Origin of the sequence: Bradyrhizobium dasycarpum (genome assembly GCF_042019905.1) — a bacterium.
GTDB classification, from domain to species: domain Bacteria; phylum Pseudomonadota; class Alphaproteobacteria; order Rhizobiales; family Xanthobacteraceae; genus Bradyrhizobium; species Bradyrhizobium japonicum_B.
Genome location: NZ_CP169574.1, coordinates 4,116,543 through 4,174,213, shown reverse-complemented (window position 1 = coordinate 4,174,213; position 57,671 = coordinate 4,116,543). Strand labels below are relative to the sequence as shown.

The 57,671-nt window shown below is 64.9% G+C and carries 46 protein-coding genes and 7 pseudogenes (2 of these 53 cut by a window edge); 29 read left to right on the top strand and 24 right to left on the bottom strand.

The window, feature by feature from the left end:
* On the bottom strand, positions 1-814 hold the start of the coding sequence (locus ACETMP_RS20130) for an SIR2 family protein (RefSeq protein ID WP_375157544.1). 2,627 nt of this gene lie to the left of the window's left edge; the window shows 814 of its 3,441 coding nt (coding positions 1-814); it begins with the start codon at positions 812-814; the stop codon falls past the left edge of the window.
* A 311-nt stretch (positions 815-1,125) separates the two neighbouring features.
* The gene (locus tag ACETMP_RS20125) at positions 1,126-2,346 is read right to left on the bottom strand and encodes an MFS transporter (RefSeq protein WP_375157543.1); all 1,221 of its coding nucleotides are present in this window, start codon (positions 2,344-2,346) and stop codon (positions 1,126-1,128) included.
* Positions 2,347-2,825: 479 nt separating this feature from the next.
* Between ACETMP_RS20125 and ACETMP_RS20120 the strand changes: the two genes are divergently transcribed.
* The 3 genes from ACETMP_RS20120 (at position 2,826) to ACETMP_RS20110 (ending at position 4,617) form a co-directional block, all read left to right on the top strand.
* Positions 2,826-3,839 carry a serine hydrolase domain-containing protein gene (locus ACETMP_RS20120; RefSeq protein ID WP_375157542.1) on the top strand — a complete coding sequence of 338 codons (1,014 nt, stop codon included), beginning with the start codon at positions 2,826-2,828 and terminating at the stop codon, positions 3,837-3,839.
* A gap of 161 nt (positions 3,840-4,000) precedes the next feature.
* Positions 4,001-4,414 (top strand): SRPBCC domain-containing protein, encoded by a 414-nt coding sequence (locus tag ACETMP_RS20115; RefSeq protein WP_375157541.1) that lies wholly within the window; start codon positions 4,001-4,003, stop codon positions 4,412-4,414.
* Complete coding sequence (locus ACETMP_RS20110) at positions 4,411-4,617, top strand: hypothetical protein (protein ID WP_375157540.1); 207 nt, start codon at positions 4,411-4,413, stop codon at positions 4,615-4,617. The genes ACETMP_RS20115 and ACETMP_RS20110 overlap by 4 nt, the downstream gene beginning before the upstream one ends.
* A 149-nt stretch (positions 4,618-4,766) precedes the next feature.
* On the opposite strand, the gene lepA is transcribed toward ACETMP_RS20110, so the two are convergent.
* Positions 4,767-6,578: a translation elongation factor 4 gene (gene lepA / locus ACETMP_RS20105; protein ID WP_375157539.1), complete on the bottom strand. Its 1,812-nt coding sequence runs from the start codon at positions 6,576-6,578 to the stop codon at positions 4,767-4,769.
* Positions 6,579-6,691: 113 nt separating this feature from the next.
* On the opposite strand from lepA, the pseudogene ACETMP_RS20100 reads away from it, so the two are divergent.
* Positions 6,692-8,316 (top strand): annotated as a pseudogene (locus ACETMP_RS20100) (glycosyltransferase family 39 protein).
* Between the two features lie 109 nt (positions 8,317-8,425).
* Here the strand turns inward: ACETMP_RS20100 and ACETMP_RS20095 are convergent.
* From ACETMP_RS20095 to ACETMP_RS20075, 5 genes and pseudogenes are all read right to left on the bottom strand, one after another.
* Positions 8,426-8,743: an HPr family phosphocarrier protein gene (locus tag ACETMP_RS20095; protein ID WP_375157538.1), complete on the bottom strand. Its 318-nt coding sequence runs from the start codon at positions 8,741-8,743 to the stop codon at positions 8,426-8,428.
* The gene (locus tag ACETMP_RS20090) at positions 8,740-9,141 is read right to left on the bottom strand and encodes a PTS sugar transporter subunit IIA (protein ID WP_007597752.1); all 402 of its coding nucleotides are present in this window, start codon (positions 9,139-9,141) and stop codon (positions 8,740-8,742) included. The genes ACETMP_RS20095 and ACETMP_RS20090 overlap by 4 nt, the downstream gene beginning before the upstream one ends.
* Positions 9,142-9,274: 133 nt before the next feature.
* On the bottom strand, positions 9,275-9,799 hold the full coding sequence (locus ACETMP_RS20085) for an HPr kinase/phosphorylase (RefSeq protein ID WP_375161940.1): 525 nt from the start codon (positions 9,797-9,799) through the stop codon (positions 9,275-9,277).
* A gap of 26 nt (positions 9,800-9,825) precedes the next feature.
* Complete coding sequence (locus ACETMP_RS20080) at positions 9,826-11,622, bottom strand: stimulus-sensing domain-containing protein (protein WP_375157537.1); 1,797 nt, start codon at positions 11,620-11,622, stop codon at positions 9,826-9,828.
* A gap of 205 nt (positions 11,623-11,827) precedes the next feature.
* Positions 11,828-12,530 (bottom strand): annotated as a pseudogene (locus ACETMP_RS20075) (response regulator transcription factor).
* A gap of 241 nt (positions 12,531-12,771) precedes the next feature.
* Here ACETMP_RS20075 and ACETMP_RS20070 point away from each other — a divergent pair.
* Positions 12,772-13,524, top strand: a complete 753-nt coding sequence (locus ACETMP_RS20070) for a HugZ family protein (protein ID WP_375157536.1) — start codon at positions 12,772-12,774, stop codon at positions 13,522-13,524.
* 111 nt (positions 13,525-13,635) lie between these two features.
* Here the strand turns inward: ACETMP_RS20070 and ACETMP_RS20065 are convergent, their stop codons facing one another.
* Positions 13,636-13,926, bottom strand: coding sequence for a Bug family tripartite tricarboxylate transporter substrate binding protein (locus ACETMP_RS20065; RefSeq protein ID WP_375161939.1), 291 nt, complete (start codon positions 13,924-13,926; stop codon positions 13,636-13,638).
* Positions 13,865-14,623: a Bug family tripartite tricarboxylate transporter substrate binding protein gene (locus ACETMP_RS20060; RefSeq protein ID WP_375157535.1), complete on the bottom strand. Its 759-nt coding sequence runs from the start codon at positions 14,621-14,623 to the stop codon at positions 13,865-13,867. Before ACETMP_RS20060 ends, ACETMP_RS20065 begins: the two co-directional genes overlap by 62 nt.
* A 170-nt stretch (positions 14,624-14,793) precedes the next feature.
* Between ACETMP_RS20060 and ACETMP_RS20055 the strand changes: the two genes are divergently transcribed.
* The 3 genes from ACETMP_RS20055 to ACETMP_RS20045 all read left to right on the top strand — a co-directional run bounded on the left by ACETMP_RS20055 (position 14,794) and on the right by ACETMP_RS20045 (position 20,321).
* On the top strand, positions 14,794-15,498 hold the full coding sequence (locus tag ACETMP_RS20055) for a helix-turn-helix domain-containing protein (protein WP_375157534.1): 705 nt from the start codon (positions 14,794-14,796) through the stop codon (positions 15,496-15,498).
* 327 nt (positions 15,499-15,825) lie between these two features.
* Entirely contained in the window at positions 15,826-18,420 is a 2,595-nt protein-coding gene (locus tag ACETMP_RS20050) for a tetratricopeptide repeat protein (protein WP_375157533.1), read from the top strand.
* 284 nt (positions 18,421-18,704) lie between these two features.
* Entirely contained in the window at positions 18,705-20,321 is a 1,617-nt protein-coding gene (locus ACETMP_RS20045; RefSeq protein ID WP_375157532.1) for a phosphoenolpyruvate carboxykinase, read from the top strand.
* 98 nt (positions 20,322-20,419) lie between these two features.
* Here ACETMP_RS20045 and ACETMP_RS20040 read toward each other — a convergent pair whose 3' ends face one another.
* Together ACETMP_RS20040 and ACETMP_RS20035 are read right to left on the bottom strand one after the other, a co-directional pair.
* Positions 20,420-21,235, bottom strand: coding sequence for an acyl-CoA thioesterase (locus tag ACETMP_RS20040; RefSeq protein WP_375157531.1), 816 nt, complete (start codon positions 21,233-21,235; stop codon positions 20,420-20,422).
* 224 nt (positions 21,236-21,459) lie between these two features.
* Positions 21,460-23,985, bottom strand: coding sequence for a glycogen/starch/alpha-glucan phosphorylase (locus ACETMP_RS20035; protein WP_375157530.1), 2,526 nt, complete (start codon positions 23,983-23,985; stop codon positions 21,460-21,462).
* Positions 23,986-24,171: 186 nt separating this feature from the next.
* Here ACETMP_RS20035 and ACETMP_RS20030 point away from each other — a divergent pair, with 186 nt between their 5' ends.
* Positions 24,172-24,405, top strand: a complete 234-nt coding sequence (locus tag ACETMP_RS20030) for a hypothetical protein (RefSeq protein WP_375157529.1) — start codon at positions 24,172-24,174, stop codon at positions 24,403-24,405.
* A gap of 21 nt (positions 24,406-24,426) precedes the next feature.
* Here ACETMP_RS20030 and ACETMP_RS20025 read toward each other — a convergent pair whose 3' ends face one another.
* On the bottom strand, positions 24,427-25,290 hold the full coding sequence (locus ACETMP_RS20025; RefSeq protein WP_375157528.1) for a LysR family transcriptional regulator: 864 nt from the start codon (positions 25,288-25,290) through the stop codon (positions 24,427-24,429).
* 109 nt (positions 25,291-25,399) lie between these two features.
* On the opposite strand from ACETMP_RS20025, the gene ACETMP_RS20020 reads away from it, so the two are divergent.
* The gene (locus ACETMP_RS20020; RefSeq protein WP_375157527.1) at positions 25,400-26,311 is read left to right on the top strand and encodes a DMT family transporter; all 912 of its coding nucleotides are present in this window, start codon (positions 25,400-25,402) and stop codon (positions 26,309-26,311) included.
* A 164-nt stretch (positions 26,312-26,475) separates the two neighbouring features.
* Here the strand turns inward: ACETMP_RS20020 and ACETMP_RS20015 are convergent, their stop codons facing one another.
* The 4 genes and pseudogenes from ACETMP_RS20015 to ACETMP_RS20000 form a co-directional block, all read right to left on the bottom strand.
* Complete coding sequence (locus ACETMP_RS20015) at positions 26,476-27,246, bottom strand: TIGR02186 family protein (protein ID WP_375157526.1); 771 nt, start codon at positions 27,244-27,246, stop codon at positions 26,476-26,478.
* The gene (locus ACETMP_RS20010) at positions 27,243-28,160 is read right to left on the bottom strand and encodes a sulfite exporter TauE/SafE family protein (protein WP_028134026.1); all 918 of its coding nucleotides are present in this window, start codon (positions 28,158-28,160) and stop codon (positions 27,243-27,245) included. The genes ACETMP_RS20015 and ACETMP_RS20010 overlap by 4 nt, the downstream gene beginning before the upstream one ends.
* 346 nt (positions 28,161-28,506) lie before the next feature.
* A pseudogene (locus ACETMP_RS20005) lies at positions 28,507-31,948 on the bottom strand (hypothetical protein).
* 356 nt (positions 31,949-32,304) lie between these two features.
* A complete protein-coding gene (locus tag ACETMP_RS20000) occupies positions 32,305-32,895 on the bottom strand; it encodes a PadR family transcriptional regulator (protein ID WP_375157525.1) in 591 nt (196 codons plus the stop codon).
* A gap of 200 nt (positions 32,896-33,095) precedes the next feature.
* On the opposite strand from ACETMP_RS20000, the gene ACETMP_RS19995 reads away from it, so the two are divergent.
* From ACETMP_RS19995 to ACETMP_RS19980, 4 genes are all read left to right on the top strand, one after another.
* A complete protein-coding gene (locus ACETMP_RS19995) occupies positions 33,096-33,479 on the top strand; it encodes a nuclear transport factor 2 family protein (protein ID WP_375157524.1) in 384 nt (127 codons plus the stop codon).
* 98 nt (positions 33,480-33,577) lie between these two features.
* Positions 33,578-35,368 (top strand): acyl-CoA dehydrogenase C-terminal domain-containing protein, encoded by a 1,791-nt coding sequence (locus ACETMP_RS19990; protein ID WP_375157523.1) that lies wholly within the window; start codon positions 33,578-33,580, stop codon positions 35,366-35,368.
* Positions 35,369-35,423: 55 nt separating this feature from the next.
* Complete coding sequence (locus ACETMP_RS19985) at positions 35,424-36,632, top strand: acetyl-CoA C-acetyltransferase (protein ID WP_375157522.1); 1,209 nt, start codon at positions 35,424-35,426, stop codon at positions 36,630-36,632.
* A 141-nt stretch (positions 36,633-36,773) separates the two neighbouring features.
* Positions 36,774-38,987: an FAD-dependent oxidoreductase gene (locus tag ACETMP_RS19980; RefSeq protein WP_028134032.1), complete on the top strand. Its 2,214-nt coding sequence runs from the start codon at positions 36,774-36,776 to the stop codon at positions 38,985-38,987.
* Between the two features lie 316 nt (positions 38,988-39,303).
* Here the strand turns inward: ACETMP_RS19980 and ACETMP_RS19975 are convergent, their stop codons facing one another.
* Together ACETMP_RS19975 and gstA are read right to left on the bottom strand one after the other, a co-directional pair.
* Complete coding sequence (locus ACETMP_RS19975) at positions 39,304-39,612, bottom strand: hypothetical protein (protein ID WP_375157521.1); 309 nt, start codon at positions 39,610-39,612, stop codon at positions 39,304-39,306.
* 244 nt (positions 39,613-39,856) lie between these two features.
* A complete protein-coding gene (gstA, locus tag ACETMP_RS19970; protein WP_375157520.1) occupies positions 39,857-40,471 on the bottom strand; it encodes a glutathione transferase GstA in 615 nt (204 codons plus the stop codon).
* 125 nt (positions 40,472-40,596) lie between these two features.
* Between gstA and ACETMP_RS19965 the strand changes: the two genes are divergently transcribed.
* From ACETMP_RS19965 to ACETMP_RS19955, 3 genes and pseudogenes are all read left to right on the top strand, one after another.
* Complete coding sequence (locus ACETMP_RS19965) at positions 40,597-41,094, top strand: MarR family winged helix-turn-helix transcriptional regulator (protein ID WP_375157519.1); 498 nt, start codon at positions 40,597-40,599, stop codon at positions 41,092-41,094.
* Between the two features lie 99 nt (positions 41,095-41,193).
* A pseudogene (locus ACETMP_RS19960) lies at positions 41,194-42,566 on the top strand (glutamate--cysteine ligase).
* Between the two features lie 111 nt (positions 42,567-42,677).
* The gene (locus tag ACETMP_RS19955; RefSeq protein ID WP_375157518.1) at positions 42,678-43,244 is read left to right on the top strand and encodes a PAN domain-containing protein; all 567 of its coding nucleotides are present in this window, start codon (positions 42,678-42,680) and stop codon (positions 43,242-43,244) included.
* 127 nt (positions 43,245-43,371) lie between these two features.
* On the opposite strand, the pseudogene ACETMP_RS19950 reads toward ACETMP_RS19955, so the two are convergent.
* The 3 genes and pseudogenes from ACETMP_RS19950 to tldD form a co-directional block, all read right to left on the bottom strand.
* Positions 43,372-43,938: pseudogene (locus ACETMP_RS19950) on the bottom strand (nucleotidyltransferase family protein).
* Between the two features lie 16 nt (positions 43,939-43,954).
* Positions 43,955-44,731, bottom strand: coding sequence for a signal peptidase I (gene lepB / locus ACETMP_RS19945; RefSeq protein ID WP_375157517.1), 777 nt, complete (start codon positions 44,729-44,731; stop codon positions 43,955-43,957).
* The gene (gene tldD / locus ACETMP_RS19940; RefSeq protein WP_375157516.1) at positions 44,728-46,155 is read right to left on the bottom strand and encodes a metalloprotease TldD; all 1,428 of its coding nucleotides are present in this window, start codon (positions 46,153-46,155) and stop codon (positions 44,728-44,730) included. The genes lepB and tldD overlap by 4 nt, the downstream gene beginning before the upstream one ends.
* Positions 46,156-46,291: 136 nt before the next feature.
* Between tldD and ACETMP_RS19935 the strand changes: the two genes are divergently transcribed.
* Positions 46,292-46,672, top strand: a complete 381-nt coding sequence (locus ACETMP_RS19935; RefSeq protein WP_375157515.1) for a DUF433 domain-containing protein — start codon at positions 46,292-46,294, stop codon at positions 46,670-46,672.
* Positions 46,673-46,692: 20 nt separating this feature from the next.
* On the opposite strand, the pseudogene ACETMP_RS19930 reads toward ACETMP_RS19935, so the two are convergent.
* Positions 46,693-47,239: pseudogene (locus ACETMP_RS19930) on the bottom strand (invasion associated locus B family protein).
* 461 nt (positions 47,240-47,700) lie between these two features.
* Here ACETMP_RS19930 and coxB point away from each other — a divergent pair.
* From coxB to ACETMP_RS19885, 9 genes are all read left to right on the top strand, one after another.
* Positions 47,701-48,555 (top strand): cytochrome c oxidase subunit II, encoded by an 855-nt coding sequence (gene coxB / locus ACETMP_RS19925; RefSeq protein WP_257197669.1) that lies wholly within the window; start codon positions 47,701-47,703, stop codon positions 48,553-48,555.
* An 87-nt stretch (positions 48,556-48,642) separates the two neighbouring features.
* A complete protein-coding gene (gene ctaD, locus ACETMP_RS19920) occupies positions 48,643-50,262 on the top strand; it encodes a cytochrome c oxidase subunit I (RefSeq protein WP_028134043.1) in 1,620 nt (539 codons plus the stop codon).
* Between the two features lie 60 nt (positions 50,263-50,322).
* The gene (locus ACETMP_RS19915) at positions 50,323-51,267 is read left to right on the top strand and encodes a heme o synthase (RefSeq protein ID WP_375157514.1); all 945 of its coding nucleotides are present in this window, start codon (positions 50,323-50,325) and stop codon (positions 51,265-51,267) included.
* On the top strand, positions 51,264-51,440 hold the full coding sequence (locus tag ACETMP_RS19910; protein WP_028134045.1) for a hypothetical protein: 177 nt from the start codon (positions 51,264-51,266) through the stop codon (positions 51,438-51,440). Before ACETMP_RS19915 ends, ACETMP_RS19910 begins: the two co-directional genes overlap by 4 nt.
* Before the next feature lie 3 nt (positions 51,441-51,443).
* Entirely contained in the window at positions 51,444-52,094 is a 651-nt protein-coding gene (locus ACETMP_RS19905; protein WP_375157513.1) for a cytochrome c oxidase assembly protein, read from the top strand.
* A gap of 80 nt (positions 52,095-52,174) precedes the next feature.
* Positions 52,175-53,068, top strand: a complete 894-nt coding sequence (locus ACETMP_RS19900; protein ID WP_375157512.1) for a cytochrome c oxidase subunit 3 — start codon at positions 52,175-52,177, stop codon at positions 53,066-53,068.
* Positions 53,069-53,166: 98 nt separating this feature from the next.
* Positions 53,167-53,568: a DUF983 domain-containing protein gene (locus tag ACETMP_RS19895; protein WP_100177975.1), complete on the top strand. Its 402-nt coding sequence runs from the start codon at positions 53,167-53,169 to the stop codon at positions 53,566-53,568.
* The gene (locus tag ACETMP_RS19890; protein ID WP_375157511.1) at positions 53,565-54,317 is read left to right on the top strand and encodes an SURF1 family protein; all 753 of its coding nucleotides are present in this window, start codon (positions 53,565-53,567) and stop codon (positions 54,315-54,317) included. Before ACETMP_RS19895 ends, ACETMP_RS19890 begins: the two co-directional genes overlap by 4 nt.
* 113 nt (positions 54,318-54,430) lie before the next feature.
* On the top strand, positions 54,431-54,796 hold the full coding sequence (locus ACETMP_RS19885; RefSeq protein WP_375157510.1) for a nuclear transport factor 2 family protein: 366 nt from the start codon (positions 54,431-54,433) through the stop codon (positions 54,794-54,796).
* Between the two features lie 43 nt (positions 54,797-54,839).
* On the opposite strand, the gene ACETMP_RS19880 is transcribed toward ACETMP_RS19885, so the two are convergent.
* Entirely contained in the window at positions 54,840-56,180 is a 1,341-nt protein-coding gene (locus ACETMP_RS19880) for a histidine kinase (protein ID WP_375157509.1), read from the bottom strand.
* A gap of 86 nt (positions 56,181-56,266) precedes the next feature.
* Here ACETMP_RS19880 and ACETMP_RS19875 point away from each other — a divergent pair, with 86 nt between their 5' ends.
* Both ACETMP_RS19875 and thrC read left to right on the top strand, forming a co-directional pair.
* Positions 56,267-56,911: a response regulator transcription factor gene (locus ACETMP_RS19875; RefSeq protein ID WP_028134052.1), complete on the top strand. Its 645-nt coding sequence runs from the start codon at positions 56,267-56,269 to the stop codon at positions 56,909-56,911.
* Positions 56,912-57,520: 609 nt separating this feature from the next.
* Positions 57,521-57,671 (top strand): annotated as a pseudogene (gene thrC / locus ACETMP_RS19870) (threonine synthase); it runs 1,269 nt beyond the window's last position.

Below are 57,671 nucleotides of genomic sequence, written 5' to 3'. Positions count from 1 at the left end.
GGAAACGCTGTATCCACTCCGGAAAGCGACCACGATTGTGCCAGCTTCCGAACAGGACCTTCAGTGGAAAGGTGGCTCCGGAGGTGGGCTGGATTAGACGCGCTGCATAACGGATCAGTTCGCGCTCTTGGTCCGAGGATTTTGTTGGGAAGTTGGAGGCAAGCTTTCGGTTCAATTGGGGACGAAGCTTTCGAAGCAGGCTTATCAGCTCTTGATGAGACGCTCCATTCGAAGTGGTGGGGTAGCCGACAACTCTCAGCCGATACTGGCGCCAGTAGTACTCCATTAGTTCGTTGCTCGCGTCCGCAACGATGGCCCACAACTCTCCCGCGTTCCCGTTGTAACGTTCTTTTAGGGAACGAAGGAGGATCAGCATATCCGGATCGCGTAGCCCGTATCCGATAAACAGCACAGGCCTGCTGACGAATAGAGTATCGAGGGTCGCCCTTACGAGGTTTGCAGATCCAAACAGTATGCGATCATATTGTGTTGAAGATAGAACAAGGCTTTCAGCCTCTGACAAGTCTCCGTGTGGCTTAAAGATGAAATGGTTTGCACTGGCCTTCTGAATGTCGGCTAGATCGGCAACTTGCCGGTTGGTTACTGTACGGAACTCACCAAGGCGATTTTGCAGGCCGAGTTGCTGCTCAATCAGCGAGTCAAAATTGGTGGTTACGAATCGTTCTGGGCCAAGGTTCGTGATGAGTTCGTGAATTTCGTGAGGGCGCGCCTTAGCAAAGCCAAGGTCTTCTCGCAGCGTCGATGCGATCTCCAAAGGAGTTATCTGATCTGCGAGCTTGTCAGCCGAATCCAATAGGTCGCCTCGAGGCTAAGGCGTCTTGGGCAAGTAGTGCGCTCCGGCCACGGCGTTCACATGCAGCGATCAAGCCGGAGAGCAGCGAATTCCAACTCGGTAAGCCTGACCAAACGGAGATGCCTGATCCGACGAACAATACCGTGTCAGGATGAGTAAGGACGTTAACAAGGGATCGCTCGATTTGATCTGAAGTCATGGCAGGTTAATAGGCTCTCAAAGTATGAAACTTCTGCTGGATCGAACCAAAATGTAGCACACGCTCTAGTCATTGTGAGCCAAGTCGAATACGCGGGCGCGTGCTTCCGGTGTCAGGCCGCGGCGCGGCCGAGGGCGAGCGATGGCCTGCGCCTGGTCGGGAAGCTCAGCGCCACCGCGACGGCGGCGAGCCCGATCGCGAAGGAGCCGGCGTGCAGCCAGGTGTAGCGCTGGAAATTGTCGAACACGAGTCCGCCGGCCCAGGGTCCGAGCGCCATGCCGAGGCTGGCGAAAGCCGACACCGCACCGAACACCGTGCCCATGATACGCGCGCCGAAGAACTCGCGGACCAGCACGGCATAGAGCGGCATCACCCCGCCATAGGCGAGGCCGAACACGACCGACAGCGCGTAGAATTCGCCGAGCTGCGCCACCGCAAGATAGGTCGCGATGCAGATCGCCTGCACCAGGAGCCCGCCGACCAGCACGGGCTTGGCACCGATGCGATCGGCCAGCGCGCCCAGCAGCAGGCGGCCGCCGAGGCCCGAGACGCCGGCGACGCTGTAGACCGTCACCGCCGTGAGCGGAGCGATGCCGCAGACCATTGCGTACGACACCATGTGGAAGATCGGGCCGGAATGCGCCGCGCAGCAGGCGAAATGCGCCGCCGCCAGCGCAATGAATTGCGGCGTGCGCAACGCCTGCGCCGCGGTCAGCTCGACCTCCGGCGCCGCGTCTGCACGCGTGTCGACCGCGGCCGCGGGTGCCGGACGCACCAGGAAGCAGGCGGGGATCAGCAGCGCCCAGGCGGCACAGCCGATCACCAGCATGGCGGTGCGCCAGTCGTAGGCCGTGATGAGCCAGCTCGCGGCCGGTGCGATCGTCACCGGCGACACGCCCATGCCGGCCGAAACCAGCGCCACGGCGAGACTTCTGTTCTTCTCGATCCAGGCGCTCGCCAGCGCCATCATCGGTGCATAGAAGCTGCCGGCGGCAATGCCGATCAGCACGCCGAAGCAGAGCTGGAACTGCCATAAGCTCGTCGCCTGGCTCGCGGTGACGAGGCCGAGCCCCAGCAACAGGCTTCCCGCGAGCACCACGATGCGCGTGCCGAACCGGTCCGACAGCGCGCCCCACAGGAACGCGGCAAATCCCATGAAGAGGAAATCCAGCGTCGCCGCCGCCGATACCCCGGCGCGCGACCAGCCCATGGCGTCCGAGATCGGCTGCAGGAACACCGCCAGCGACAGCATCGTGCCGAACCCGACACACGTCATCAGCGCGCCTGCGGCGACAACGACCCAGCCATAGTCGAAGCGTGACGGCTTGCTCATGCGTTTCCTCGGCGCTGTTGGTTTTGTTGGTGGTGCGCGGGAGAGATCGTGGCCCATCCGCTTCCGGAGAGCAAGGCGCGCTGGGCGCACGGCTGACACCGCCTGCGCGTCATGATAGCATTCCGCTCGCCACCGGCCTGCTTTGTTGTTCTCACTAACGCATCCGCAAGAACGCGTGAGGAGGCAAGTCCAATGACATGGGAAGCGCTCTGCAGGCCGCGCAATTGCCGTGGGCTTGTCTTGTCAGCCATGCTCGCCGCCGCGGTCGCGGCATCCCCAGCCTGCGCAGACGACGGCCGCAGCTCCGCCCGCGAGCCGGGGCCGGTGTTTTCGGATAGCGGCCCGGATGCCGAGCTCTACGGCGCGGCCGAGGGCTATCCGGTCGGCACACGCGGGGGCGCCCCCAGCTTGACAAGCTGGTCGGGGCCTACAGCCATTTCGACGAGCTGTACCGCTCGCGCCCGGTTCGCCGTGCGGCGGTGGCCTGGCCATTCAAGCGCGCGCCGGAGCCGTCGATTGCCTATAGTTTCGATAATCAGCGGCTGAGCATCGCGGACTACCTCAAGCGCAACCCGGTGACGGGACTCCTGATCGCCCGCGACGACACCATCCTGTTCGAGCACTATCAATATGCACGGACCGACCGCCACCGCTTTGTCTCGCAGTCCATGGCCAAGACGCTGGTGGCCATGCTGGTCGGGATCGCGGTCTCGGAGGGGCGGATCAAGTCGATCGACGACCTCGCCTCGACCTACGTTCCCGGCCTTGCAGGAACGGAATATGGAAACACATCCATCCGTGCCCTGCTGAACATGTCTTCAGGCGTCGCGTTCTCGGAAGTCTATGACGGCAAGGACGACATTGCCCGGCTCGGGCGGGCGCTGTTCGTCGGCGAGCCGAAGGACCCCGTCGCCGTTGTCGCGCAATTCAATACCCGAACCGCACCGCCGGGGACCAGATGGCACTATGCCAGCGTTGAAACGGAAATCCTCGGCCTGGTCCTGCGCGCCGCCACGGGCACGCCGGTTGCCGACTATCTTCACGACCGCATCTGGGACCCCATCGGCACCGAAGCGGATGCCTCGTGGGCGATCGACGGCAGCGGGCAAGAGGTCGCCTTTTGCTGCTTCAACTCCACCTTGCGCGACTATGCGCGCCTTGCCCGCTTGCTCGCCCATGACGGTGCCTGGGAAGGCCGTCAATTGATCCCCCGGCAATGGCTGCTCGATGCAACGACCGTCAGGCCAGAGGATGGCCATCTCGCGCCGCGGGTCGCGACGCCCTATTTCGGCTACGGCTATCAGGTGTGGCTCCTCCCTGGCGAGCAGCGCAGGTTTGCCCTGCTCGGCATCCGCGGTCAGGTCATCCTGGTCGATCCGGCCTCCAAGCTCGTCATGGTGCACACCGCCGTTCGCCAGAAGCCGTCCGAGCCGGGAGGAATGCGGGAGCCGCTCGCGCTGTGGTCCGCCGTGCTGCAACAGCTCGGGCAATGATGGGCTGAGGGCGTCTCGGCTCGCAGATTTTAGCGGCGGCCCTGTCGGCGCCGGCGAGGTTCGATCGTCCTTGGTCTGCAAATCCCGAAAAGCGCTGCCGATGGCTGCGCATGCCGGACATGATGGTGCCCCGCCTGAAAGAATTGAACTGGAGCATGCCCATGAGGATCACCGTTGAGACCAGCGTAGCCGCCCCCATCGATCAGGTCTGGCAGGCCTATACGACGCCCGCCGACATCGTGAAGTGGAATGCGGCGTCCGACGACTGGCATACGACCAGGGCGGCGGTCGACCTGCGCGAAGGCGGCGCCTTCTCGTCCCGGATGGAGGCCAAGGACGGCAGCATGGGCTTCGACTTCGCCGGCACCTACACCAGGATCGTCGAGCACGAGCGGATCGAATATGCGTTCGGCGATCGGAAGGCTGAGGTCGAGTTCGTGCCGGGCGTGAAGGGCGTTGTCGTGCGTGTCGTCTTCGATGGCGAAACGACGCACTCGGAGGAGCAGCAGCGGAGCGGCTGGCAGGCGATCCTCGACAATTTCGCAAGATATGTCGAGGCGAAGCGGACGCGGTGAATGATCAGGACGCGGACGTGCTGCCGGACGCCGGCATTACGCACCCTTGCGATGCTACCAACCTGCCCCTGTTTTGCCCGACAGGGCAAACGGATTTCGCCAAACCGAAAAAGCGCAATGCCGCCAATGGGACGGCTACTGTGCATGGGGTTGTTTTCGCAGTTTTTGGTTTTGGCGAGTCCCAATGGCTCGCGCCGAGCTGATCCAGCCACGACATCCGGTCTCGCTTCTCCGCCGTCATGGCCGGGCTTGACCCGGCTATCCACGTCTTCACGGCGCCAGGAACGTGGATGCCCGGGACGAGCCCGGGCATGACGATGGTCGGTATCGGCGGCTCAGTTCGGGAGGTCGCTCAGCTGTCCACCTTCAGCGCCGCAATGAAGGCTTCCTGCGGGATGTCGACCTTGCCGAACTGCCGCATCTTCTTCTTGCCTTCCTTCTGCTTCTCCAGAAGTTTGCGCTTGCGCGTGATGTCGCCGCCGTAGCATTTCGCGGTGACGTCCTTGCGCAGCGCGCGCACCGTCTCGCGGGCGATCACCTTGCCGCCGATCGCCGCCTGGATCGGAATCTGGAACATGTGCGGCGGGATCAGCTCCTTCATCTTCTCGACCATGGCGCGGCCGCGGCCTTCGGCGCGGGTGCGATGCACCAGCATCGAGAGCGCGTCGACCGGCTCGCCGTTGACCACAATCTGCATCTTGACGAGATCGGCCGGCTTGTAATCGGTGAGATGATAGTCGAACGAGGCGTAGCCCTTGGAGACCGACTTCAGCCGGTCGTAGAAGTCGAACACCACTTCGTTGAGCGGCAGATCGTACTTCACCATGGCGCGGGAGCCGACGTAGGTCAGCTCCTTCTGCGCGCCGCGGCGGTCCTGGCACAGCTTCAGCACGCTGCCGAGATATTCGTCGGGCGTCATGATCGTCGCCTCGATCCAGGGCTCCTGGATCTCGGCGATCTTGACCACGTCGGGCATGTCGACGGGATTGTGGATCTCGAGCTCGCTGCCGTCGGTGAGCTTCATCTTGTAGATGACGCTCGGCGCGGTCGCGATCAGGTTGAGATCGAACTCGCGCGACAGCCGCTCCTGGATGATCTCGAGGTGAAGAAGCCCGAGGAAGCCGCAGCGGAAGCCGAAGCCGAGCGCGGCCGAGGTCTCCATCTCGAAGGAGAAGCTGGCATCGTTCAGCCGCAGCTTGCCCATCGCGGCGCGCAGCGTCTCGAAGTCGTCGGCGTCGACCGGGAACAGGCCGCAGAACACGACGGGGATGGCGGGCTTGAAGCCCGGCAGCATTTCGGTGACCGGCTTCCTGTCGTCGGTGATGGTGTCGCCGACGCGGGTGTCGGCGACTTCCTTGATCGCGGCGGTGATGAAGCCGATCTCGCCGGGGCCGAGCTCGTCGACCTGCTGCATCTTCGGCGTGAAGAAGCCGACGCGCTCGACGTCGTAGGCCGCGCCGGTGCCCATCATGCGCACGCGCTGGCCCTTCTTCATGACGCCGTCGACGACGCGGATCAGAACGACGACGCCGAGATAGACGTCGTACCAGCTGTCGACCAGCAGCGCCTTCAGCGTCGCGTCGCGGTCGCCCTTCGGCGGCGGCAGACGCGTGACGATCGCCTCCAGCACGTCGGGGACGCCAAGGCCGGTCTTGGCCGAGATCATCACCGCGTCGGAGGCGTCGATGCCGATGACGTCCTCGATCTGCTGCTTGACCTTCTCGGGCTCGGCAGCGGGAAGGTCGACCTTGTTCAGGACCGGGACGATCTCGTGATTGTTGTCGAGCGCCTGATAGACGTTGGCGAGCGTCTGCGCCTCGACGCCCTGGCTGGCGTCGACCACCAGCAGGGAACCTTCGCACGCCGCCAGCGACCGCGACACTTCGTAGGCGAAGTCGACATGGCCGGGCGTGTCCATCAGGTTGAAGATGTAGTCCTTGCCGTCCTTGGCGCGGTACGACAGGCGCACCGTCTGCGCCTTGATGGTGATGCCGCGCTCGCGCTCGATGTCCATGGAATCGAGCACCTGCTCCTTGCCCGCCATTTCGCGGTCGGAGAGCCCGCCGGTCATCTGGATCAGGCGGTCGGCCAGCGTCGATTTGCCATGGTCGATATGGGCGACGATGGAGAAATTGCGGATGTTGGAAATGGGGACGGTCGTCATGGGCGCGGGATACCACTCACATCCCCCTGCGGCAACCATATTGCTGTAATTTCAGGGCCTTTGTTCACGCCAAGCTGATTCCACGATCGCCCAAAACGCGCTAGCAACGGCCCATGTCGATCACGTCTCTTCCCACCCAAAGGGCGCGCGCGAAGTCCCGCCTGAGCTTTGCCCGCGTCCGGGCCTGGCTGGTTGCCTGCGCGGTTCGCCCCGAGGCGAGATTGTGGCTGGTGATCCAGCTCGCGATCCTGCATGCGGTGCTCTGGACCTTCATCCTGATCAATCTCAAGGCGGCGCAGGACGTTCACATGGACGTCGCGGAAGCCTATGGCTGGGGCCAGAAATTCCTGTGGGGCTACGGCAAGCACCCGCCGCTGTCGGGCTGGGTGGCCGGCCTCTGGTTCAGCGCGTTCCCGGCGGCGGACTGGGCGACCTATGCGCTGGCGATGGCGACCGTCGGCGTCGGCATGGTGATCTGCTGGCTGGTGGCCTTGCGCGTGGTGGATGCGCGCCGCGCCTTCCTGGTCGTGGTGATGGTGGCGCTCTACCCGATCTTCAATTTCAAGGGCTTCAAGTACAACCCGGATCTGCTGCAGCTCGTCACGCTGCCGCTGCTGGTGCTTGCTTATCTCAACGCGTTCGAGAAGCGGAGCTGGCAGTCCGGCGTCTTGCTCGGGCTCGCCGGCGCGCTGGCGCTGATGACCAAATATTGGGTGCTGACCATGATCGGCGCCATCGGGCTTGCCGCGCTGATCCATCCGGATCGGATGAGATTCCTGCTCTCGCCGGCGCCATGGGTGGCGATCGCGACGATGGCGCTGGCGATGATCCCGCATATCGTCTGGCTGGCCGAGGCGCATTTCGTGCCGCTGACCTATGCCGGCGACACCTACAGCCTCCAGGACAAGAGCCAGGTGCATCAGCTCGTCGCCGGCTACCTCCTGCATAATTTCGGTTTGCTGGCCTTGCCGGTGGCGCTCGCCGGGCTCGCGATGGCGCTAGTGCCGCCGTGGCTGACGCTCCTGGCGCGCGCGCCCGCGCGCATCGTCACGCGGGCGTGGCGGCGCGGCGCCAATTCGGGCGTCAATGTCTCGCAGGCGCTGAACGTCTGGATCATCCAGATCGTCGTCGCGTTCGGCCCGCCGCTCGGCGCGCTGGTCTTCAGCATCTACATGAAGACCGATTGGGGCATCTCGCTGTTCTTCCTGGTGCCGCTGGCGCTGGTCGCGATCCCCACCTTGCGCGTGCAAAGCGCGAGCCTGTTCAACATCGCCGCGATCTGGCTCGTGCTCAGCGTCGCGACGCTCGTCGCCTCGCCCTGGATCGCCGCGCGCGAGATGACAGCCAATGCCGGCAACACCGCGACCTATGGCGCGCGCTCGAGCTCGCGCGCGAGCTGACCCAGGCCTGGCACGCGCGCTTCGCCTCGCGCTGGGCCGTCGTTGCGGGCACGATGGAGACGATCCAGCCGATGGTGTTCTACAGCGCCGATCACCCCAGCCCGTTCACGCCGAACGAAGCCTGGGCCTCCGGGCTGACCTCGCTCGATGACGTCAAGCGATACGGCTTCATCGGCGTGGTCGATGCCAGCGACGAACGCCTGCCCAAGTTCGAGAAATGGATATCCGAGACCGCGCCGAACGCCGAGCGCCTCGTGATGACCACGCGCCGCTTCACCCACGGCAAGGCCGGCCCGTCGATGAGCTGGAATGTTTACATCGTACCGCCGGGGAAATGACCAAAGGTCATTCCGGTTCGATGCGCAGCATCGAACTATGGTGCGCAATTGCGCACCTGAGAATCTCGAGATTCCGGGTCTGGTGCTAACGCACCATCCCGGAATGACGTCAGATCCCTTCCTCGTTGAACTTGCTTTCAACGAGCTCGGTGATCGCCGCGAGCGCGGCTTCGGCATCCGTGCCGGCGGCGGCGACCGTGATGGTGGTGCCGGGTCCTGCGGCGAGCATCATCAGACCCATGATCGAGGTGCCGCCGACGGTCTCGCCGCCGCGCGTCACCCACACTTGCGCGTCGAAGCGCTCGACCGCCTGGACGAATTTTGCCGACGCGCGGGCGTGCAGGCCGCGCTTGTTGATGATCAGGAGATCCTTGGAGATCGCGCCCGCGGGCACGCCTGTCCCCGCTTGTGACGCCTCGCCGGTCATTTGCCGGCGAGCACGCGGCTGGCGATGGTGACGTACTTGCGGCCGGCTTCCTGGGCCATCGCGATCGCGTCGGGCAGCGGACGCTCCTCGCGCACCTTGGCGAGCTTCACCAGCATGGGAAGGTTGATGCCCGCGAGCACTTCGACCTTGGGCCGGCTCATGCAGGATATTGCAAGGTTCGACGGCGTGCCGCCGAACATGTCGGTGAGGATCGCAACGCCGTCGCCGGAATCGACGCGGTTAACCGCTTCGATGATGTCGCTTCGGCAGAGATCGGAATCGTCTTCGGCGCCGATCGTGATCGCTTCGATTTGCTTTTGTGGGCCCATGACATGCTCAAGCGCTGCCTTGAATTCATCGGCAAGGCGCCCGTGGGTCACAAGTACTAGACCAATCATCGGAAAACTCCTCGCGGGCGCTTTTGGTGCACCGCACGAACGCGCCACTTTGACCATCCAGAGCCCCCGCGCAAGAGGGGATGTTGCGTATCTCCCTGAATCTAGACGGATGGATGAGGGGAGCTGCGCCGGTCTATTCGGTCGCGATAGTGGGGTTCATATGGTTACCATTTCCCTTCAAACAATCGCCTGAAGGGTTAACGGAAGATGAACTCTTGGTAGTGGTCAAGGCCGCGACAACCAAGGGGAGGGGTGAATGGTCGCGGGTCACCGGGATTCGCGGTATTTCGACACCAGAAATGCTGGTTTTCAGGGCTTCGGCCGGCGGCAGGCGCTCGGCGTCCGTGGCGTCGAGGTCGACTACGAGACCGACGGTCGCATGCTCCACGAAGTCGCAGCGGCGGATTCCGAGGCCCCGGATCTCGATCAGGCCCTTGAGGCGCGGCGCCGGGCGGACCTCAATTTCATTGCCGAGTGTCGCCAGATGGACACGGTCATCCCCGACCAGAACGGCCCTATCGACCACGCCCGCGCGTCCCGCCATGATCAAATCGAAGGCAAGGCGCGATTTGCCCGAGCCCGAGGGCCCGCGGATCAGCACCGCTACGGGCCCGACCTTGACCGCGGAGGCGTGAACGCTCGGGCCGGCCTCGTTCAAGCTGCCGTCGTTCAATCCACCCTGGCTCATAGCGCCGGCAGCCTGACCACGAAGCGCGCACCTGCGATCGTCGGGACGCCCTCGTCATCCGGCGGGCCTGCACGGTTCTCGGCCCAGATGCGTCCGCCATGGGCGTCGACGATCTGCTTGGAGATCGACAGGCCGAGGCCGGAGTTCTGGCCAAAACCCTGATGCGGACGGTCGGTGTAGAAGCGCTCGAAGATGCGCTCCAGCGCGTCGTCGCGAATGCCCGGGCCGTCGTCGTCGACCACGATCTCGATCTCTCCGCGCACGCGGCGGCAGGTGAGGCGCACCTTCTTGCCGCGCTCAGAAAACGACTGCGCGTTGGAGAGCAGGTTGGAGACCACCTGCCCGAGTCGTGAATCATGGCCGGTCACCGCGAAGGTGTCGGTCGGGCTGCGGCCCTCGAAGCGCGTCTCGACCGCGACGTCATGGCCGAGCTTGGTTTCATTGGCGACGGACACCAGCGTCGTCAGCAGGCGGCGCAAATCGACCGGGATCGCGTCCTGGCGCTGCAATTCGGCATCGAGGCGGCTGGCGTCGGAGATGTCCGAGATGAGGCGGTCGAGCCGCTTGACGTCGTGCTCGATCACCTCGAGCAGGCGCGCGCGGCTGGTCTCGTTGCGCGCCAGCGGCAGCGTCTCGACCGCCGAGCGCAGCGAGGTCAGCGGGTTCTTCAATTCGTGGGCGACGTCGGCGGCGAACATCTCGATCGCCTCGATGCGGCTGTAGAGCGCGCTCGTCATGTCGCGCAATGCGCCCGAGAGATGGCCGATCTCGTCGCGGCGGCGCGTGAAATCCGGAATCTCGATGCGGGCCTTGATGCGGCGGCGGACGCGCTCGGCGCTGTCGGCGAGCCGGCGCACAGGACCTGCGATCGTGCTCGCGAGCAGCAGCGACAGCATGATCATGACGGCGGCCGCGACGCCGCCGACCTTGAGGATGGCGAGGCGCTCGGCGGTGACCATCTGGTCGATGTCGTCGCCTTGGGTCGACAGCATCAAGGCGCCGTGAATCGCGCGCGAGCGCAGCACGGGGACCGCGACCGAGACGATCACCTCGCCGCGGGCATTGACCCGCACCATCGAGCGCTTCTGGCCCTGGAGCGCATCGCCCACCTCCGCATAGCCGTTCCCGTTCTCGGGCCCGAGCTCGCGATAGAGCGGCAGGTCGCCGCGGTTCAGCCAGGTGCGCACCGCGACCATGCCGCGTTCGACGATGCCGGGCTTCTCGGCCGGCGGCGGCAGGTTGTAGCGCAGCACGTTTTCGAGGTTGCGGCTGTCCACCAGCAGGCTGCCGTTCGGATCGTAGATGCGGGCGCGCGTCTTGGTCGGCGAGATCAGCGTGCGCAGCACCGGCGCCACCCGCTCCGGATTGATCGGGAAGTCCAGCGGCGAATATTCGTCCGAGCCGCCATAGGTCTCGCCCGGCTTGAGGTCGAGCAGCCGGTCGGGATCGATGGTGATGGCGTTGGTCTGCACCGTGGCGGAGGCCGCGATCGCGCCGGCGATGATCTCGGCTTGCACCAGCAGGCTCTGCGCCCGCGCGTCGATCAGGCCGGCGCGGAATTGCGACAGATAGAGGATGCTGGCGACCAGCGCGACGAGGCCGGCGAGGTTGAGCGAGACGATGCGGCGGGTGAGGCTGGAAAAGGACAGCGCGAAGAAGAACTGCCCGGCGCGCTTGAGCCAGTTCAGCGGTCGGAAGCCCTGCGGCTTGGCTTCGGCAAATGGCTCCTGAACGCCGTCGGATGCGACGTCGCCGGCGCTCTGGTTCGGATCAGGCTGCGTTCGGTCCAGCAATGCTTACGCCCGTGTTCAGACGGCGTTGAGAAGGTCCCCACATTCTAGAGCATGATCCGGAAAAGTGTGCAGCGGTTTTCCGAAAGGATCATGCTCGAGAAACAAACCAGAGCACGATGATCTCATCGCGCTTTGGAGCGATCCCGGTCCCGATGCAATCAGAACCGGCGATGCTCGTCGTCCGTTCGTGAAGCTGCCTGCCGCCTCAGGCTTCCTTGAAACGATAGCCGACGCCGTACAACGTCTCGATCATCTCGAACTCGTTGTCGACCACCTTGAACTTCTTGCGCAGCCGCTTGATGTGGCTGTCGATGGTGCGGTCGTCGACATAGACCTGGTCGTCGTAGGCTGCGTCCATCAGCGCGTTGCGGCTCTTCACCACGCCGGGCCGGGTCGCCAGCGCCTGCAGGATCAGGAATTCGGTGACGGTCAGCGTCACCGGCTCGTTCTTCCAGGTGCAGGTATGCCGTTCGGGGTCCATGCGCAAAAAGGCCGCGATCGAGCGCCTTGGCGTCGTTCTCCTTCGGCGCGACGGTCGGGTCTTTCGGCGCCGAGCGGCGCAGCACCGCCTTGACGCGCTCGACGAGGAGGCGCTGTGAGAACGGTTTGCGGATGAAATCGTCGGCGCCCATCTTGAGGCCGAACAGCTCGTCGATCTCCTCGTCCTTGGAGGTCAGGAAGATCACCGGCAGGTCGGATTTCTGCCGCAGGCGGCGCAGCGTCTCCATGCCGTCCATGCGCGGCATCTTGATGTCGAGGATGGCCAGATCAGGCTGGGTGGTGCGGAAACCGTCCAGCGCGGAGGCGCCGTCGGTGTAGGTCATGATGCGATAGCCTTCGGCTTCCAGCGCGATCGAGACGGATGTGAGAATGTTGCGGTCGTCGTCGACCAAAGCGATTGTGGGCATGAGCCTCTGCTTTCTGCTTTCCGTTTGGGTCGTGGCTTGAAACGGCGAGCAATCCACTGATGCGCCGCATACATGGGTGCCGAAATCGGCGTTCGAACCTTGTCACCGAGCAATGCAAGCTGGGCTGAAGTGTGACCAAGTTCCACGAAACACGGCAGATTCGCCGCATGTCGACCCATAACCAGGCCCCCGTTTACCCGAAAAAAGGCCTCCGATGCAACCACCTGAGCCGAGAAAGCCGATGCAACCGACCGCTGATTTCGACCCCGCAAAGCTCGCAAAATCCCTGCTGCGACGATCGCGCCAGGGGGCGCTGGCAACCCTCATGGCCGGCAGCGGCGACCCCTATTGTTCCCTGGTCAATCTGGCCAGCCATCCCGACGGCTCGCCCATTCTGCTGATCTCGGGCCTTGCCGTGCATACAAGGAATATTCTTGCTGACAGCCGGGTCTCGCTGATGCTGGACGAGCGGGCGGAAGGCGATCCGCTGGAAGGCGCCCGGATCATGCTGTCCGGCCGGGCGGAGCAGGTCGACGCCGAGAAGGAACTGGTACAGCGGCGGTATCTCAATGCCCATCCCTCGGCGGAAGGCTTTGTCTCCTTTAAGGATTTTTCCTTCTTCCGGATTCGCCCGACGGGAACCCATCTGGTCGCCGGTTTCGGCCGGATCGTCGATCTCAAGCCCGAGCGGTTCCTCACGGATCTCACCGGGGCCGAGGATCTGCTGGCGGCGGAGGAGGCAGCCGTCGCGCATATGAATGCCGACCATCGGGAGACCATGGTCCTCTATGCGACGAGGCTCCTGGGTGCCGGCGCGGGTGACTGGCGCTGCACCGGCTGCGATCCGGAAGGCCTCGACCTGCAGGACGGCCAGATCGCGCTGCGGCTGGACTTCCCGGAGCGGGTGACCGACGGCACGTCGCTACGCAAGATGCTGGTACGCCTTGCTGGCGAAGCGCGCGGCAAGGTGGACGACCAGGACGTGGACTCTTGAATTTGAGGTCGGCTTTGAGCGCCGAGCGGAAGCTTTTGATCAGGGAGAGCATTATCGCCGATGACCCCAACGCGGAAAATCCAGCTGCAAGATCGCCGCGCGGCCGAAGCCTCACTCGAGCGGCCTGATCCCCGCATCCTTTACGACCTTGGCCCAGTGCGCGAGCTGAGCCTTGATATGGGTGCCAAATTCAGCGGCCGTGCCGCCGGCAGGCTCCACCGCAATTTTTGCAAAGGCCTCGCGCACGCCGGGCTTCGCCAACGCCTTGTTGACCGCCTGGTTAAGGTTGCTGACGATGGCATCGGGCGTGCCGCTCTTCACCACGAAGCCAAGCCAATCTTCAGTGACGAGTTCGGAGAATCCTGCTTCGACCACGGTGGGAATATCGGGCAGCGCTGCCAGGCGCTTCGGCGCCGTGACGGCAAGCGCGCGCAGCTTTCCGGAGGAAATTAGCCTCGAGAACGGGAAGCGGTGTGATGAACTGATAGTGGTTGGTGCCGTTTAGGAGATCTCCGATCGCCTGCGGCAAGGCTCGGTAGGGGACGTGAGTCACGCTTACGCCGGTTCGAAGCCTGAATTGCTCACCCACAAGATGCGCCGGCGTGCCATTCCCGCCAGATGAATACCTGAGCTTGTCGGGCTGGCTTTTCAGCAAGGCGACAAGCTCTCCCATCGACGTGGCGCCCATGGACGGATTCACAACCAGAACATTGTGCACGGTCATGACCTTGATGACCGGTGCAAAATCTGTGTCATAGCGAAAGGGGACGTTCGACAGAAGGGCGGGAGCGGCCGAGGCGGCCATCGAGAAGACGAAAATGGAATGTCCGTCGGACGGTTGCTTGAGCACCTCGCCGGCTGCAAGCGTGGTAATGGCCCCCGGCTTGTTCTCGACGACAATCCGCCAGCCTTCGCTCTGCATCAATTCATTGGCGACAATGCGGGTGATAATGTCCGGAGGCGCGCCGGCCCCGCCTGAGACGACGATACGGATCGGAGCAGACGGCCAGGACTGCGCAGTCGCCGGTGCTACCGTCGTTGCGGCGGTCAGTAAGAGAGAGAACAAACGGACGGTTTGACGAAATGCTTGCTTTGCCATTTTAGCCTCTCAGCGATGGCGATATTTCGTAGTTCGCGCGCAAAGCCGCTTGGAAAGCCAGTAAAATCGGACTGCTTTCCGCTTGTCGGAACTATCGATTCCGCAATCCGGAATGCTGGACTTGACCTGCAAGCAGTGATCAAATTGGATTTCCCATTGGGACGCGGACCATGCCGAAGCTTGAGACAATCAAGGGACTGGAACGCGGACTGCAGGTCCTCAAGTTTCTGCATACCGAGCCGATTTCGTCTCTTCACGAGATCTACACAGCAACTTCGATCTCCAAGCCCAGCCTTTTGCGCATCCTGAACACGTTGGAGCAGTCCGGGATGGTAGCGCGCCGTCTAGCTGACGGCCGCTATCGGCTCAGTCTTTTTACCGATGTGGTGCGAAAGCTCGACCGGTACGATCGAGTTGCCGAGGCTGCGGCGCCTGTTCTCGCTCAACTGCTTGAGACCGTGAAATGGCCCGCTGATCTGTTTGTGCCTGCAGGTGACAGTATGGAGCGGCGCGAGACGAACATGCCGCAGAGTCCATTCATGCTGCAGGGGCCTCAAAGCCGCGTGGGTGGCAGAGTCGGTTGGCTGATGACGGGCGTCGGTCGTGCGTACCTCGCGTGGTGCCCGGAGAAAGAGCGAGAAGCAATCTGCGCACACTCCGAAAATCCAACCACCCTCATGATTGGTTGGCGAGCGATCCCAAGAAATTCGAGAGAATTCTCGCCGAGGTGCGTCGGCGGGGTTATGCGACACGCGATGCCAGCTATCGGTCCGGTCGATACGGAAAGGGGCTTTACGATGACGGGGCAGCCGCAATTGCTGTGCCGCTGCTCGACGGCCGACGTATTCATGGTTCAATTAATATTCGCTGGATAAAGACAGCATTCACAGTGGAAGAGTTTGCGGCCCGACATTTGAGCGACCTTCAGGATGCCGCAGGAGCCATCGTCAGTTCCCTTCGGGCAACTACAAAAAAGAGTTCGTCATAGCCGGGTACGGCGACGAGCCGTTGTCTGTTGTTGGCCCATCAGCGACGTCCGGCGATGGCCGGTTTTGTACCGCTTTTGAGGGGGGCGGACACGCGAGAGCGCCCAAACCAAGCGCCGGATTATGAGTACGCCCAAGAACGCAACGTTTTGAACGCCGCGACCCATCGCTGCGACCTAAGACGATAGGTCTATAAGGCTCGCAGCGAGAGGGTTCATGACGCGTCGTCGTTTTGCATTGGCTGCGGGTCTGGCGCTCGCGATCGCCACGTCGTTGGCTACGCCTAGCCTTGCCCAGAAGCATGATCTGTCATCGCAGAGCGCGCGCATCAATGCGCTCCGGAGCGCCGGCAAATATTCCGAGGCGTTGCCGCTGGCGCAGGCCATGGTGGCCTCGCTCGAGAAGACCGGCAACAACCGCGACCTCGCCGCGGCGCTCAACAATCTGGCGCAGATCGAAGCCGACCAGGGCCACGACGATCAGGCCGAGCCGCTGTACAAGCGCGCCATTGCGCTGATGGAGAAGGGGACCGGTCAGGGTAGCGTCGAGATCGCGCCGCTCCTGAACAATCTGGCGGCGCTCTACCAGCGGCAGAGCCGCTTCACTGAAGCCGAACCGCTGTTCAAGCGTGGGCTGACCGTTCGCGAGCAGGCGCTGTCGCGCGAGCATCCCGACGTCGGCCAGTCCCTCAACAATCTCGCCACTTACTATGTGAAGCAGCAGCGCCATGCCGAGGCCGAGCCGCTGTTCCGGCGTGCGCTTGCGATCTATCAGAAGGTCGGCGGGCCCGAGCATCCCGCGGTCGCGACCGTCCTGAACAACATCGGCCAGGTCTATCGCGATCTCAACCGCGATGCCGAAGCCGAGGCGCCGATCAAGCGCTCGCTGGCGATCCGCGAAAAGGTGCTGGGGTCCGATCATCCCGACGTCGCGCGCTCGCTGAACAATCTCGCCGGGCTCTACGAGCATCAGCAGCGCTATGCCTATGCCGAGCCGCTGTATCGCCGCGCCCTCTCGATCCGTGAGCGTGCGCTTGGACCCGACCATCCCGATGTCGCGACCTCGACCAGCAATCTCGCCAATTTCCTTCAGGCCTCGGGGCGGACCGCCGACGCCTTGCCGTTCGCACAGAGGACGCTCGCCGGCAATCGCGCGCAGCTGCGCGTCGTGCTGCCCATCCTGTTCGCCGCGCGGCAGCAGCGTCTGCTTGGGGATGACAAGGCGCTGGACGAGGCGCTCGCGGCGATCCAGCGCGGCACGCAATCCTCCGCCGCCGCTGCCGTAAACAAGCTCGCGGTGCGGATGGCCGCCGGCAGCGACCGGCTCGCCGAGCTCGTGCGCAAGGATCAGGATCTCGCCGTCGAATCCGAAGCCCTCGACAAGGCGATCGTCGCGGCGGTGTCGAAGCCACCCGCTCAGCGCGACCCCGCACTCGAGCAACGCAGCCGCACGAGGATCGCGGCGATCGGAAACGAGCGCAGCACATTGCAGAAGGCTCTCACGCTCGAGTTTCCCGACTACGCCTCGCTCTCCAACCCGCTGCCGCTGGCGGTGAAGGACATCCAGCCCCTGCTGTCGGCCGACGAGGCGATGGTGATCTATTCCGTCGTCGACAAGCAGAGCTATGTCATCGCGATCACGCGCGAGGGCGCCGACTGGAAGGAGGTCCCGCTCGGCGCGGATGCGGTGACGCAGAAGGTCGCCGCCTTCCGCAAGGGGCTGGATGTCGGCAAGGCGCGCGATGCCTCCGGCAAGTCGGGCCTGTTCGACCTCGCGCTGGCCCATGAGCTCTATGCGGCGCTGCTCGGCCCGGTGGAGGCGTTGACAAAGGACAAGCGCAATCTGCTGGTGGTGCCCTCGGCGGCGCTGACGGCGTTGCCGTTTCATCTGCTGGTGACGGAGAAGCCCCAGGCTGCCATTCCGGACCGGCTCGAAGGCTATCGCGAGGCCGCCTGGCTGCTGCGGCGTCAGGCCGTCTCGGTGCTGCCGTCGGCGATCTCCCTGAAATCGCTGCGTGCCTTCGCCCGCAAGGATCAGAGCGTAAAGCCGATGACCGGCTTCGGCGATCCCGTCTTCAACCCCGCGGCCAAAGATCCGGCCGACCGTCGCGCAGCCGGCGGCAAGGTCGCCGCGCGCAGCATTGCGACGATCGCCTACACCGATTTCTGGCGCGGTGCCGGCGTCGATCGCGCGCGGCTGGCGCAGGCGCTGCCGCAACTGCCCGATACCGCCGACGAGCTGAATGCGGTGGCGAGGGACGTCGGCGCGGCCAAAGCCGACATCCATCTCGGGCGCGATGCCAGCGAAACGACGCTGAAGCGTGCAGCGCTTGCTCAATACGGCATCATCTACTTCGCCACCCACGGTCTCGTCGCCGGCGACGTCAAGGGACTGGCCGAGCCCTCGCTCGCGTTGTCCATTCCCGATCAGCCGTCGGAGTTCGACGACGGTCTTCTGACCGCGAGCGAGGTGGCGCAGCTCAAGCTCAACGCCGATTGGGTGGTGCTGTCCGCCTGCAACACCATCGCCGGCGACAAGCCCGGCGCCGAGGCGCTGTCGGGATTGGCGCGCTCGTTCTTCTATGCAGGGGCCCGTGCGCTCCTGGTCTCGCATTGGGCCGTGGATTCGGAAGCCGCCACCCGCCTGACCATTTCGACATTCGAGTTGCTCAAGAACGAGCCAAAGATTGGTCGTGCCGAAGCCTTGCGCCGCGCGATGTTGACATTTGTTGACGACACCTCCTCGCCGCGCAACGCCTACCCCGCCATGTGGGGGCCGTTCGCTCTGATCGGCGAAGGTGAGGTGAGATAGGAAAGGTGCCGCGCGATTGTGCGCCGCAATAACCTGACGTAACGCGCAAACGCCCGTTTGGTTGCGCGATCATCGGCGATTTCGTGGTGCGTCTGCTCAGAGCTGACATGCGCGAGGTCTGGCGCGGTCCTTGAATAAACCAAATCCTGCGGGATCAGCTTGGCAACGCCAACGTTCATCATTATTAGGTCGTTCGGCCGAGGCCGAATGGCCCATTGATCACGGTGACCGCGACGGCGCCAAACTTGGTCCGCTGAATGTCGTGGGTTCTAGGAGGATTTTTCGTGCAAGAGACGGGCGTGCGCAACGGTGCCTTCGGCGCCGACAAATTCGGTCTAAAGAATCTCAAGCAGGTTCACTGGAACCTCGGTGCGCCGCAACTCTATCAGTACTCGCTCGCGGCCGGCGAGGCGGTGCTGTCCGCTGACGGCGCACTCTGCGCCGACACCGGTGAGTTCACCGGGCGCAGCCCGAAGGACAAATTCACGGTGCGTGACGCCACCACCGACAAGAAGATGTGGTGGGCCGGCAACCAGTCGATCACCGCGGAGCAGTTCGAGACGCTCTATCAGGATTTCCTCAAGCACGCCGAAGGCAAGAAGCTGTTCGCGCAGGACCTCTACGGCGGCGCCGACCCGGCCTACCGGATCAAGACGCGCGTCTTCACCGAGCTCGCCTGGCACTCGCTGTTCATCCGCACGCTTCTGATCCGGCCCGAGGCGATCGAGCTGTCGACCTTCGTGCCGGAGCTCACCATCATCGACATGCCGAGCTTCCGCGCCGATCCCAAACGTCACGGCTGCCGCTCGGAGAACGTCGTCGCGATCGATTTCGCCCGCAAGATCGTCCTGATCGGCGGGTCTTATTATGCCGGCGAGATGAAGAAGTCGGTCTTCACCACGCTCAACTATTACCTGCCCGAGCGCGGCGTGATGCCGATGCACTGCTCGGCCAATGTCGGCGCCAAGGGCGATACCGCGATCTTCTTCGGGCTGTCGGGCACCGGCAAGACCACGCTGTCGGCCGATCCCAACCGCACGCTGATCGGCGATGACGAGCACGGCTGGGGCCCGAACGGCGTCTTCAATTTCGAGGGCGGCTGCTATGCCAAGTGCATCAAGCTGTCGAAGGAAGCCGAGCCCGAGATCTTCGCGGCCTCGACCCGCTTCGGCGCGGTGCTCGAGAATTGCGTGCTCGACGAGGACACCCGCGTGGTCGATTTCGACGACGGCTCCAAGACTGAGAACACGCGCTCGGCCTACCCGCTCGACTTCATCCCGAACGCCTCGCGCACCGGCCGCGCGCCGCAGCCGAAGAACGTGGTGATGCTCGCCGCCGACGCCTTCGGCGTGCTGCCGCCGATCGCAAAACTGTCGCCGGCGCAGGCGATGTATCACTTCCTGTCCGGCTACACCGCCAAGGTCGCGGGCACCGAGCGCGGTCTCGGCAACGAGCCGCAGCCGGAATTCTCCACCTGCTTCGGCTCGCCCTTCCTGCCGCTCGATCCCAGCGTCTACGGCAACATGCTGCGCGACCTCATCGCCCAGCACAATGTCGATTGCTGGCTGGTGAACACCGGTTGGACCGGCGGCAAGTACGGTGTCGGCTCGCGCATGCCGATCAAGGTGACGCGCGCGCTGCTCACCGCCGCGCTCGACGGAAGCTTGCGCAACGTCGAATTCCGCACCGACAGATATTTCGGTTTCGCGGTCCCGACCGCGCTGCCCGGCGTGCCCAGCGAGATCCTCAACCCGGTCAACACCTGGAAGGACAAGGACGAGTTCGACAAGACCGCCCGCGCGCTGGTCGGCATGTTTCAGAAGAACTTCGCCAAGTTCGAAGCCCAGGTTGACGCCGATGTGCGTGCGGCAGCCCCGGACGTGAAGCTCGCTGCGGAGTAGGGTGAGACCGTCATTCCGGGGCGATGCGAAGCATCGAACCCGGAATCTCGAGGTTCCGGGTTCGCGACTTCGTCGCGCCCCGGAATGACGCTGATGACCTACGCCTTGAAATACGCGATCTGCGTCGTGGTCGCGAGCAGCCGGCCGTTCGGCGACCACAGCTCGGCGTTCTGGTCGGCGTAGCTCTTGTGCATGATCTTCGAATCCGCCGTCGCCAGCACGCGGGTGATGTCCTCGCTCGCGAGCTCCTCGCTGTCGCTGTGGAAATAGGTCGTCAGCGACACCGTGCCGAACGGCACCAGTTCGCGCCTTGCATGGAAGATGCGGCCGAAGAAGGCGTCCGACATCGACGTCAGCGACAGCATGTCGAGCTTGCGCGGCGTGCGGTCGCTGATCCAGATCTTCGAATAGGTGCTGGCGGGCTCGGCCTGCTGCGGGCCGATCCGCATCTCGCCCTCGACGAAGCGGAATTCGTACTGGTTGGCCCAGGACGCCTGGATCTTCGGAAACGGCATGGTCTCCTCGAACGGCTTGGCCTCCGGATATTGCGCCACCCGGTGCTCCCAGGACGGTCGCCGCTCGGCGAACACGGCCGTGGCGAGCGTTGCGACCTCGCCGCCGCCCTGGCTGAGCTCGACGCACCAGTGCTGGCTGGAGCGGTTGGCCTTGACCAGCCGCACGTCGAGATCGAACGCCCCCTTGGCGATCGGCGCGCAATAATTGACGGTGAGCGCCAGCGGATCGCCGGCGGCCTGCGGATGCTCGATCAGCGCGCGGAGAATCGTCGCGGCCGTGGCGCCGCCGAACGGGCCGACAAAGGCCCAGTAATCGTCGCTGGTGTGCCCCTGCCAGCTGGAGTCACCGGCGGTGATGCGGGTGGCTTCATCGAACGGGTGCGCGAGCTTGGCGTGCATGGGAGTCCTCGGTGTCGCCATACCCGTCATTGCGAGCGCAGCGAAGCGATCCAGACTGTCTCCGCGGAAAGATTCTGGGCTGCTTCGCTGCGCTCGCAGTGACGGCATTGGGTGGCGGCGTCGGTTCACCGACTCCGCCTTGGGGATGATGGCAGTCATATCATCATCGGCCTTGCGAGATGCAAATAACCTCGCAGGTAATCCCGCTTCCACGCCGCGGAAAATCAGCCCGCGACGTTCCGCAGATCCGGCAGCAGCGGCGTGGTCGGGTTGACCGGCACGTTCCAGATCTCCTCGGCATATTCGCGGATGGTGCGGTCCGAGGAGAACCAGGCCATGCGCGCGACGTTGAGGATGGAGGCGCGGGTCCAGGCCGGCGAGACCTGCCAGCGCGCGTCGACCGCGCGCTGCGCAGCGTAATAGGAATCGAAATCGGCGCTGACCATGTAATGGTCGAGATAGCGCAGCGCGTGCGCGATGGATTCGAAGCGGCCGGGATCGCCGGGCGAGAACTCGCCGCCGCCGATCGCGTTGATGGCGCGCTGCAGCTTCGGCGAATTGCGGATCACGTCGGAGGCGTCAAGCCCCTGCTTGCGGCGGATCATCACGTCGCCGGCCTCCATGCCGAAGATCGCGATGTTCTCCGCGCCGACATGGTCGCGGATCTCGATATTGGCGCCGTCGAGCGTGCCGATGGTGATGGCGCCGTTCAGCGCCAGCTTCATGTTGCCGGTGCCGGAGGCCTCCATGCCGGCGGTCGAGATCTGCTCGGAGAGATCGGCTGCGGGAATGATCACCTCGGCCAGGCTGACATTGTAGTCGGGCAGGAACACGACCTTGAGCTTGCCGGCGATCGCGGGGTCGTTGTTGACGATTTCGGCGACGTCGTTGATCAGCTTGATGATCAGTTTCGCGTAACGGTAGCTCGCCGCCGCCTTGCCGGCGAAGATCTTCACCCGCGGCACCCAATTGCCATTGGGATCGTCCTTGATCGCCTGATACAGCGCGACCGTCTCGATGACGTTCAGGAGCTGGCGCTTGTACTCGTGGATGCGCTTGATCTGCACGTCGAACAAGGCGGTCGGGTCGACCTTGATGCCGAGCCGCTCGCCGATCAGGCGCGCCAGCGCGGTCTTGTTGTGAAGCTTGACGCTGCGGAACCTCTTCTGGAATTCGACGTCGCTGGCGCGGGCCTCGATCAGCGAGAGCTGGGTGGGATCGTCGAGCACGGCCTCGCCGCAGCTCTCGCGCAACAGGTCGGTCAGCTTCGGGTTGGCCAGCATCAGCCAGCGGCGGAAGGTGATGCCGTTGGTCTTGTTGGTGATGCGGCCGGGATAGAGATGGTTGAGGTCGTGGAACACGGTCTCGCGCATCAGGTCGGAATGCATCGCCGAGACGCCGTTGATGCGGTGCGAGCCGACGAAGGCGAGCTGGCCCATGCGCACGCGGCGGCCGCTCTTCTCGTCGATCAGCGAGACCGAGGCGCGGAAGTCGATGTCGCCGGGGCAGCGCGCTTCGGCGAGCGCCAGGTGCTGCACGTTGATGCGGTAGATGATCTCCAGATGCCGCGGCAGCAGCCGCTCGAACAGCTCGACCGGCCAGGTCTCCAGCGCCTCGGGCAGCAGCGTGTGGTTGGTGTAGGAGAGCGTGGCGACGGTGATCTTCCAGGCCTCGTCCCAGCGGAAATTGTGCAGGTCGACGAGGATGCGCATCAGCTCGGTGACGGCAAGGCTCGGATGGGTGTCGTTGAGCTGCACCGCGACCTTGCCGGCGAGGTTGCGCAGCTGGCCGTCGGAGGCCAGATGCCGCTTCACCAGGTCCTGCAGCGAGGCCGAGACGAAGAAATATTCCTGGCGCAGGCGCAGCTCGCGGCCCGCCGGGCTCTCGTCGTTCGGATAGAGGAACTTGCAGATCGCCTCCGCGCGCGACTGCTCGGCGCTGGCGCTGACATAATCGCCCTTGTTGAAGGCGTCGAGCTTCAATGGATCGGGCGAGCGCGCCGACCACAGCCGCAGCGCGTTGACGTGCTGGCCGCGCCAGCCGACGATCGGCGTGTCATAGGCGATCGCCTGCACCGTCTCGGCGGGATGCCAGATCGCGCGGTCGCGGCCTTTGTCGTCGACATGCTCGATGCCGCCGCCGAAATTGATGTCGTAGATCACCTCGGGTCGCTGCAATTCCCAGGGATTGCCGAAACTCAGCCATTCGTCCGGATATTCCTGCTGCCAGCCCTGATTGATGATCTGGCGGAACAGGCCGTAATCGTAGCGAATGCCGTAGCCGATCGCGGGGATCGATAGCGTCGCCATGCTCTCCATGAAGCAGGCGGCGAGGCGCCCCAGGCCGCCATTGCCGAGCGCGGCGTCCGGCTCGCATTTGCGCAGCTCCGGCAGCGAGACGCCGAGATCGCCGAGCGCGACCTCGAAGATCTTCAAAAGGCCCATGTTGTTGAGCGCGTCGCTGAACAGACGGCCGATCAAAAATTCGAGCGAGAGATAATAGACGCGCTTGCGGCCGGCGTCGTAGCTATGCTTCTCCGCGGTGAGCCAGCGATGCACGATGCGGTCGCGTAGCGCCAGCGCTGCGGCCTGATACCAGTCGTGCTTGGTTGCCATGCCGGCATCCTTGCCGATGGCAAGCCGCAGCTTCGCCAGGATCGCGCCCTTGATCTCGGCCAGCGCGAGTTCGTCGATGGGCTGCCCCGGGGCCGGAAAACTGGGTTGGAACGATGAATCCTGCAAAGCCGTCATTTCCTAGGTCGAACTCTTACCAATCTGCGCGTCGTGCCCTTGCACCGGAACTGTGGCCGTGCATTGCGCTGGCGCTAATTTATGCAAGGAACGGGCCGGATTGGGAACCCGGGTGAGCACGGAGAAACCGGGATTCGGTGCTAGATTACGAAACAATTCAGCCATCAGTGTGGAGAGGAGACGATCATGAGACTGGTGATTGAAATCGCCGCTGCAGCCCTGCTCGTCGTCTGCATCGGGGCCTCCAGCGCGGCGTTTGCCACCGGCAAATCCGGCCGCAGCGCCGATGGCCTCAGCTGCGGCTTCACGGCCCCGCAAAAGGCGTCGCCTGCGGCTCGCTGCGCTGCGATCAAGCGCCAATGCGGCGGCAAGTTCTACGCGAATGCGTGCGGGGACAAACTGCTGTCGGCGGCGAATTGAGCGCCCTGACCTCAAGCGGGCTCAAGCCGCCTTTGCCTGCACCGCATCGCAAAACTCGGCGAGACGATCGGCAAGCCGCAGCGTGGCCGGGCTCGCATCCGGCGCAGCCATCAATGCGACCTCGGTCTTGTTGATCGGTGCAAAACCTTCCTTCGCCGTCAGCACGCGGTGGTCGGACTGGATCGACATCTCCGACAGGATGCTCAGCCCCATGCCGGCGGCGACCGCGGCCTGGATGCCGGCGAGGCTCGACGAGGTATAGGCGGTGTGCCAGGCCCGGCCGGCGCTTTCCAGCGCATGAATCGCACCGGCGCGGTAGATGCAGCCGAGCGGAAAGCCGATCAACGGCACCGAGGGAACGTCGACGTCGACGGGATGGCTCTTGCTGGTGACCCAGTGCACCCGTTCCGGCCACACCGCGATCGCGCCGTTCGCGCCGGCCTCGCGCTTGTAGAGCGCAAGGTCGAGCTCGCCGCGCTCGAGATCGCGCGCCAGATGCTTGCTCTGGTCGGCCCGCACGTCGAGCCGCAGGCCGGGATGCGAGCGCGCGAACGCGCCCAACAGCTTGGTCAGCCGGTACGCCGCGAAATCCTCGGGGATGCCGAGCCGGACCGCACCTTCGCCATCCGGCCGGCGCAGCACGTCGCGCGCCTCCTCGGCCAGCGAGAGCAGACGGCGTGCATAGGAGAGCAGCCGCTCGCCGGCCTCGGTCGGCCGCACGCTCTTGCCGTCGCGATGCAGCAGCACCTGGCCGATGTCGTCCTCCAGCCGTTTGATCTGCTGGCTCACGGTCGATTGTGTGCGATGGACGCGCTCGCCGGCGCGGGTGAAGCCGCCGGCTTCGACCACCGAGACGAAGCTGCGCAGCAGCTCGAGATCCAGCATTGCCGCTTCCATTCGAAAATCGACTGATCGGAAGTTAATCATTTAATTTCCAAATGACAAGCGGCGTCCCTAGATCGAGGGCCGGAACAAAAACCCCGAGAATGCCCCCATGTCGCTCGCCCCCTCGATCCCAGCCCCAGCCACCCGCTTCAACACGCTGCCGCTCGCCATCGGCCTGTTCTGCCTGCTCTGGAGCTACGCCTTCGTCGCCGGCAAGATCGGCGTCACCCATTGCCCGCCGCTGCTTCTGCTTGCCGCGCGTTTTTCGCTCGCCGGCATCTTGATCCTGGGCGCAACGCTGATCCGCGGCGAGGCCTGGTCACTCTCCTGGCGCGACGCCGCGATCTTCGTCGTGCTCGGCATCGCCAACAACGCGCTCTATCTCGGTCTCGGCTACACCGGCCTGCAATCGGTCTCCGCCGGCCTCGGCGGCCTGATCGTCTCGGCCAATCCGGTATTCACCGCTGGCCTCGCCGCGCTGCTGCTTGGCGAAGGCATGACCTGGCGCAAGGCAAGCGGCCTCGTGCTCGGTGTCGTCGGCGTGACGGCGATCGTCTGGCACCGGCTGTCGGTCGGCACCGACAGCATGCACGGCATCGTCTTCACGCTGGCCTCGCTGGCCTCGATCGTCGCCGGCACCATCCTGTTCAAGCTGCTCGCGCCGAAGGGATCGCTGTGGATCGGCAACGGCGTGCAGAACCTCGCCGCCGGCATCGTGCTCGCGCCGATCGCGCTCACCTTCGCCGACATCCACGCCATCGATGTCACGCCGAGCCTGATCGGCGCCTTCGCCTTCCTCGTGCTCGGCGGCTCGATCCTCGCCTACTGGCTCTGGTTTCATCTGCTGAAAATGTGCGGCGCCACCGCCGCCAGCGCCTATCACTTCCTGATGCCGCCGCTCGGCATGCTGTTCGCGTATCTTGCCCTCGGCGAGCACGTCGAAGCGCGCGACCTGCTCGGCATCATCCCGGTCGCGCTCGGCATCTATCTGGTGACGCGGCCGGCGAAGGTGGTGGCGTGAGGACGCCACAATCTCAACTGTCATGCCCCGGCTTGACCGGGGCATCCAGTACGCCGCGGCGGTTGTAGTGAAGGCGAGCTATCCAACGAGCGTCTCTGGAATACTGGATCGCCCGGCCAAGCCGGGCGATGACGAGAGGAGAGAGTGGCGCCTCAAGTGTGCGGCTAGTCTTTCCTGAACACGATCGACGCCATCCATCCCGTCATCAGCGCCATCGCCACGGTGGCGAGACCGTACAGCAAACCGTTGTGGCGCGCGGTGGTGGCGACGAACTGCTCGAAGCCGACCTTGACGATCTCGAACGCGGTCTCGGTCTTGGCGACGAACGCGCCGTTCGCGAACAGCTTGATCTCCACCTCATAGGTGCCGATCGGCACCTCGGCCGGCAGTGGAATGCCGGTGCGGAACAGGGTCGGGGTCAGGAACGTGACGGCGCTGCCGTCTTCGCGATAGAGCCCGCGCTGGGTACGCAGGCGGATGAAGGCCGAGCGGAACGCGTCGTTCGGCACCACGTCGGCAAAGTCGCCGCTGACGCGCTGCGTCAGCAGCACGTTGTTCAGCCCGATCTGCTGCCGCCGTGCGATCTCGGGCGAGGTGATGGTCTCGAACGGACGGTTGGCGAACAGCGCCAGATAGCTCGGCACCTGCAGGAACTGACGGTAATCGGTGTTGATCCAGATCCCGAAGGTGCGTTCTTTCCGCCGCGTCACCATGTCGGCGCGCGGGCCCATCACGGTGACGACGAGATCGTAGGCGGTGCGGTCGGCAGGCGTGGTGGCATCCTTCTCCACCGAGCCGAACAGCACCAGCTCCTCGCCGGAATAGTTCGGTGTCACCGTGACGCGGTGGTTGGAGACCGACACGATCAGCCGCTCGGCGCGTGCGGCGCCGCCGAGCAGCAGGACGAGAAGGATGGCGAGAAGCGTGCGCATCATCCGCTCACTCCGAGCTCGCGGATGGTGAAGAGGTCCGAGGGCTGGATCACCAGCTCGATTGCGAAGCGGATTCCGACCGAGAGGATCAGCAGGCCGAGCAGCAGGCGCAGCTGCTCGCCGCGGATCTTCTGCCCGGCGCGGGCCCCGAACTGCGCACCGGTGACGCCCCCGATCATGAGGATCAGCGCCAGCACGGCGTCGACCAGGTGATTGGTCGCCGCGTGCAGCATGGTCGCGAACAGCATGGTGACCAGCGTCAGCACCATCGAGGTCCCGATCACCGTCGAGGTCGGCACCCTCAGCAGATAGATCATGATCGGCACCAGGATGAAGCCGCCGCCGATGCCCATGATGGCGCCGATGAAGCCGATCACGATGCCGACCACCACCACCGGGATGACTGAGAGATAGATCTTCGAGCGCTTGAACCGCATCTTCAGCGGTAGGCCGTGGATCCAATTGTGCGTGCGGCGCGGCGGCAGCGCACCGCGACGGGTCCGCATCAGGGCGCGCAGGCCTTCCGAGAACATCAGGCTGCCGACGGTGGTGAGCAGCACGACGTAGGAGAGCGCGATCATCAGATCGAGCTGGCCGAGCGCACGCAGCTGGGTGAAGGTCCACACGCCGAGCGCCGTGCCGGTCACGCCGCCGCAGAGCAGGACGCTCGCCAGCGCCGGATCGATCGCGCGCCGCCGCCAATAGGACAGCGCGCCGGAAAACGAGGAGGCCGCGATGTGGCTGGTGACCGAGGCGACCGCGACCGCGGGCGTGATGCCGATGAAGATCAGCAGCGGCGTCATCAGGAAACCGCCGCCGATCCCGAACATGCCCGAGACGAAGCCGACCGCGGCCCCCATCGCCAGCACCAGCAAGACGTTGACGGGAAGATCGGCGATCGGGAGATAAAGCTGCATCGAGGGACCACGCTCCGGCGAGACGGACCGATTGCGCAAATGCCCGCCGGACGGTCGGAACGATTGCCGCGCCCCTCAATAGCGGAATTCGGCGCGGGGAGGGACCCTAGAATTTCCGGCGTGGTGAATGGGTGCGCAAGTGCCGTGAAATCCGCAATGCCCGCCACGACGAAGCTGCGCTCCCTGCCCCGCCTGCGGGAGGGCTGGGGAGAGGGTTGCCTCCGTGGTGGGACTCTCCCAGAGGAGAAAGCCCTCACCCGCGTCGCTTCGCTCTGCGACCTCTCCCGCAAGCGGGAGAGGTGCACCGAGCCCGTGGCTCGTTCTGTCTGCTTGAAGCTATTGGTCTTTAATGCGCCGCCGATGCCGAGCGCTTGGCCGCGACCGGCTTTGGCGCCGGCTTGGCGCTCGCCTGCGGCGCGCTGTCCCAGCCGCCGTTCGGGGCCGGAACATTGACGGCATCGTCCGGCTGCGGCTCGGCGCTGAAGGTCTGGATCGCGAGCTTGGCGGCGGCCAGCGATTGCGGATCGAGCCGCTTGGCGACGTCGTCGCGCTTGCCGGCGGCGTCGGCATCGCCCTGAGCGGCCGCCAGGCTGAACCATTTGTAGGACTCGGCGAGGTTCTGTTCGACGCCGATGCCGCGAGCATAGAGGATGCCGAGGTTGAACTGGCTGTCGGCGACGCCGCGATCGGCCGCTTTCCGGAACCACTGCGCCGCGCTCTTGTAATTGGCGCCGCGTCCGCCGCCATCGGCATCGAGCACCGCGAGATTGTGCATCGCCTTGGCGTTGCCGCGCTCGGCGGCCTGGGTGTAGTAGCGGCGGGCGATGTCGGCGTCCTTCTTCACGCCAAGGCCCTTCTCATAGAGCGTGCCGAGGCGGAAGGTGGCGGGCACGACGCCGGCCTGTGCCGCGCGGTCGTACCATTTGGCGGCTTCGTCGTAGTTGGTCGCAACGCCCTTGCCCTCGGCAAAGCGCAAGCCGATCTCGTAAGCCGCGGTCGGATCGCCCTTCATCGCGGCGCTGCGCAAGGCGGGGCCACCGATGCCGTCGGGCAGCTTCTCGCTCGGCGGCACCTGGATCAGGCCGAGCTTGGCGCGGCTCGTGCCCGACAGCGCGCCGGTAATGTCGCTGTTCGCAGCCGGCGGCACTGCTGCGGCGGGCGCCGCCGGAATTTCAACCGAGGCCGAGTTGCCGGAATTGGCGGGCGCCGGCGCGGAATTGTTCTGGGATTGCCGGCCGATCGGCGTCGGCGAGGTCATCGATGGCGTGACCTGCTCGGGCGTGGCGGGCTTGTTCTCGATCGCCGGCGGTGGCGACGGGACCTGCGGCGCGGGCTGGCTGGTGGTGTTGTCCATGGCCTGCGGCGCCGGCGGCGGGCTGCCCTCGAGCAGGTTCATCGCCATCTTGAAGGTGCCGAGCACGATCACGACCACGCTTGCGCCGACCAGCAGCGAGCGGATCTTCGAAGTGATGGTCGAGCTGCCGTCCTTGCCCTTGTCCTTGCCGCGATCGGCGCCGGCTTTGGCACCGCGCGCCGGCTTTTCCGGCTGCGCGGCGGCGGCCTGGGCCGCGCGGCGGGCGGCCGCGATGAAGCTCGACGACGAGACCGGCTCTTTCGCCGCAGCAGGAATGCCGCTGATCGCGCTCTCGGAGGCGGCGATGCGCTCCGACGGCGTGGCGGCACGTCCACCCGGCCGCGTCCCCGGCTCGAGCGGATGATCCGGCGGCAATTCCGGTGCGAGCGCGGCGCGGGCGGGCGCCGTATGCGGCTCCAGGATCTCGCTGATCGCACGCGGCGGAACCGGCGGCACCGGCGGCGGCGCGGCGGGAGCGGCGGCATGGAATTCACGCGGCGCGGCGGCGAAGGCGGCTTGCGCGCTCTGCGTCGCAGCGGGATTCGGCAGCTCGGGCTTGGGATCGTATTTCGGCTGCTGATCGTATTTCGGCTGCTGCGCTGGCGGCCGCGGCTCGCGCGCGACAGGCGCGGCCTCCATGGCAGCAGGCATGGAAGCAGCCATGGAAGCAGGCATGGGAGCGGGCGTCGGCTGCGGCGCAGCGGCCGGCGGGGCCGTACGCACCGCGCGCAGATCGCCTTCGATCATGGACAGGCGATCGACGACATGGCCGAGCGCGCTATGGACGGCGTCGAGCGAGTCCTGGGTGCTGCGGTTGGTCTCGGCCTGGCTGAAGCGGATGTCGGACAGCTCGCGCTTGACCAGATCGACCATGCCGGAATCGACAGGGGCCGAATTGCGGCTCTCGGCCAGCGCGGAATAAGTCGCCTGCTGCCGCTCCAGGTGCCGGAGGATGTCGTGCAGCCCGTCCTCGACGCGGCTTAGATTGCCGTTGCGCGGGTCGGAGGCGGCTTCGATCCGCTCCAAGAGATACGAGACGCGCTGCTCGAGATGGGCGAAGGTCGAGGCGGAATCGTTGCCGACCTGCATGCGGTCGAAACGGTCCGACAGCGCTCGGATCGCAGCTTCCAGATGCTCGGTGCTTTCCGACGGCTGCGGCCGCTCGCGGGTCTCCAGCGCGGCGGTAAGTGCGGCGATGCGCTGCTCCAGCACTGCAAAACTGTCGCCCTGGCCGGAGGCGCGGGTGACCTGGTCGACCTTGGACGACAGCAGCTGCACGTCTTCGGACAGTCGGGCCAGCGCTTCGTTGGAGGCGACGTTGGAGACGATGCCGCGCAGCGCCGCGATCGCGCTCTCGAGGCTGGTGCACCGTCGAGGGATCGTCATTGGCGCGCAGGATCAGATCGAGCTTGGCGCCGAGATTGCGGATCGCCTCGTCATAGCCGGTGAGCTGCTCGGCCGGCGTCAGCGTGCGCAGCACCTGCTTGATGTCGGACAGCGCATGCTCGATGCCCGACAGCACCTGGCCGTCGGTGCCGTTGGACCGCGTCTCGTCGATGCGCCGATGCAGCGAGCGGATCTCGTTCTCGATCGATTCGATCGCGCGCCGCGGCATCGCCTCGGTGATGGCGGTGCGGATCTCGGCGAGCTCGCTGCGGAAGGCGTTGATCGCCTGCTCGGTATTGTCGGGGCGCTGCAGCGCTTCGATCTGGCTCGTGATCTTGAGCAGATGGCGCTCGAGCGAGGAGAAATCCGGCCCGGGCGGCGGTGGCGCATAGGCAGGGGCGGGCGGTGCCATCGGTGGCGTATAGGGAGCAGCCGAAGGCGCAATCGGCGGCGCGGCGCGCGGCGGCATCTGCCGGGGCGCAAAGCCGTCGAGCTCGCTCTGCCGCGCGGTGATCTCGGCGACGGCGACGTCGAACGAAGCGGGGCTCAGGGGAGGGGCGTTGCGATAGACCTGCGCTGCCGCACGCTCGACCGCATCGGCCTGGCGCTGGCGCGTCTCGACGGGCGAGGGCGCGGGCGCCGGACGCGGCGCCTGAGGCTGCTGCGGGCGGGAGATCTGCGACAGCCGCGCATCGAGCCGCGAGATCGCGTCGTTGAGCTGGCGTGCGACGCCCTGCTCGCGCGTCACGTCCGGCCTTGAGGAATCCTGGCGCGGGGTGGGCTTTGAAATCCGTTCGATCTGCTGGGTGATCGCGTCGAGCCGCTGGTGGATGTCGGCGACTTCGCGGCTCTCCTGACTCGGTGCTTGAGCCGGCATCTGCTGCGGACGCTGATCATAAGGTCCGCGAAAGTTCGGCGGGGCAGTTTCGCCGAGCGTGGAGTTCAGCCAATCGTTCAGCGACATACCCGCGCGACGCGCAGCAGCTTCGGCCCGCTCCCTGACGGATGGATCGATGCCGTCCACACTCCACGATACGCGCGAATTCATGACAACTCTGTCCGGTTCCGACTCCGGCGCTCCACCCGGCGCCTCCAGCCTCCCCACGCGCGCCAGTTGCAAACACAACCGAATTTGACGCGGGTCGTCTGCCTCGAAAACCGACTTTTTCCTGTTACGGTAAATAACGAGTTAAGGAACGCGGCGCGGCTGTCTTAAAGTTGGGCGGGGGAACCGGGGTGGTCGTTGCGGCGCTCGTCCCGTTGCCCAATAACCGGTGTCATGCCCCGCGAAAGCGGGGCATCCAGTACGCCGCGGCTCCTCGGTTCTAGCCGCGCCGACTCTGGAATACTGGATCGCCCGCCTTCGCGGGCGATGACGGCGGTGGCGACAGCCGCGCCAGCGCTCTACCCCTTCCCCTCGCGCTTGCCTTCGTCCAGCGGCACCACGGTGGCCTTGCCGCTCATCGCAGAGAGTGCCTGAAGCGCCTCCTCGCAGAAGTCGGCCACCATCTGCTCGTGCCGGGCCCCAAGCCGGAGCAGCAGCAGATTGCCGAGATCGAGCCGGCCCTCGGCGGTGCCCTCCGGAAAACGCTTCTTCAGGATGCGCTCGTAATTGGCGTGGCGGTCGCGGTGGTGCTCCAGGCGCGCCATCAGGTCGGTGCGCAGCGGCTCGATGTCGATGCTATCGAGGGCGTGGAGGCGGACCAGGAGGTCGTCCTTGGTCGAGGCTGGCGTGCTTGGCCGCGCGGCCCAGTGCCGCAGCGCTGTTCGCCCCTCCGGAGTGAGCGTATAAACCAGCTTGTTGGGCTTGCCCGTTTGCACGACCTCGCGGCCCTGGATGTGGCCGCGGTCGCGCAGCTTGGAGAGCTCGCGGTAGATCTGCTGATGGTCGGCCTTCCAGAAGAAGCCGATCGAGGAATCGAATGTCTTGGCGAGCTCATAGCCCGTCATCGGACGTTCCGTCAGGCATGCGAGGATCGCGTCGCCCAGGGCCATCGCCGGCCTCCTTGTTTCAACCTCGACCATCATGCTTGACTTTATGCGCATTGGCGCATATGCGTCAATGTGCATATGGAAAGGCACTTCGGCCGGGCGCAAGATCCGATCCGAAAAACCCAGCGAAATCAATCGCCACGCTACTGTGCATGGGGTTGTTTTTGCACTTTTTGTCCAGGCCTTTAGGGAGGCAGCTGCAAATGACCGGCCTCGATTCCTGGTACGCCTACATGAAGTCTCACGACCGCGCCGCGCTCTGGGATCTCCTGCATCCCGACGCCGTGTTCGAAAGCCCGGTCGTGCATTCGCCGCAGCGCGGCCGCGACATCACCTTCAAATACCTCTCCAGTGCCGAGAAGGTGCTCGGCGGGCCCGGCTTCACCTATGTCGGTGAATGGCGCAGCGGCCATGGCGCTGTGCTCGAATTCAGGAATGTCATCGACGGCATCGAGATCAACGGTGTCGACATCATCACTTTCGACAGCGAGGGACGCATCACCCATTTCAAGGTGATGGTGCGTCCGCTCAAGGCGATCAACATGCTGCACCGCCTGATGGCGGAGCAGCTTGCCGCCCAATCATGACCCTGCCCTGAGGTTGCGGAACCCGCTAAGCTCGCGGGCCAGGCTGCCTGCAGGAATCACTGACATCACCGCTTCAAGGCCATTGCCGGGAGAACCCCATGCCGATCTACAAAGCCCCCGTCGAAGACGTGAACTTCCTGCTCAACGACGTCTTCCAGATCGACCGCTACGACAATCTCGCCGGCTTCTCCGACGCCTCGAGCGACGTGCGCGAAGCCATCCTCGGCGAAGCCGCCAAGCTCGCCGAAGAGGTATTGCAACCGCTCAACCGCGTCGGCGATCTCGAAGGCTGCAAGCGCGCCGATGACGGCAGCGTCACCACGCCGACGGGCTTCAAGGAGGCGTACAAGCAGGTCGCCGAGGGCGGCTGGCTCGGTCTGTCGGCGCCGACCGAATATGGCGGCCAGGGCCTGCCGGTGACGCTCTCGCAGGCGGTCAACGAATTCCAGATCTCCGCCAACATGGCGTTCTCGATGTATGGCGGCCTCACCATGGGCGCGACCGCGGCGCTGATCGTTCACGGCTCGCCCGAGCAGAAGCAGACCTACGTGCCGAAGATGGTGGCGGGCGAGTGGACCGGCACCATGAACCTCACCGAGCCGCATTGCGGCACCGACCTCGGCATGCTCCGCACCAAGGCGGTGCGCCAGGCCGACGGCAGCTTCAAAATCACGGGCACCAAGATTTTCATCTCCGCCGGCGAGCATGACCTCGCCGAGAACATCATCCACCTCGTGCTCGCCCGCATCGAGGGCGCGCCCGCCGGCATCAAGGGCGTCTCGCTGTTTGTGGTGCCGAAATTCCTGGTCAACGCCGACGGCTCGGTGGGTGCGCGCAACGGCGTCGTCTGCGGCTCGCTCGAGCACAAGATGGGCATCCACGGCAATTCGACCTGCGTGATGAACTACGACAACGCCACCGGCTGGCTGATCGGCGAAGAGAACAAGGGCATGCAGGGCATGTTCGTGATGATGAACGAGGCGAGGCTCGGCGTCGCCGTGCAGGGTCTCGCGCAGTCCGAGGTCGCCTATCAGAACGCGGTCGCCTATGCCCGCGAGCGCATCCAGGGCCGCTCGCTCACCGGCGCGAAAGCGCCGGACAAGCCGGCCGACCCGATCATCGTGCACCCCGACGTGCGCCGCACGCTGCTGTCGATCCGCGCCTTCAACGAGGCCGCGCGCGCCTTCGTGATGTGGACCGCGCTGAAGAGCGACGTCGCCCACCGCTCTGAAGACCCCAAGGACCGCCAGGCCGCCGACGATCACATGGGCCTGATGACGCCGGTGCTGAAGGGCTTCCTGACCGATTACGGCTTCGCCAACGCGGTGCAGGCGCAGCAGATGTATGGCGGTCATGGCTACATCGCCGAGCAGGGGATGGAGCAGTTCGTGCGCGATGCGCGCATCGCGATGATCTATGAAGGCGCCAACGGCATCCAGGCGCTCGATCTCGTCGGCCGCAAGCTGCCGCGCGACGGCGGCCGTGCCATCATGGCGTTCTTCGGCGAGGTCATGGCCTTCGCCAAGGAGAACGGCGGCGACGAGGCGCTGAAGCCGTTCATCACCCCGCTCTCGACCTCGCTCGGTCATCTCCAGCAGGCCACGACGTGGCTGATGCAGAACGCGATGGCGAAACCGGACAATGCCGGCGCCGCCGCAACCGACTACCTGCATCTCTTCGGCTTCGTCGCGCTCGGCTACATGTGGGCGAAGATGGCCAAGGTGACGAACGCCAAGATTGCCGAGAGCGGGGCGACGCCCTATCTCTCGACCAAGCTGGTCACCGGCCGTTTCTTCATGGAGCGGATGCTGCCGGAGACGGCCGCCAATCTCGCGCGCATCCAGGCCGGCTGCGCCACCATCATGGAATTGCCGGCGGAAGCGTTCTGAGCCTGCTTCCGCTGCCTGCTCCCAATCGCATCAAACATCACATCAGGAGGGCGTCATGCCTGAGGCATTCATCTACGACCACGTTCGCACCCCGCGCGGCCGCGGCAAGGCGGACGGCGCGCTGCACGAAGTCACCGCGCTCGCGCTCGCGACCGTGCCGCTGAAGGCGCTGAAGGACCGCAACAACCTGCCGGAGGATTCCGTTGACGACGTCATCCTCGGCGTGGTCGACCCGGTCGGCGAGGCTGGAAGCGACATCGCGCGTTTCGCCGCGCTGAAGGCCGGTCTCGGCGAAGCCGTGCCCGGCGTGCAGATCAGCCGCTTCTGCGCCTCCGGCCTCGACGCGGTGAACTTCGCCGCCGCGCAGGTGATGAGCGGCCAGCATGAGCTGGTGATCGGCGGCGGCGCCGAATCCATGAGTCGTGTCGGCATCGGCGCGTCCGGCGGCGCCTGGCCGATGGATCCGTCGATGGCGGTCCCGGCCTATTTCATGCCGCAGGGCGTCTCGGCCGATCTGATCGCCACCAAATACGGCTTCTCGCGCGACGACGTCGACGCCTACGCCGTGCAAAGCCAGCAGCGCGCGGCCAAGGCCTGGGACGAGGGCCGCTTCGACAAGTCGGTGGTGCCGGTGAAGGACATCAACGGTCTCACCATCCTCGCCAAGGACGAGCATATGCGTCCCTCGACGACGATGCAGTCGCTGGCGCAGCTGCAGCCCTCGTTCACGATGATGGCGCAGATGGGTGGCTTCGACGGCGTCGCAATTCAGTCCCATCCCGAGATCGAGCGCGTCAATTACGTGCACCATGCCGGCAATTCCTCGGGCATCGTCGACGGCGCCGGTGCCGTGCTGCTCGGCAGCAAGGAGGCTGGCAGCAAGTACGGGCTGAAGCCGCGTGCGAAGATCCGCGCCTTCGCCAATATCGGCTCGGAGCCCGCGATGATGCTGACCGGCCCGGTCGACGTCACCGAGAAGCTGTTCGCGCGGTCCGGCATGAAGAAGTCGGACATCGACCTGTTCGAGCTGAATGAGGCCTTCGCCTCCGTCGTGCTGCGCTACATCCAGGCCTTCGACATCGACAGCGCCAAGATCAACGTCAATGGCGGCGCCATCGCGCTCGGCCATCCGCTAGGGGCGACCGGCGCGATGATCCTCGGCACCGTGCTCGACGAGCTCGAGCGCACCAACAAGTCCACCGCCCTGGTGACGCTGTGCATCGGCGGCGGCATGGGCACCGCGACCATCATCGAGCGGGTGTAGGTCCGTAGGGCGGGTTAGCCGAAGGCGTAACCCGCCGTGCCACGTCAACAAAGTTGGTGGGTTACGCTTCGCTAACCCACCCTACGAGACCCCATCAACCGCCGCGCCTGGCATCGGCTGCGGCACCGAGGAGCAACCAACATGTCGTACAAGAATTTCAAGGTCGAGACCGACGCAGACGGCATCGCGCTCGTCACCTGGGACATCCCGGGCCGTTCCATGAACGTGCTCGACGAGACCTCGACCAACGAGCTTGAGGCAATCGTCAAGGCAACCACGGCGGACGCCGCGGTGAAGGGCGTCGTCATCACCTCGGCGAAAGAAGCGTTCTGCGCCGGCGCAGACCTCTCGATGCTCGAAGGCATGAACCAGGCCTACGCGAAGGTCTTGAAGGAGCAGGGCGAGACCGCGGCGAACCAGATGCTGTTCGACCAGAGCCGCCGCTTCTCGCTGGTACTGCGTTCGATCGAGACCTCAGGCAAGCCGTGGGCGGCCGCGATCAACGGCCTCGCGCTCGGCGGCGGCTTCGAGATCACGCTGTGCTGCCATTACCGCGTCGCCGCGGAGAATCCCAAGACGCGCCTCGGCCTGCCCGAGGTCAAGGTCGGCCTGTTCCCGGGCGCCGGCGGCACGCAGCGCGTGCCGCGCCTGGTGCCGCCGCAGGACGCGATGACGATCCTGCTCAAGGGCGACCCCGTCACGGTCGACAAAGCCAAGGCGCTGAACCTGATCCACGCCATCGTTCCGGCCGCCGATCTCATCAAGGCCGCCAAGGACTGGATCAAGGCCGGCGGCAAGGCCGTCGCGCCCTGGGACGAGAAGGGCTTCAAGCTGCCCGGCGGTCCGGTGTTCTCCAAGGCGGGCATGATGATGTTCCCGGCCGGCAACGCGATCTATCGCCGCGAGACCTACGACAATTATCCCGCCGCGCGCGCGATCATGAGCTGCGTCTATGAGGGCCTGCAGCTGCCGATCGACGCCGCGTTGCGGGTCGAGTCGCGCTACTTCACCTCGGTGCTGCGCTCGAAGGAAGCGGCCGCGATGATCCGCAGCCTGTTCCTGTCGATGCAGGAGCTCAACAAGGGCGCGCGCCGCCCGAAGGACGTTCCGCCGACCAAGGTGAAGAAGATCGCCGTGATCGGCGCCGGCTTCATGGGCGCCAGCGTCGGCTACGTCTCGGCCCGTGCCGGCCTCGACGTCGTCCTGATCGACCGCGACCAGGAGAGCGCCGACAAGGGCAAGGCGCATGCCCAGAAGGTGATCGAGGAGCAGATCAAGAAGGGCCGCGCCAAGCCTGCGGATGCCGAAGCGCTGCTCGCGCGCATCACGCCGACCGCCGACTACGCTGCGCTGAAGGATGTCGACCTCGTCATCGAGGCCGTGTTCGAGGACCGCAAGGTCAAGGCCGAGACCTTCGCCAAGGCGCAGCAATATCTGAAGCCGGACGTGATCTTCGCCTCCAACACCTCGACGCTGCCGATCACCTCGCTGGCCGAGAGCTTCAAGGACCAGGGCAAGTTCGTCGGCATCCACTTCTTCTCGCCGGTCGAGAAGATGATGCTGGTCGAGATCATCAAGGGCAAGAACACCGGCGATCTCGCGATCGCGGCTGCGCTCGACTATGTCCGCCAGATCGGCAAGACGCCGATCGTGGTCAACGACTCCAGAGGCTTCTTCGCCAACCGCTGCGTCGGCCGTTATGTCGCCGAGGGCAACGAGATGTTCCTCGAAGGCGTGCCGCCGGCGATGATCGAGAACTGCGCCAAGATGGCCGGCATGCCGGTCGGCCCGCTCTCGCTCTCGGATGAAGTCGCGCTCGACCTCGGCCTCAAGATCATGAAGGCGACGGAGGCCGATCTCGGCCCCAACGCCATCAACCCCGATCAGAAGAAGCTGATGGTGGAGATGGTCGAGAAGCAGGGCCGCCTGGGGCGCAAGAACAGCAAGGGCTTCTACGACTATCCCGAGAAGGGCAAGGGCCAGAAGAGCCTGTGGCCGGGCCTCTCGGCCTTGCAGCCGAAGCAGCTCGACCCCGACACGCTCGACGTCGAGGAGCTGAAGCAGCGCTTCCTGGTGGTGCAGGCGGTGGAAGCGGCGCGCACCGTCGAGGATCACGTCATCACCGATCCGCGCGAAGCGGATGTCGGCTCGATCCTCGGCTTCGGCTTCGCGCCGTTCACCGGCGGCACGCTGTCCTACATCGACTTCATGGGCACGAAGAAGTTCGTCGAGCTCTGCCGCAAGCTCGAGGCGAAGTACGGCTCGCGCTTCACGCCGCCGAAGCTGCTCGAGGAGATGGCGGCGAAGGGCGAAACCTTCTACGGCCGCTTCGCGCCGAAGAAGGCGGCGGCTTAAGGCGCGCTACCCAGAAAAAGAAAGGCCGGATCATTGATCCGGCCTTTTTGTTTTCCATCGCCGAATGGCGAGCCCGCGCGACCTGGCACCGCATCGTCGACGGCCGGCTCGCTTCGCGGTGGCACCGCTTTTGCTGACGGATCCAACGGATGACCATCAGCATTGAAAGTGTCCCGTAATGACCTCAAGGGTGTCTCAACTCAACGCAGCCGGCGTTGCCGTAAGATACGCCCCGCTCTCCCTGATGGGGCCGCCGTGGCCCCGCCGCAGGCTCTTGAGGCTGCGCAGAAAAATGCCCTCATGGGTCGGCCTGGCCTTACTCGTTCTCGTCGTCGATGTGGCGATGGCCGTGCTTGCCTGGGTCGCCGTCGATGTCGTCCTGCACTGAAAGCTCGCCTCTGTGCATGTAGAGCGAGGCCGCCAGATAGGCGACCTGGCCGACAATCAGGCAGCCAACGACGAGTGGGATTCCGGTCCAGAATCCGAAGCCCGAGGTCTGAAGCACTATTGCAGCAAGGATCGCGGTCGCCGGCGAAACCAATAAGAGAGTCCAGACTCGGAAGAAGAGTCCCGTCGACAATCCAGCGATCATGCTCGCGAGCAGGAGCAGGAATATGGTTGTCACCAGAGCTTCCCGGTTCGCAGGTCCATATCGCAGTCGATGGCTGAGCTTGAGCCACCCGGATCGCCGTCACAACGATGCTGACCTCCGCCGCGCACATCACGCGGAATTATTGTTAACTCCGACAATGCTCGTAAAATTGATGTCCCGGACATCTCGAACATCCGGGCTTGCGCAACCGGTTCAAGCAAAAAAGAGCCGGATCATCGATCCGGCTCTTCCATCATTCCGTCTGTCGGGCCTCGCCTCACTTCGCCTGGGCCAGCCCTTCCTTCTTCAGTGCTTCCTGCACCTGCGGCCGCGCCGCGACGCGGGTCTTGTAGGCGGCAAGGTTCGGCATCGCCGAGAGGTCGAACTTCATCCGGTCCGCCCAGGTCAGCATCGTGAAGAGATAGCCGTCGGCCACCGTGAACTGCTTGCCCATGAGGTAGTCGCGGCCGGCGAGCTGGCCGTCGATATATTTCAGCTTGCCCATGACGCGGTCTTTGAAGAAGGCCTTGGCCTCGTCGTTCAGCGCCGGCGCGAACATCGGGCCAAAGCTCTTGTGCACCTCGGAGGTGAGGAAGTTCAGCCACTCCTGCAGCTTGTAGCGCTCAGAACTGCCGTGGGCCGGCGCCAGCGCTTTGCTTGAGGCCTGATCGGCGATCATCTGGACAATCACCGGGCCTTCGGTCACGATCTCGCCGCTGTCGAGGCCCAGCGCAGGCACCTGGCCCTTGGGATTCAGCTTCAGATAATCCTCACCATTTTCGAGCTTCTTGGCCCGGAGATCCACCTTGACCAGCTCGTAGGGCAGGCCGGCTTCCAGAAGGGCGATGTGGGGGGACAGCGAGCAGGCACCGGGCGAATAATACAGCTTCATGGAATTTCCTTCTCTTGAGCTTGGTTCGGCCGAAAGAGCGATTACATGCAACTGCTTGAAATAGTCAAGATTGATGCAGCTGCATCAAATGAGGTAAGACACGGACGACGAGCTTGAGCGGGACCATGAAACGCAAACCATCGACCGAGGCAACTGCCGCCTGGATCCGCCTGATGCGGGTGCAGAGCCGCGTGCTCGATTGCGTCGAGCAGGACTTGAAGCGAGCCGGCTTCCCGCCGCTGGCCTGGTATGACGCGCTGCTCGAATTGTCGCGGGCGCCGACGGGCGAGCTGCGGCCGGTGGAACTCGAACGGCAGATGCTGATTCCGCAATATTCCACCTCGCGCCTGATCGACCGCCTGGTCGACGAGGGCCTCGCCTCGCGGCGCGAATGCAAGATCGACAAGCGCGGCCAGTTCGTCGAGATCACGGAAGCCGGCCGCGAGCTGCAGAAGCGGATGTGGAGCGCCTATTCGGCCGCGATCGAGAAATATGTCGGTTCGAAGCTGTCCGATGCCGATGCCGTCAAGCTCAGCGATCTGCTCGACCGCCTGGGCTGCTCCTGCGGCGAGATGAAGCTTCCGCCCGTCGCCAACGCCAACGAAAACGCGCCGTCGCGATGACCGCACGGCACACCAGCTCGTCCGTGCGCCCGGTGGGTTCGCGGACCATCCCCGTCACCCGCGCGCATTCGACCGAAGCGCCCTTGATTAGAGTTTGATATGGCGCGAGACCAGATCGATATGACGCCGCTGCAATCGCGCGACGAGCTCGTCGCGTGGTTCGAGGCCGGCTGCAAGGACCCGTCGGAATTCCGCATGGGCACCGAGCACGAGAAGACGCCGTTCACGCTCGAAGGCCACCGTCCGGTGCCTTACGAAGGCGCGCGAGGCATCGGTGCATTGCTCGAGGGCATGAAGCTCCTGCTCGGCTGGGAGCCGATCATGGAGAAGGGCAACATCATCGGCCTCTACGACGTCACCGGCGGCGGAGCGATCTCGCTTCGAGCCCGGCGGACAGTTCGAGCTCTCAGGCGCCCCGGTCGAGAACGTGCACCAGACCCAGAGCGAGCTGATGGCGCATCTTGCGCAGGTGCGCGAGATCGCAACGCCGCTCGGCATCGGCTTCCTCGGCCTCGGCATGACGCCGTCCTGGTCGCGCGCCGAGATCCCGATGATGCCCAAGGGCCGCTACAAGATCATGACCAATTACATGCCGAAGGTCGGCCAATACGGCCTCGACATGATGTACCGGACCTGCACGGTGCAGACCAACCTTGACTTCTCCTCCGAAGCCGACATGGTCAAGAAGCTGCGCGTGTCGCTGGCGCTGCAGCCGGTCGCGACCGCGCTGTTTGCCAACTCGCCGTTCACCGAAGGCAAGCCGAACGGCTTCCTCTCCTTCCGCTCCGAGATCTGGCGTGACACCGACAATGCACGCTCGGGCATGATGCCGTGGGCGTTCGAGGACGGCATGGGGTTCGAGCGCTATGTCGACTACGCGCTCGACGTCCCCATGTATTTCGTCAAGCGCGGCGAGGACTACATCGACGTGTCGGGCTCCTCGTTCCGCGCCTTCTTCGACGGCCGCAACAACAACCTTCCCGGCGAGCGTCCGACGCTGTCGGACTGGGCCAATCATCTCTCGACCATCTTCCCGGAAGTGCGGCTCAAGCGTTATCTCGAGATGCGCGGCTCCGACGGCGGTCCGTGGGGGCCGGCTGCCGGCGCTGCCGGCGTTCTGGGTCGGGCTGCTCTACGACGACGTTGCGCTCGATGCGGCCTGGGAGATCGTCAAGCATTGGACCGCGCCTGAGCGTCAGGCCCTGCGCGACGACGTGCCGCGGATGGGCTTCAAGGCGCGGATCAGGGATCGCTATCTGTTCGAGATCGCCAAGGAATGCCTCGTTCTGGCGCATGCCGGCCTGCGCCGGCGGGCCCGGATCGACCAGGTCGGCCGCGACGAAACGCGGCATCTGGAGCCGCTCGACCGTATCATCGATTCCGGCCGGACGCCGGCTGAGGAAATGTTGGACAAGTTCAACGGCCCCTGGAAGGGCTCAGTGGAACCCGCCTACGCGGAATACGCTTTCTAGACCATAGACCAACGACCGGGCTTTCAGCCGTTCATCGCCCATACAGGTTTGCGGCGATCAAATGACCGGCCGAAAAACCTGAGCGTCGTCAATAACTCGAAAGCTGTTCCGATGGGGAAGGGCCGCCTGTCCGGCGCCGTCATGGCAAAGGTCGTGGCATGCGCCGCGCTGCTTACGCTCGCTTTCGCGAACGCGCCGACGCACGCCCAGACCGCGTTTGATCGGCCCGGCGGCGACTATTTCAGCACACCGGTCGCCTCGGGCGATCCGGAGGATTGCGCGTTGCTGTGCGAGCGCGATCGCCGCTGCCGCTCGTGGAGCTTCAGCTATCCCGACGTCGAGGGCGGCTCGGCGGTGTGCTGGCTGAAGAACACCGTGCCGGCGCGCGTGCCGGGAAGCTGCTGTATCTCCGGCGTGCGCGGCGCCGGCGTGATCGAGCCGAGGGTCGAGGGCGTGGAGACGTCGATCGACCGCCCCGGCGGCGATCTGCGCAATTTCGAGCTGAAGGACGGCGAGGGCGTGGAGGTCTGCAAGGCCGCCTGCACCGTCGACAACAAATGCCGTGCCTTCACCTATGCCCGCCCCGGCTACACCGGACGCGAGGCGCGCTGCTTCCTGAAAAAGGAAATCAAGCCGCCGCGCCGCAAGGCGGGCTTCACGTCGGGCGTGGTGCGGTAGCGCTCGGGCTCGTGCCCCGGACGCAGGTGCGGTAGGGTGGGCAAAGCGAAGCGTGCCCACGCGTCTGTGGCCAGATCGGAAAGATCGTGGGCACGGCGCTTCGCGCCTTTGCCCACCCTGCCGCACCTCACTCCGGCGCGATCACCGTGAGCTCCGGCCACAGCGCCTTCCAGCGGGCGGCTTTGGCCGCGTAATTCGCCGCGGAGAAATTCGGTCCTGGATTTGGCCGCGCGATCAGTCCCGCGACGTCGTCAAAGCCGTGTGGCGCGTAGACCTCGTAGCTATCTCTTCCGCGTTTCACGCCGATTTGCGTGTTCTGCGTCAGGAAGCGGTCGATGCCATCGGATGCGCGCGTCAGGGGCGGATAGGGCAGGCCGTGCTTGTGGGGGTACCACAGATGTACACGCGCCTGGTTGCGGATCTCGACCTTGACGCCGAGATGCGTGAGCCGCGCGTCCAGCTCGCGGATCACCGCGTCCTCCGCCTCCCACGAGGTGTCGGGGTCGAACTAGAATACGTCGTAATCGGCGATGCCAAAATCGACCGCGCGGCCGGTGAGCACGTTCCACACGGTCTGCACCAGGCATCCCGAAACCAGCCACGCATCCGGCAGCGCGTGACGATCGAGCTCATCGATGATCGCGACGTTGACGGGATTCCTCAGCGCGAGTGCGAGGAATTCGTCACGGTTCATCGTGAGACGAGGCGGATCAATGCACGGCAGTGAAGAATCGCGCCAGCCGGAAGCCGGACAGCCAGGTCCACACCGGCTGGCTTCGCATGCCGAGATCCCAGGAGCCGAGCACCGCATCCGCACGGCCGATCAGATTGTCGATCGGCAACAGGCCGACGCCGCCGGAGCGCAGCGACACGCGGCTGTCGGAGGAATTGTCGCGGTTGTCGCCGAGCACGAAGAGGTGACCGGCCGGCACCGTCACTTCCGGCGTGTTGTCGAGCGGTCCGTTGTCGCGCATCTTGAAGATCAGATGCGAGACGCCGTTCGGCAGCGTCTCGACATAGCGGTAGGCGGGCTCGTTGCCGCCATTGTCGTCCTCGGCAGCGCCGACGCCGTCCGGCTTGAGCTCGGCGGGGCGGTCGTTGATGAAGAGCTGGCCCTGCCGCATCTGGATGCGATCGCCGGGCAGCCCCACGACGCGCTTGACCCAGGCCTGCGAGCGATCGCCGGGCCAGCGGAACACGACGACGTCGCCGAGCTTCGGCGTTTCCGCGAACACCCGGCCGGTCTCGGGCAGGCTGATCTGGATCGGCAGCGAGGAAGTGCCGTAGCCGTAGGGGAATTTGGAGGCGAGCAGCGCGTCGCCGATCAGCAACGTCGGCTCCATCGAGCCCGACGGCACGTAGAACGGCTCGGCAAGCGCGCCCTTGGCGATGAACACGGCGACGACGATGCCGGCGAGCTGAACGAGCTGCCCGCCCCAGCCGCTGCCCTTCTGCTTGGAGGTGACGGTCTCTTTCTCAACGCTCATGCGCCGGTTCCACCCACGGTAATGCGCTCCATCAGCAGCGACGGCTGGCCGACGCCGACGGGCACGCCCTGGCCGTTCTTGCCGCAGGTGCCGATGCCGGTATCGAGCGCGAGATCGTTGCCGATCATGCGGATGCGATGCAGGTCGGTCGGCCCGTTGCCGATCAGCATGGCGCCCTTCAGCGGCGCGCCGATCTTGCCGTTCTCGATCTTGTAGGCCTCGGTGCACTGGAACACGTACTTGCCCGAGGTGATGTCGACTTGGCCGCCGCCGAAATTCGCGGCGAAGACGCCGTTCTTCACCGAGGCGAGGATCTCGGCCGGATCGCGGTCGCCCGCGAGCATGTAGGTATTGGTCATGCGCGGCATCGGCACATGGGCATAGCCCTGGCGGCGGCCGTTGCCGGTCGGCTTCATGTTCATCAGCCGTGCGTTCTGACGGTCCTGCATGTAGCCGACCAGGATGCCGTCCTCGATCAGCACGGTGCGATTGGTCGGCGTGCCCTCGTCGTCGATCGACAGCGAGCCGCGGCGCGAGGCAATGGTGCCGTCGTCGACCACGGTGACGCCCTTGGCCGCGACCTGCTGGCCCATCAGGCCGGCGAATGCAGAGGTCTTCTTGCGGTTGAAATCGCCTTCCAGGCCATGGCCGACCGCTTCGTGCAGCATCACTCCGGGCCAGCCGGCGCCGAGCACGACGTCCATCTCGCCGGCCGGGGCCGGAATCGATTCCAGATTGACCAGCGCCTCGCGCAGCGCGCCGTCGGCGGCGTCGCGCCAATTCCGGCTCTCGATGAATTCGGCATAGCCGGCACGGCCGCCATAACCCTTGCTGCCGCTCTCCTGGCGGTCGCCTTGGCCGGCCACGACGGAGATGTTGACGCGGACGAGCGGACGGATGTCGCGATAGCTCTCGCCGTCCGGCCGCAGGATCTCGACCACCTGCCAGGTCGCACCGAGGCTGACGCTGACCTGCCGCACCCGGGGATCCTTGTCGCGCAGGTAAGCGTTGATCTCGGCGAGCAGCTTGACCTTGGTCTCGAAGCCGGGGGCGTCGAGCGGATTGTCGTCGCCATAGAGCCGGATATTGGTGTGCGGAGGCGGCGCGGCAAAGCTGCCGGAATAGCCGCCGCGCACAGCCGCAACCGCGTCCGCGGCGCGCATCAGCGCCGGCAGGGACACGTCGGAGGAATGCGCGTAGCCGACCGCATCGTCCTTGACCGCGCGCAGGCCAAAACCTTGCGAGGTGTCGTAGGTCGCCTGCTTCAGCCGCCCATTGTCGAACATCAGCGCTTCGGTCTGGCTGTACTCCAGGAACAGCTCGCCGTCGTCGGCGCCGGAAAGCCCGCGCGCGAGCTCGTGGCGAACCTGGTCGCGGTCGAGATTGGCGCGGTCGAGCAGGGAGGTCGTGGCAGGATTGGTCATGCGTCCATCCATTAGCGGAAGATGTGGGTCAAGATAATGGTTTCGGATCGGTTCCGCGAGGGGCGGGGCGTCACATTACGGAAACGATAGGAAGGGCGCACCGCTGCGCCGCCTCAGTCCATGCTGTGGTGCCCTGATGAGCCGGCGAGGTGTCATCTCTATCGAACCGGATAAGCGGGGAGGGAGACCTTGTATCCGCCACATGCGGATTGCCGTGGCGGATGTGCTCGGTTGGCTGGATGCCGGTCGGACTTACGCTCAAATCCTCGATGATTTTCCGGCGTTGACCGAGGACGATATCAAAGCGCGCTGGCTTTCGCCGCTGGGGACCCAGTGGTCGAGCTTGTGGCGAACGATAATCCATCACCGTCATCCTGAGGTGTTCGCCTTGCAAAGCAGGGCGAGCCTCGAAGGACGACGGCACCGCCAGCAGCTCGGCCGTTCATCCTTTGAGGCTCGCACGGCAGCGCAGCTTGCGCTGCCGAACTCGCGCCTCAGGATGACGGGAATTCGATAGCCTGCGATTGGGCGCAGCCCCTACGGCAGCTTGTCATAGCCCTCGCCGAGGCCGTTCAGGCTGAGCGGGAAGCCGATGCCTTCTTCGGGTGTCTCGAAGATGATGAAGGTGGCGGTCTTGGCGGTGCGGAGCTGGCCGAGCAGCTTGTCGTCCATGACGACCTCGGCGACGCAGCCATTGGGCAGGCAGCGCACGAACCCGGCTCGGCCGACGTCCTGGTTGTCGAGCTTGAGGCCGAGACCGGAGGGCAGCAGCACACCCAGCGGCGCCACCACGCGCATCAGCCGGCTCTTCTGGTCGGCGGTCTTCAGCACGATCACGGTCAGGCCGGCATTGGAGCGGTCTTCCGCCACCACGCTCTGGATCAGCGCGCATTGCTCGGTCTGGGCGCCGGGCGGCGTGTCGCAGCAGAATCTGCCAGTCGCCATGGACAGAGCGCACCGCGCCCTGCGCATGGGCAAGGCCGGGAAGCGCCAGGAGGAGGAGCGCAGCCAGCAACGTGGCCAGCACCGGGAGGCGGTTAAGCGGCCTTGTCGCCGGTCTTGCCATCGATATCGAAAACCCCATCGGGTCGGTCCCTCCGCTCGCCTTCCTCGCTCGCGCTTGGCGGACTCATCTGGCGGACTGATACGGGAATGACGGCGTCTTGAAGGCGATTGCCAAGCAAATTCCGCGCCGCCTCGCACCGCCGCCGCCCGCACGAATCAGGTTCCTGCGCGGCCATCTGCCAGTGCCTAACGCGGGCAATTCCGCTGTCAAGCGGCAGCATCCCGGCAAACGGTATTTTTGTCCGATGTTACTAGGAATTATCCTGCGGGTGATGGCTGGCAGATCAGGCGCAAGACTGCATTGCGATAGATCAAGAATTATGGTTTGAGAGGCTAGATTTCGGCGTTCTAGCGATCTGGCCCGAATTCCTCTTAGAGGTATTCTTGCGCGGCGGTTTGTCAGGCGGGCGGATCGAATAAGCGTTGCCCGGACACAGGGGAGCGCACTTGGGGTGATTTCGTAAGGGGAGCGCGAACGGCATGAGGATGTCGATGGGTCGGGTGGGCCAGCATCTGCTGGAATTGGCCACCATCGCCGTGGTGGCGGCTGGTGTCACGCTGGCGACGGGTGGCGCGGCATTCGCCGAGGTCGGGCAGCCGGCTCCGTGGGAGTGGACGCTCCAGCAGTCCGGTTCTCCGGTGATGGACAACATCGTCTGGTTCCACAACTTCCTGTTCGTGCTGATCACGCTGATCACGCTGTTCGTTCTGGCGCTGCTCGTGGTCGTGGTTGTCAAGTTCAATGCGCGGGCCAATCCGGTGCCGTCGCGGACCACCCACAACACGCTGATCGAGGTGGCCTGGACGCTCGTTCCGGTGCTGATCCTGGTCGGCATCTCGGTGCCGTCGTTCCGGCTGCTGTTCCTGGAGCTCGACATTCCGAAAGCGGATCTGACCATCAAGGCGACCGGCAAGCAATGGTACTGGTCCTATGCCTATCCCGATAACGGCAAGTTCGAGTTCGACTCGCTGATGGCGCAGGACAAGCAGCCCCGTCTGCTCGGCGTCGACAACGAGATGGTGGTGCCGGTCAACAAGGTGATTCGCGTCCAGACCACCGGCGCCGACGTCATCCATGCCTTCGCGGTGCCGGCTTTCGGCGTCAAGATCGACGCCATTCCGGGCCGCCTGAACGAGACCTGGTTCAAGGCCCCCAAGACCGGCATGTATTACGGCCAGTGTTCGGAATTGTGCGGCAAGGACCACGCTTTCATGCCGATCGCCGTGCGCGTGGTGAGCGAGCAGGAATTCGCCTCCTGGGTCGAGACGGCGAAGAAGAAATATGCGAGCGGCGGCGCCAGCACCTACGCCTCCGCGGCCGGTCCGACGCAGTAAGCGTCGGATGACGGCTTGAGGCACTGGAAGCGATAGAAGGGCGGGACCTCCTGGAGGTCCGAATGGGACGCAAGGCAGGATTTGAACATGGCAACGAGCGCAGCGGCACACGGCGATCACGCCCACGGACATGACGAGCACGCCCATCCGACCGGATGGCGCCGCTACGTCTATTCGACCAACCACAAGGACATCGGCACGATGTACCTGGTGTTCGCGGTCATCGCAGGCATCATCGGCCTGGCGATGTCGATCGCGATCCGTGCCGAGCTGATGTATCCGGGCGTGCAGGTCTTCCACGAGACCCACACCTATAACGTGTTCGTGACCTCGCACGGCCTGATCATGATCTTCTTCATGGTCATGCCCGCGATGATCGGCGGCTTCGGCAACTGGTTCGTCCCGCTGATGATCGGCGCGCCGGACATGGCGTTCCCGCGCATGAACAACATCTCGTTCTGGCTGCTGCCGGCCTCCTTCGCCCTGCTCCTGATGTCGACCTTCGTCGAGGGCGAGCCGGGCGCCAACGGCGTCGGCGCGGGCTGGACCATGTACGTGCCGCTGTCGAGCTCCGGGCATCCCGGTCCGGCCGTCGACTTCGCGATCCTGTCGCTGCATCTGGCGGGTGCCTCGTCGATCCTCGGCGCCATCAACTTCATCACCACGATCTTCAACATGCGCGCCCCCGGCATGACCCTGCACAAGATGCCGCTGTTCGTGTGGTCGATCCTGGTGACGGTGTTCCTGCTGCTGCTGTCGCTGCCGGTGCTCGCCGGCGCGATCACCATGCTGCTCACCGACCGCAATTTCGGCACGACCTTCTTCGCCCCCGACGGCGGCGGCGATCCGGTGCTGTTCCAGCATCTGTTCTGGTTCTTCGGCCACCCCGAGGTGTACATCCTGATCCTGCCCGGCTTCGGCATGATCAGCCAGATCGTCTCGACCTTCTCGCGCAAGCCCGTGTTCGGCTATCTCGGCATGGCCTACGCCATGGTCGCGATCGGCGGCATCGGCTTCGTGGTGTGGGCGCACCATATGTACACGGTCGGCATGTCCTCGGCGACGCAGGCCTATTTCGTCGCCGCGACGATGGTGATCGCGGTTCCGACCGGCGTGAAGATTTTCTCGTGGATCGCCACGATGTGGGGCGGCTCGATCGAATTCCGCGCCCCGATGATCTGGGCGGTCGGCTTCATCTTCCTGTTCACGATCGGCGGCGTCACCGGCGTCGTGCTGGCGAACGCGGGCGTCGATCGCGTGCTGCAGGAGACCTACTACGTCGTCGCGCACTTCCACTACGTGCTCTCGCTCGGCGCGGTGTTCGCGATCTTCGCCGGCTGGTACTACTGGTTCCCGAAGATGTCGGGCTACATGTACAATGAAGGGCTCGCGAAGGCGCACTTCTGGGTCACCTTCATCGGCGTCAACCTGGTGTTCTTCCCGCAGCACTTCCTCGGCCTGTCCGGCATGCCGCGTCGCTACGTCGACTATCCCGATGCGTTCGCAGGCTGGAATCTGGTCTCGTCGCTCGGCTCCTACATCTCCGGCTTCGGCGTGCTGATCTTCCTGTACTGCGTGGTCGACGCCTTCATGAAGAAGGTGCCGGCGGGCGACAATCCGTGGGGTGCGGGTGCGACCACGCTGGAATGGACGCTGCCCTCGCCGCCGCCCTTCCATCAGTTCGAAGTGCTGCCCCGCGTGCAGTGAGCGATCACCGCGGCGCCCGTGACGGGCGCCGCGGCTCTTCCAACGAAGCGAGTTGAATTCGTGTCCGTCCTCGACCAGAACGCCATCGACATCAATCCGCGCATCTCCGAGGCGGAGGTCGGCGACTACATCGCGCTGCTGAAGCCGCGGGTGATGTCGCTGGTGATCTTCACCGCGCTGGTCGGGATGGCGATGGCGCCGGGACACTTCCACCCCGTGCTCGCGTTCACCTCGCTGCTTTGCATCGCCGTCGGTGCCGGTGCCTCCGGCGCGCTCAACATGGCGCTCGAAGGCGACATCGACTCCAAGATGTCGCGCACGGCGAACCGGCCGATCCCGCGCGGCCGCATCACCCGCCCCGAGGCGATGGCCTTCGGCCTGACGCTGTCCTTCTTCTCGGTGATGACGCTCGGCATCCTCGTCAACTGGATCGCCGGCAGCCTGCTCGCCTTCACCATCTTCTTCTACGTCGTGATCTACACGATGGGCCTGAAGCGCTGGACCGCGCAGAACATCGTGATCGGCGGTGCCGCCGGCGCGCTGCCGCCGGTGGTGGCCTGGGCCGCCGTCACGGGCACGGTCGACGTCGAGCCGCTGCTGCTGTTCGCCATCATCTTCTTCTGGACCCCGCCGCACTTCTGGGCGCTGGCGCTGTTCCGCTCCGACGACTACGCGCGCGCCGGCATTCCGATGCTGCCCAACGTCGCCGGTCCCGATGCGACGCGGCTCCAGATCCTGCTCTACACAATCGTGCTGATCGCGGTCGCCGCCGCACCCTGGGCGCTCGGCTATTTCGACGCCGTCTACGGCATCGCTTCGCTGATCCTGGGCGCCGGCATGCTGGTGCTCGCGATCAACGTCTATCTGCGTCGCGAGCGGGCTGCGTCGCTGCGCGCGACCCGCAAGCTGTTTGCCTTTTCGATCCTCTATCTGTTCGCACTGTTCGCGACCCTGCTGGTCGAGGTCGTGGTCCGGGCGCTGGCTCCGATGGTAGGGGGCGCATGATCACAGCGATGGCCGACAAACCCGAGACAGGCGGAATCGTCCTCACCGAGGCGCAGAAGAAGAGCCGTCGTCAGCGCTCGATCGCGATCGCACTCGCGCTCGGCGTGCTGGTGGTGCTGTTCTTCGCCGTCACCATGGTCAAGGGACCGGCGGTTCTCGTGCGGCCGATGTAGAAGATGAATCAGGAGCCGACCATATCGCAGGACAGCGCCAAGCCGGGCGATCGCAAGCCGGCCACACGCCGCGGGCTGGGACGCGATGCGGTGGTTGCTTCGATCTGCGGCGGCGTGGTCGCGCTGATGGTCGGCGCTTCCTACGCGGCGGTACCGTTCTACAATTGGTTCTGCCGCGCCACCGGGTTCAACGGCACGACCCAGGTCGCAACCTCCGCGCCGGCCACGGGGCCGATCGCGCGGAAGATCTCGGTGCGCTTCGATTCCAACGTCGCGCCCGGCCTGCCCTGGAAATTCGAGCCGGAGCAGAACGAGATCGAGGTCAATATCGGAGAGGTCACGACCGTCTTCTATACCGTGACCAATCAAGCCGCGCGCACCACGGCCGCGCAGGCCGCCTACAACGTCGCTCCGCTGACGGTCGGCTCCTATTTCCAGAAGATCAACTGCTTCTGCTTCACCGAGCAGACCATGGCCCCGGGCGAGAAGCGGGAGATGCCGGTCGTGTTCTACGTCGATCCGTCGATCGCCGACGATCACGAGAACGACGGGCTGAGCACCATCACGCTGTCCTACACCTTCTATCCGGTGAAGGATCCCGTGGTGAAACCGCTGGCATCGGGCGAAGGCGACAAGCGCAAGGGAAATCTCTGACCGCCGGGCTCTTGCTCGAAGGGTCGGAAAACGAGGGGACAAGTGCCTGGCAGGCACGGGATTGAGGAGAGAGACCGCAAATGGCAACGGCGCACACCAAGCATCACGACTATCACCTGGTCGATCCCTCTCCCTGGCCGTTCGTCGGCTCGCTTTCCGCTTTCATCATGGCAGTCGGCGCGGTCGCCTGGATGCACCACATGTTCTCTGCCGCGCCGATCGTGTTCGGGGTCGGCACCGTGGGCGTGCTCTACACCATGGCGAGCTGGTGGACCGACGTGATGAAGGAAGCCCAGTACAAAGGCGACCACACCCGCGTCGTGCAATTGCATCACCGCTACGGCATGATCCTGTTCATCGCCTCGGAGGTGATGTTCTTCGTCGCCTGGTTCTGGGCCTATTTCAACGCGGCGCTGTTCCCGGCCGACGCCGTCCACGCCACCCGCGACGCGGTGTTCGGCTGCGGCCTCGGCACCCAGCCCGGCGCCTGCGCAGTCCCCGGCACCTGGCCGCCCAAGGGCATCGAAACCTTCGACCCCTGGCATCTGCCGCTTCTGAACACGCTGATCCTGCTGACCTCGGGCACCACGGTGACCTGGGCGCACCACGCGCTGCTCGAGAACGACCGCCAGGGCCTCAAGTACGGCCTGATCCTTACCGTCGTGCTTGGTGCGCTCTTCACCTGCGTGCAGGCCTATGAATACAGCCACGCGGCGTTCTCCTTCGCCGGCAACGTCTATGGTGCGACCTTCTTCATGGCGACCGGCTTCCACGGCTTCCATGTGCTGGTCGGCACCATCTTCCTGCTGGTCTGCCTGTTCCGCGCCTACGCCGGCCACTTCACGCCGAAGCAGCACCTCGGCTTCGAGTTCGCCGCCTGGTACTGGCACTTCGTCGACGTGGTCTGGCTATTCCTGTTCCTCTGCATCTACGTCTGGGGACGCGGCGCCGCGACCATGGCCGCCGCGCACTGAGCCGCGAGGAATCGACCAGAAAGGGCGGCCGCAGGGCCGCCCTTTCGCTTTTGGACCGCCGGAAAGTTTCGGCGAAAACTGTGATAAGGTCCGCCATCATGAATGACACCGCCGGCAAACCCGAGCCCGAAACCACCGTCCTGCAGAGCGCGCTGCGCGGGCTTGCCTGCCGATGTCCGCGCTGCGGCCAGGGCAAGCTCTATGCGGGCTTCCTGACGCTCGCGCCCGCCTGCGACCGCTGCGGCCTCGACTACGCCTTCATCGATACCGGCGACGGTCCGGCGATCTTCATCATCATGCTGGCCGGCGGGATCGTCGTTGCGGCAGCGCTCATCGTCGAGGTCAAATACCAGCCGCCGTATTGGCTGCATGCGGTGCTGTGGTTGCCGCTGATCCTCGCCACCACGCTGCTGCCGCTGCGTGCGATGAAGTCGCTGCTGATCGCGCTGCAATTCCACCACAAGGCGGCGCCAGGCCGGTTGGTCGACCGCGCGAAATGAACCAGCCTGCGCGCAAGCCCCGCGTGGCCGGCTTCGCGCTGTTCACGCTGTTCCTGACGGCCGTCTTCGTCGCACTCGGCGTCTGGCAGTTGCAGCGGCGGACCGCCAAGCACGAGCTGGTGGCGGCGCTCACCGAGCGCCTGGCCCTAGCGCCGGTCCCGCTGCCGCCGCCCACGCTATGGGGCAAGCTGAATCCCGCACGCGACGAGTTTCGCCGCGTCAGCTTCACCGCGACCTACGCGGCTCTGCCGGATGCGATGGTCTATTCGTCCGGGTCGGCGGTACGCAAGGACGCCTCCGGCCCCGGCACCTGGGCCTTCCTGCCGGCGCGGCTTCCGAGTGGCGAGACGGTCGTGATCGACGCGGGCTTCGTCGAGAACACGATGCAGGACCGCGGCGTCGAGGATCGCGCGGTGAAGAAGCTCGTGACCGGGCAGCCGGTCGTGCTGACCGGTTATCTGCGCTTTCCCGAGGCACCCGGCTGGCTGACGCCCGCGGAAAACCGCGACAAGCGGCTGTGGTTCGTGCGCGACCATCCGGCCATCGCGAGCGCGCTCGGCTGGGGCGCGGTGGCGCCGTTCTATGTCGATCTCGAGCAGCCGGCGCCCGAGAACGGAATTCCGCGCCCGGGGCCGCTCGCCGTGCATCTGAAGGACGACCACCTGCAATACGCCATCACCTGGTTCCTGCTCGCGGGCGCCGTGCTGATCGCCTTCGCGGTGTGGGCCAGAGGCCGGCGACGGAGCTGAGCCGGTCGGTCTTGCGCCGGAACCCGGTATCGCCCGGGGTTTATTATTCAGCGCACATTCACGAGTGTGGTCCTAAGTCGCCGGTGGTTTTTCGCGGCAGACAGGATTGCGGCGTGAGCGATTTCGATCAGATGGGAATTGTCGTCGACTGGGTGGACGCCTGCCGGAACGGCGACCTCATGACCTTGCTCGACCTCTATGCCGACGACGCCCAGGTCGAATGCACGTGCAACGGCGCGCGGCGTTACCGCGGCCGGAGCGAGCTCGAGGCCTATTGGCAGCCGCGGCTCAGCGCGTTCTCGCTGGCGGGTTTCGGGCTGGAGGAAATCCACCCGATGCCGCATGGCGTCGATCTCGAATATTCCGTCGCCGGCGCGCTGCGCATTCGCGCCTCGTTTCGCTTCAGTCCGGAAGGCAAGATCCACAGCACGCTGTGCGAGCCCGCGCGGCAGAACGCGCATCACGGCTGCGCGTGCTAGGTTATTGTTTGAAAAACCGCTGCGCACTTTTCCGGATCATGCTTCAGCGGTTGACCGCCGCCTCGCGTGTCGGTGCGGCCGGAAGGCGGCAGCGAACATAGGTCCGCTCGTCCACCCGCAGCAATGACAGCGATCCGCTGAGCGCGCGCACACGCTCGTGCATGCCGGTGAGGCCGCGGCCGAAGACATTGTCGGCGGGGAAGCCGCCGCCGTCGTCCCAGATCTCGATGACCAGCGTCTCGCCGGCGATGGTCGCCTGGACATGGGCGGCGCCGGCCTTGGCGTGGCGCAGCACGTTGGTCAGCGCCTCCTGGATCACCCGATAGATGGTCCGGGCCAGCGCTCCGTCGATCACGTTGAGCTCCGGATCGATCGTATCCGTCAGGGTGATGTGGGGGGCCTGCTTGCGAAAATTCCGGAGCAGCGTCTGCACGCTGGTCGCAAGGCCCAGCTCCTCGATGTAGAGTGGCCGCAGCCGATCGAGGATGCGGCGGTTGGTCTGCTGGAGCGCCTCGACCGATTGCAGCACTTGCTCGACCGGGTTGCCGAGATTTCCCGCCGACGGCGCGGCCTCCACCAGCGCGATCGCGCCCGCGCGGATGCTGAACAGCAGCGGGCCGAGCTCGTCGTGCAGCTCGCGGGCGAGATCGCGCCGCTCGTCGTCCTGAAGCGATACCAGGCGATGCATCAGATCGCGATTGTCCTGGCTCAATTGCGCGAGCGTCGCAGCCAGCGCGTTTGCTTCCTCACAGCTCCGCCGAATCTCTGGCGGCCCCCCGACCGGGATCGGCTTTGCGTAATCGCCGCGCCGCATCCGCGTCAGGCCTTCGCCGAGTTGCTGCAGGGGTTGCAGTGCAGATCCCGCGAAGATGTAGGCGATGATCCCGGTGAGCAGCATCAGCACGGCGACGAGGCCGGCCAGCGCGAGGAAGCCGATCCACTTCTCGAACAGGTCGGCTGACAGGTCCGGTAAGAACACGATATCGCCGATATGTCTGCCGTCGATCAGCACCGGAGCCGCAGCGTCCGTCTCCGGCACCATGAGCAGCTCGACAAACCATTGCGGCACCCCCTGGAGATTTCGCACGGCGTCCTTGGGCGAGGACGCAGGACTGCCTTCCGCGGAACGGAAATGGATGTCCGAGGATCCGGCCAAGGATTGGACAAAGGCGTCAAGCGTCTTCTGCGGATTGTCCGAGGCCCGCAATGTGTCGTTGAGGGCGGTCGCGATGGTTCGGATGGACCGTCGCGCGGGCTCGTGCTCGTCGGCGAGCTGGCTGGTCGCGAATATCTGGAGCAGGACGCCGCCCAGGACCAGCGCCGCCAGAAAACTCGCGCCGAGCGGAAGAAACAGTTGCGTTCTGAACGAGAGTCGTTGCCACATTAGGTCAATTCTAACGCGCATCGGCGGAATTTGCTCTTTCCATTTGTTCCCGCCGGTCTATGAATCGAGAAACAAGAGAGCGCGCGATGCAAGAAACTGCCAAGCCGGGGACCCGGGTCCTGATTGTCGACGACCATCCCGTGGTGCTGTCGGGTTGCCGGACCCTGTTCGCTTCCGACCATTCGATCCGCATCGAGGAGGCGACGGACGCCAAATCCGGGCATCGCGCCTATGTCAGCAAGCGGCCGGACGTCGCGGTGATCGACATCAGCCTGCCGGATGTCTCAGGCTTCGAGCTGATGCGGCGAATCCGCAAGGACGATCCCGACGCCAAGATCATCATGTTCAGCATGAATGACGATCCGGCCTTCGTGGTGCGGGCCGTCGAGCTTGGGGCGCAAGGCTACGTTTCCAAGGGCGACGATCCCAGGATCCTGCTCAAAGCGGTGCGCAAGGTGGTCGCGGGCGACAATTTCATCTCACCGCAACTGGCGGAAGCCGTGACGTTTTCCGGGGCGGCGATCAAGGCCAACCCGGCCTCGCAGATGACGCCGCGGGAACTCGAAATTCTCCGCCTGCTCGGACGCGGCGACAAGATCGTGGAAGTCGCTGAGGCGCTTGGCATCTCCTACAAGACGGTCGCCAACACCACGTCCCTGCTCAAGCAGAAGCTGGGGGCCAAGAACCATTCCGACCTGATCAGGATCGCAGTGGAAATCGGCATGAATTGAGGTCCGGATGCTGACGGGCCGGGCACTGGCGACCCGGGCACTGACGGCCTGGGCATTGCTGCCCCGGAAGCACCGAACCGGCCGCTCCACGACGCAGCCGGTTCGGCGGAACGGATCGGTGTCAGCGTGCAGCCGGGCAATGCATGGACACCGCTGACACCTATCCGCCGATTCCAATGGTGAGAGACGGCATTCGTTCCCGGCACCTCCAAGAGTTCAGGAAATAACGGCAAACGCGGCGCGCTGCCGCTTGGCTGCGTGCGCCAAGGGCGGGATTGTTGTCGGGAAAAATAGGAACATTTTCGTCCCCTGGTCGTTTTCGCCCTTGACGGTTTCGTGACAGGCGACGAAAGGTTGCGCGAACAAGTTTTGACGGGTCGGTGACCCCGATAGGCAAACCGGTCTGCACACATCAACGACAGACCTTCCAAGAGAGGGGTTGCGGCAAACCGCAGCCCCTTTTTCGTTGGATCGGCTCAAGGCGGGAAGCGGTTTCCTGATGCCGCAAAACACTTTATGGTGGCCCAAAGCCTCTGGCCGCTAACAAGTAATTTCGCAAAATCAAAGGCTTAAAGGGCGGCTCAGGCTGCCCCGCCTTTGGAGGGCAGTTTGACTCGTTATATCTCGACCCGGGGCGAAGCCCCCGAACTCGGCTTCTGCGACGTGATGTTGACCGGGCTGGCGCGCGACGGCGGCCTGTATGTGCCGACCATCTGGCCGCAGCTGTCGACCGAGACCATCGCCGGCTTCTTCGGCCGTC

Bases quoted from the DNA above. Each gene is read 5' to 3' on its own strand.
- ACETMP_RS19980 (WP_028134032.1), top strand. From the start codon at position 36,774: ATGTCGTACAAGAATTTCAAGGTCGAGACCGACGCAGACGGCATCGCG.
- ACETMP_RS20060 (WP_375157535.1), bottom strand. From the start codon at position 14,623: ATGGCAAAGCAAGCATTTCGTCAAACCGTCCGTTTGTTCTCTCTCTTA.
- ACETMP_RS20040 (WP_375157531.1), bottom strand. From the start codon at position 21,235: ATGCACGCCAAGCTCGCGCACCCGTTCGATGAAGCCACCCGCATCACC.
- ACETMP_RS19895 (WP_100177975.1), top strand. From the start codon at position 53,167: ATGAATGACACCGCCGGCAAACCCGAGCCCGAAACCACCGTCCTGCAG.
- ctaD (WP_028134043.1), top strand. From the start codon at position 48,643: ATGGCAACGAGCGCAGCGGCACACGGCGATCACGCCCACGGACATGAC.
- ACETMP_RS19965 (WP_375157519.1), top strand. From the start codon at position 40,597: ATGAAACGCAAACCATCGACCGAGGCAACTGCCGCCTGGATCCGCCTG.
- ACETMP_RS20025 (WP_375157528.1), bottom strand. From the start codon at position 25,290: ATGCTGGATCTCGAGCTGCTGCGCAGCTTCGTCTCGGTGGTCGAAGCC.
- ACETMP_RS20000 (WP_375157525.1), bottom strand. From the start codon at position 32,895: ATGGCCCTGGGCGACGCGATCCTCGCATGCCTGACGGAACGTCCGATG.
- ACETMP_RS20050 (WP_375157533.1), top strand. From the start codon at position 15,826: ATGACGCGTCGTCGTTTTGCATTGGCTGCGGGTCTGGCGCTCGCGATC.
- coxB (WP_257197669.1), top strand. From the start codon at position 47,701: ATGAGGATGTCGATGGGTCGGGTGGGCCAGCATCTGCTGGAATTGGCC.
- ACETMP_RS20035 (WP_375157530.1), bottom strand. From the start codon at position 23,985: ATGACGGCTTTGCAGGATTCATCGTTCCAACCCAGTTTTCCGGCCCCG.
- ACETMP_RS20030 (WP_375157529.1), top strand. From the start codon at position 24,172: ATGAGACTGGTGATTGAAATCGCCGCTGCAGCCCTGCTCGTCGTCTGC.
- ACETMP_RS20020 (WP_375157527.1), top strand. From the start codon at position 25,400: ATGTCGCTCGCCCCCTCGATCCCAGCCCCAGCCACCCGCTTCAACACG.
- ACETMP_RS20055 (WP_375157534.1), top strand. From the start codon at position 14,794: ATGCCGAAGCTTGAGACAATCAAGGGACTGGAACGCGGACTGCAGGTC.
- ACETMP_RS19880 (WP_375157509.1), bottom strand. From the start codon at position 56,180: ATGTGGCAACGACTCTCGTTCAGAACGCAACTGTTTCTTCCGCTCGGC.
- ACETMP_RS19935 (WP_375157515.1), top strand. From the start codon at position 46,292: ATGAGCCGGCGAGGTGTCATCTCTATCGAACCGGATAAGCGGGGAGGG.
- ACETMP_RS20015 (WP_375157526.1), bottom strand. From the start codon at position 27,246: ATGATGCGCACGCTTCTCGCCATCCTTCTCGTCCTGCTGCTCGGCGGC.
- ACETMP_RS19995 (WP_375157524.1), top strand. From the start codon at position 33,096: ATGACCGGCCTCGATTCCTGGTACGCCTACATGAAGTCTCACGACCGC.
- ACETMP_RS20010 (WP_028134026.1), bottom strand. From the start codon at position 28,160: ATGCAGCTTTATCTCCCGATCGCCGATCTTCCCGTCAACGTCTTGCTG.
- ACETMP_RS19990 (WP_375157523.1), top strand. From the start codon at position 33,578: ATGCCGATCTACAAAGCCCCCGTCGAAGACGTGAACTTCCTGCTCAAC.
- ACETMP_RS20070 (WP_375157536.1), top strand. From the start codon at position 12,772: ATGCAACCGACCGCTGATTTCGACCCCGCAAAGCTCGCAAAATCCCTG.
- ACETMP_RS19900 (WP_375157512.1), top strand. From the start codon at position 52,175: ATGGCAACGGCGCACACCAAGCATCACGACTATCACCTGGTCGATCCC.
- ACETMP_RS19910 (WP_028134045.1), top strand. From the start codon at position 51,264: ATGATCACAGCGATGGCCGACAAACCCGAGACAGGCGGAATCGTCCTC.
- lepB (WP_375157517.1), bottom strand. From the start codon at position 44,731: ATGAGCGTTGAGAAAGAGACCGTCACCTCCAAGCAGAAGGGCAGCGGC.
- tldD (WP_375157516.1), bottom strand. From the start codon at position 46,155: ATGACCAATCCTGCCACGACCTCCCTGCTCGACCGCGCCAATCTCGAC.
- ACETMP_RS19985 (WP_375157522.1), top strand. From the start codon at position 35,424: ATGCCTGAGGCATTCATCTACGACCACGTTCGCACCCCGCGCGGCCGC.
- ACETMP_RS19875 (WP_028134052.1), top strand. From the start codon at position 56,267: ATGCAAGAAACTGCCAAGCCGGGGACCCGGGTCCTGATTGTCGACGAC.
- ACETMP_RS19890 (WP_375157511.1), top strand. From the start codon at position 53,565: ATGAACCAGCCTGCGCGCAAGCCCCGCGTGGCCGGCTTCGCGCTGTTC.
- ACETMP_RS19955 (WP_375157518.1), top strand. From the start codon at position 42,678: ATGGGGAAGGGCCGCCTGTCCGGCGCCGTCATGGCAAAGGTCGTGGCA.
- ACETMP_RS20090 (WP_007597752.1), bottom strand. From the start codon at position 9,141: ATGATTGGTCTAGTACTTGTGACCCACGGGCGCCTTGCCGATGAATTC.
- ACETMP_RS19905 (WP_375157513.1), top strand. From the start codon at position 51,444: ATGAATCAGGAGCCGACCATATCGCAGGACAGCGCCAAGCCGGGCGAT.
- lepA (WP_375157539.1), bottom strand. From the start codon at position 6,578: ATGACGACCGTCCCCATTTCCAACATCCGCAATTTCTCCATCGTCGCC.
- ACETMP_RS20125 (WP_375157543.1), bottom strand. From the start codon at position 2,346: ATGAGCAAGCCGTCACGCTTCGACTATGGCTGGGTCGTTGTCGCCGCA.
- gstA (WP_375157520.1), bottom strand. From the start codon at position 40,471: ATGAAGCTGTATTATTCGCCCGGTGCCTGCTCGCTGTCCCCCCACATC.
- ACETMP_RS20115 (WP_375157541.1), top strand. From the start codon at position 4,001: ATGAGGATCACCGTTGAGACCAGCGTAGCCGCCCCCATCGATCAGGTC.
- ACETMP_RS20095 (WP_375157538.1), bottom strand. From the start codon at position 8,743: ATGACCGGCGAGGCGTCACAAGCGGGGACAGGCGTGCCCGCGGGCGCG.